Origin of the sequence: Oceanicella actignis (assembly GCF_008124525.1) — a bacterium.
GTDB classification, from domain to species: Bacteria; Pseudomonadota; Alphaproteobacteria; order Rhodobacterales; family Rhodobacteraceae; genus Oceanicella; species Oceanicella actignis.
In genome coordinates this window covers 392899-448955 of the sequence record NZ_VNHJ01000002.1, presented here as the reverse complement: position 1 = coordinate 448955, position 56057 = coordinate 392899, and the positions used below count along the sequence as shown (strand labels likewise).

Annotated in this window: 52 protein-coding genes and 1 tRNA gene (2 of these 53 only partly in view); 25 read left to right on the top strand and 28 right to left on the bottom strand. The window is 72.0% G+C overall.

Annotated features, from left to right (window positions below; translation table 11 throughout):
- The 5 genes from LY05_RS04745 to LY05_RS04725 all read left to right on the top strand — a co-directional run.
- A protein-coding gene (locus LY05_RS04745; RefSeq protein WP_148922274.1) for a PHA/PHB synthase family protein crosses the window boundary here: on the top strand, positions 1 to 714 show its end. It extends 1125 nt beyond the left edge of the window; the window shows 714 of its 1839 coding nt (coding positions 1126–1839); the start codon falls outside the window, past its left edge; its stop codon occupies positions 712 to 714.
- 112 nt (positions 715 to 826) lie between these two features.
- Entirely contained in the window at positions 827 to 2782 is a 1956-nt protein-coding gene (locus tag LY05_RS04740; protein ID WP_148922273.1) for a CHASE2 domain-containing protein, read from the top strand.
- 98 nt (positions 2783 to 2880) lie between these two features.
- Entirely contained in the window at positions 2881 to 6201 is a 3321-nt protein-coding gene (locus tag LY05_RS04735) for a tetratricopeptide repeat protein (protein ID WP_170258822.1), read from the top strand.
- 88 nt (positions 6202 to 6289) lie between these two features.
- Positions 6290 to 7291: a hypothetical protein gene (locus tag LY05_RS04730; protein WP_148922271.1), complete on the top strand. Its 1002-nt coding sequence runs from the start codon at positions 6290 to 6292 to the stop codon at positions 7289 to 7291.
- Between the two features lie 419 nt (positions 7292 to 7710).
- Entirely contained in the window at positions 7711 to 8526 is an 816-nt protein-coding gene (locus tag LY05_RS04725; RefSeq protein ID WP_148922270.1) for a ferredoxin--NADP reductase, read from the top strand.
- 22 nt (positions 8527 to 8548) lie between these two features.
- Here the strand turns inward: LY05_RS04725 and LY05_RS04720 are convergent, their stop codons facing one another.
- Positions 8549 to 8929 (bottom strand): YraN family protein, encoded by a 381-nt coding sequence (locus LY05_RS04720; protein ID WP_072746695.1) that lies wholly within the window; start codon positions 8927 to 8929, stop codon positions 8549 to 8551.
- 301 nt (positions 8930 to 9230) lie between these two features.
- Between LY05_RS04720 and LY05_RS04715 the strand changes: the two genes are divergently transcribed.
- Positions 9231 to 10190, top strand: coding sequence for a hypothetical protein (locus LY05_RS04715; protein WP_148922268.1), 960 nt, complete (start codon positions 9231 to 9233; stop codon positions 10188 to 10190).
- Between the two features lie 95 nt (positions 10191 to 10285).
- Here LY05_RS04715 and metF read toward each other — a convergent pair whose 3' ends face one another.
- A complete protein-coding gene (gene metF / locus LY05_RS04710; protein WP_072746697.1) occupies positions 10286 to 11170 on the bottom strand; it encodes a methylenetetrahydrofolate reductase [NAD(P)H] in 885 nt (294 codons plus the stop codon).
- Between the two features lie 246 nt (positions 11171 to 11416).
- On the opposite strand from metF, the gene LY05_RS04705 reads away from it, so the two are divergent.
- The 3 genes from LY05_RS04705 to LY05_RS04695 all read left to right on the top strand — a co-directional run bounded on the left by LY05_RS04705 (position 11417) and on the right by LY05_RS04695 (position 13729).
- Positions 11417 to 11737, top strand: a complete 321-nt coding sequence (locus tag LY05_RS04705) for a virulence factor (protein ID WP_091764109.1) — start codon at positions 11417 to 11419, stop codon at positions 11735 to 11737.
- A gap of 64 nt (positions 11738 to 11801) precedes the next feature.
- Positions 11802 to 12728, top strand: coding sequence for a methylenetetrahydrofolate reductase (locus LY05_RS04700; protein WP_148922373.1), 927 nt, complete (start codon positions 11802 to 11804; stop codon positions 12726 to 12728).
- A 65-nt stretch (positions 12729 to 12793) separates the two neighbouring features.
- Entirely contained in the window at positions 12794 to 13729 is a 936-nt protein-coding gene (locus tag LY05_RS04695) for a methyltetrahydrofolate cobalamin methyltransferase (RefSeq protein ID WP_148922267.1), read from the top strand.
- Positions 13730 to 13818: 89 nt separating this feature from the next.
- On the opposite strand, the gene LY05_RS04690 is transcribed toward LY05_RS04695, so the two are convergent.
- A tRNA-Leu gene (locus tag LY05_RS04690) sits at positions 13819 to 13905 on the bottom strand.
- Between the two features lie 93 nt (positions 13906 to 13998).
- Here LY05_RS04690 and LY05_RS04685 point away from each other — a divergent pair.
- Both LY05_RS04685 and LY05_RS04680 read left to right on the top strand, forming a co-directional pair.
- The gene (locus LY05_RS04685; protein WP_072746940.1) at positions 13999 to 14580 is read left to right on the top strand and encodes a YqaA family protein; all 582 of its coding nucleotides are present in this window, start codon (positions 13999 to 14001) and stop codon (positions 14578 to 14580) included.
- Positions 14577 to 15080, top strand: coding sequence for a disulfide bond formation protein B (locus LY05_RS04680; RefSeq protein ID WP_148922266.1), 504 nt, complete (start codon positions 14577 to 14579; stop codon positions 15078 to 15080). The genes LY05_RS04685 and LY05_RS04680 overlap by 4 nt, the downstream gene beginning before the upstream one ends.
- Here the strand turns inward: LY05_RS04680 and LY05_RS04675 are convergent.
- The 3 genes from LY05_RS04675 to LY05_RS04665 all read right to left on the bottom strand — a co-directional run bounded on the left by LY05_RS04675 (position 15047) and on the right by LY05_RS04665 (position 17139).
- A complete protein-coding gene (locus LY05_RS04675) occupies positions 15047 to 15634 on the bottom strand; it encodes an HNH endonuclease (RefSeq protein ID WP_072746702.1) in 588 nt (195 codons plus the stop codon). The genes LY05_RS04680 and LY05_RS04675 overlap by 34 nt on opposite strands.
- Positions 15635 to 15851: 217 nt before the next feature.
- Entirely contained in the window at positions 15852 to 16508 is a 657-nt protein-coding gene (locus LY05_RS04670) for an alpha/beta hydrolase (protein ID WP_148922265.1), read from the bottom strand.
- Position 16509: 1 nt separating this feature from the next.
- Positions 16510 to 17139 (bottom strand): DNA-3-methyladenine glycosylase family protein, encoded by a 630-nt coding sequence (locus LY05_RS04665; protein ID WP_072746704.1) that lies wholly within the window; start codon positions 17137 to 17139, stop codon positions 16510 to 16512.
- A 137-nt stretch (positions 17140 to 17276) separates the two neighbouring features.
- Here LY05_RS04665 and gluQRS point away from each other — a divergent pair, with 137 nt between their 5' ends.
- Positions 17277 to 18206: a tRNA glutamyl-Q(34) synthetase GluQRS gene (gene gluQRS, locus LY05_RS04660; RefSeq protein ID WP_148922264.1), complete on the top strand. Its 930-nt coding sequence runs from the start codon at positions 17277 to 17279 to the stop codon at positions 18204 to 18206.
- Here gluQRS and LY05_RS04655 read toward each other — a convergent pair.
- Both LY05_RS04655 and hisI read right to left on the bottom strand, forming a co-directional pair.
- A complete protein-coding gene (locus LY05_RS04655; protein WP_148922263.1) occupies positions 18142 to 19311 on the bottom strand; it encodes an AbrB family transcriptional regulator in 1170 nt (389 codons plus the stop codon). The genes gluQRS and LY05_RS04655 overlap by 65 nt on opposite strands.
- On the bottom strand, positions 19308 to 19676 hold the full coding sequence (gene hisI, locus LY05_RS04650) for a phosphoribosyl-AMP cyclohydrolase (RefSeq protein WP_148922262.1): 369 nt from the start codon (positions 19674 to 19676) through the stop codon (positions 19308 to 19310). The genes LY05_RS04655 and hisI overlap by 4 nt, the downstream gene beginning before the upstream one ends.
- Positions 19677 to 19759: 83 nt before the next feature.
- Between hisI and LY05_RS04645 the strand changes: the two genes are divergently transcribed.
- The gene (locus LY05_RS04645; RefSeq protein ID WP_072746708.1) at positions 19760 to 20233 is read left to right on the top strand and encodes an iron-sulfur cluster assembly scaffold protein; all 474 of its coding nucleotides are present in this window, start codon (positions 19760 to 19762) and stop codon (positions 20231 to 20233) included.
- Positions 20234 to 20243: 10 nt separating this feature from the next.
- On the opposite strand, the gene LY05_RS04640 is transcribed toward LY05_RS04645, so the two are convergent.
- The 6 genes from LY05_RS04640 to ftsH form a co-directional block, all read right to left on the bottom strand.
- Complete coding sequence (locus LY05_RS04640; protein ID WP_072746709.1) at positions 20244 to 20675, bottom strand: DUF1810 domain-containing protein; 432 nt, start codon at positions 20673 to 20675, stop codon at positions 20244 to 20246.
- Positions 20676 to 20750: 75 nt separating this feature from the next.
- Positions 20751 to 20879 carry a hypothetical protein gene (locus tag LY05_RS15530; protein WP_256598367.1) on the bottom strand — a complete coding sequence of 43 codons (129 nt, stop codon included), beginning with the start codon at positions 20877 to 20879 and terminating at the stop codon, positions 20751 to 20753.
- A 108-nt stretch (positions 20880 to 20987) separates the two neighbouring features.
- Positions 20988 to 23183, bottom strand: coding sequence for an ATP-dependent DNA helicase RecG (gene recG, locus LY05_RS04635; RefSeq protein WP_148922261.1), 2196 nt, complete (start codon positions 23181 to 23183; stop codon positions 20988 to 20990).
- Between the two features lie 379 nt (positions 23184 to 23562).
- Positions 23563 to 23859, bottom strand: coding sequence for an NADH dehydrogenase ubiquinone Fe-S protein 4 (locus LY05_RS15525; RefSeq protein WP_282957554.1), 297 nt, complete (start codon positions 23857 to 23859; stop codon positions 23563 to 23565).
- A gap of 502 nt (positions 23860 to 24361) precedes the next feature.
- Complete coding sequence (locus tag LY05_RS04625) at positions 24362 to 27193, bottom strand: ATP-dependent Clp protease ATP-binding subunit (RefSeq protein ID WP_148922259.1); 2832 nt, start codon at positions 27191 to 27193, stop codon at positions 24362 to 24364.
- Between the two features lie 173 nt (positions 27194 to 27366).
- Positions 27367 to 29226, bottom strand: a complete 1860-nt coding sequence (ftsH, locus tag LY05_RS04620) for an ATP-dependent zinc metalloprotease FtsH (protein WP_148922258.1) — start codon at positions 29224 to 29226, stop codon at positions 27367 to 27369.
- 420 nt (positions 29227 to 29646) lie between these two features.
- On the opposite strand from ftsH, the gene LY05_RS04615 reads away from it, so the two are divergent.
- From LY05_RS04615 to LY05_RS04600, 4 genes are all read left to right on the top strand, one after another.
- A complete protein-coding gene (locus tag LY05_RS04615; protein WP_245728415.1) occupies positions 29647 to 30081 on the top strand; it encodes an Hsp20/alpha crystallin family protein in 435 nt (144 codons plus the stop codon).
- 16 nt (positions 30082 to 30097) lie between these two features.
- Entirely contained in the window at positions 30098 to 30490 is a 393-nt protein-coding gene (locus tag LY05_RS04610; protein WP_072746713.1) for an Hsp20/alpha crystallin family protein, read from the top strand.
- Positions 30491 to 30576: 86 nt separating this feature from the next.
- Positions 30577 to 31080 (top strand): Hsp20/alpha crystallin family protein, encoded by a 504-nt coding sequence (locus LY05_RS04605; RefSeq protein ID WP_148922257.1) that lies wholly within the window; start codon positions 30577 to 30579, stop codon positions 31078 to 31080.
- A 29-nt stretch (positions 31081 to 31109) separates the two neighbouring features.
- Positions 31110 to 32114 (top strand): YfdX family protein, encoded by a 1005-nt coding sequence (locus tag LY05_RS04600; RefSeq protein WP_148922256.1) that lies wholly within the window; start codon positions 31110 to 31112, stop codon positions 32112 to 32114.
- Between the two features lie 218 nt (positions 32115 to 32332).
- On the opposite strand, the gene recJ is transcribed toward LY05_RS04600, so the two are convergent.
- Positions 32333 to 34090 (bottom strand): single-stranded-DNA-specific exonuclease RecJ, encoded by a 1758-nt coding sequence (gene recJ / locus LY05_RS04595; protein WP_148922255.1) that lies wholly within the window; start codon positions 34088 to 34090, stop codon positions 32333 to 32335.
- 201 nt (positions 34091 to 34291) lie between these two features.
- Between recJ and infC the strand changes: the two genes are divergently transcribed.
- From infC to LY05_RS04565, 6 genes are all read left to right on the top strand, one after another.
- Entirely contained in the window at positions 34292 to 34786 is a 495-nt protein-coding gene (gene infC / locus LY05_RS04590; RefSeq protein ID WP_245728416.1) for a translation initiation factor IF-3, read from the top strand.
- A 97-nt stretch (positions 34787 to 34883) separates the two neighbouring features.
- Positions 34884 to 35255, top strand: a complete 372-nt coding sequence (locus LY05_RS15600; protein WP_346265226.1) for a ScnB-like protein — start codon at positions 34884 to 34886, stop codon at positions 35253 to 35255.
- Positions 35248 to 35526: an SH3-like domain-containing protein gene (locus LY05_RS15595; RefSeq protein ID WP_148922254.1), complete on the top strand. Its 279-nt coding sequence runs from the start codon at positions 35248 to 35250 to the stop codon at positions 35524 to 35526. The genes LY05_RS15600 and LY05_RS15595 overlap by 8 nt, the downstream gene beginning before the upstream one ends.
- Positions 35516 to 36157, top strand: coding sequence for a nitrile hydratase subunit alpha (gene nthA, locus LY05_RS04575; RefSeq protein ID WP_148922253.1), 642 nt, complete (start codon positions 35516 to 35518; stop codon positions 36155 to 36157). Before LY05_RS15595 ends, nthA begins: the two co-directional genes overlap by 11 nt.
- Positions 36154 to 37032, top strand: coding sequence for a DMT family transporter (locus LY05_RS04570; RefSeq protein ID WP_249041854.1), 879 nt, complete (start codon positions 36154 to 36156; stop codon positions 37030 to 37032). The genes nthA and LY05_RS04570 overlap by 4 nt, the downstream gene beginning before the upstream one ends.
- A 29-nt stretch (positions 37033 to 37061) precedes the next feature.
- Positions 37062 to 38000, top strand: coding sequence for a lysophospholipid acyltransferase family protein (locus LY05_RS04565; RefSeq protein WP_170258817.1), 939 nt, complete (start codon positions 37062 to 37064; stop codon positions 37998 to 38000).
- A gap of 4 nt (positions 38001 to 38004) precedes the next feature.
- Here LY05_RS04565 and LY05_RS04560 read toward each other — a convergent pair whose 3' ends face one another.
- The 3 genes from LY05_RS04560 to acnA all read right to left on the bottom strand — a co-directional run bounded on the left by LY05_RS04560 (position 38005) and on the right by acnA (position 42315).
- On the bottom strand, positions 38005 to 38727 hold the full coding sequence (locus LY05_RS04560) for a DUF1223 domain-containing protein (RefSeq protein WP_170258815.1): 723 nt from the start codon (positions 38725 to 38727) through the stop codon (positions 38005 to 38007).
- A 323-nt stretch (positions 38728 to 39050) separates the two neighbouring features.
- On the bottom strand, positions 39051 to 39326 hold the full coding sequence (locus tag LY05_RS04555) for an usg protein (RefSeq protein WP_072746722.1): 276 nt from the start codon (positions 39324 to 39326) through the stop codon (positions 39051 to 39053).
- A gap of 229 nt (positions 39327 to 39555) precedes the next feature.
- Positions 39556 to 42315: an aconitate hydratase AcnA gene (gene acnA, locus LY05_RS04550; RefSeq protein WP_148922251.1), complete on the bottom strand. Its 2760-nt coding sequence runs from the start codon at positions 42313 to 42315 to the stop codon at positions 39556 to 39558.
- 687 nt (positions 42316 to 43002) lie between these two features.
- On the opposite strand from acnA, the gene ccmA reads away from it, so the two are divergent.
- Together ccmA and ccmB are read left to right on the top strand one after the other, a co-directional pair.
- Positions 43003 to 43731, top strand: a complete 729-nt coding sequence (ccmA, locus tag LY05_RS04545) for a heme ABC exporter ATP-binding protein CcmA (protein WP_148922250.1) — start codon at positions 43003 to 43005, stop codon at positions 43729 to 43731.
- Positions 43728 to 44393, top strand: a complete 666-nt coding sequence (gene ccmB / locus LY05_RS04540) for a heme exporter protein CcmB (protein ID WP_072746725.1) — start codon at positions 43728 to 43730, stop codon at positions 44391 to 44393. Before ccmA ends, ccmB begins: the two co-directional genes overlap by 4 nt.
- A 532-nt stretch (positions 44394 to 44925) precedes the next feature.
- Here ccmB and phoB read toward each other — a convergent pair.
- From phoB to LY05_RS04490, 10 genes are all read right to left on the bottom strand, one after another.
- Positions 44926 to 45621 (bottom strand): phosphate regulon transcriptional regulator PhoB, encoded by a 696-nt coding sequence (gene phoB / locus LY05_RS04535; RefSeq protein WP_148922249.1) that lies wholly within the window; start codon positions 45619 to 45621, stop codon positions 44926 to 44928.
- A gap of 31 nt (positions 45622 to 45652) precedes the next feature.
- Complete coding sequence (gene phoU / locus LY05_RS04530; protein ID WP_148922248.1) at positions 45653 to 46369, bottom strand: phosphate signaling complex protein PhoU; 717 nt, start codon at positions 46367 to 46369, stop codon at positions 45653 to 45655.
- A gap of 24 nt (positions 46370 to 46393) precedes the next feature.
- Positions 46394 to 47188, bottom strand: a complete 795-nt coding sequence (pstB, locus tag LY05_RS04525) for a phosphate ABC transporter ATP-binding protein PstB (RefSeq protein WP_072746728.1) — start codon at positions 47186 to 47188, stop codon at positions 46394 to 46396.
- A 52-nt stretch (positions 47189 to 47240) separates the two neighbouring features.
- Complete coding sequence (pstA, locus tag LY05_RS04520) at positions 47241 to 48527, bottom strand: phosphate ABC transporter permease PstA (protein WP_148922247.1); 1287 nt, start codon at positions 48525 to 48527, stop codon at positions 47241 to 47243.
- A complete protein-coding gene (gene pstC / locus LY05_RS04515) occupies positions 48520 to 49896 on the bottom strand; it encodes a phosphate ABC transporter permease subunit PstC (protein ID WP_148922246.1) in 1377 nt (458 codons plus the stop codon). The genes pstA and pstC overlap by 8 nt, the downstream gene beginning before the upstream one ends.
- Positions 49897 to 49992: 96 nt before the next feature.
- Positions 49993 to 51054, bottom strand: a complete 1062-nt coding sequence (locus LY05_RS04510) for a PstS family phosphate ABC transporter substrate-binding protein (RefSeq protein WP_249041853.1) — start codon at positions 51052 to 51054, stop codon at positions 49993 to 49995.
- Between the two features lie 173 nt (positions 51055 to 51227).
- Positions 51228 to 52649 (bottom strand): mannose-1-phosphate guanylyltransferase/mannose-6-phosphate isomerase, encoded by a 1422-nt coding sequence (locus LY05_RS04505; RefSeq protein WP_072746731.1) that lies wholly within the window; start codon positions 52647 to 52649, stop codon positions 51228 to 51230.
- A gap of 76 nt (positions 52650 to 52725) precedes the next feature.
- Positions 52726 to 54804 carry an excinuclease ABC subunit UvrC gene (gene uvrC, locus LY05_RS04500; RefSeq protein WP_249041852.1) on the bottom strand — a complete coding sequence of 693 codons (2079 nt, stop codon included), beginning with the start codon at positions 54802 to 54804 and terminating at the stop codon, positions 52726 to 52728.
- A 329-nt stretch (positions 54805 to 55133) separates the two neighbouring features.
- Positions 55134 to 55928 carry an SDR family oxidoreductase gene (locus LY05_RS04495; protein ID WP_148922245.1) on the bottom strand — a complete coding sequence of 265 codons (795 nt, stop codon included), beginning with the start codon at positions 55926 to 55928 and terminating at the stop codon, positions 55134 to 55136.
- Between the two features lie 11 nt (positions 55929 to 55939).
- Positions 55940 to 56057, bottom strand: partial view of a calcium/sodium antiporter gene (locus LY05_RS04490; protein WP_148922244.1) — the end only. The gene runs 845 nt beyond the window's last position; 118 of the gene's 963 nt are visible here — the last part of the coding sequence; its start codon lies beyond the right edge, outside the window — the gene reads right to left on this strand; it ends in the stop codon at positions 55940 to 55942.

Here is a 56057-nt window from a genome sequence, read left to right as displayed (position 1 = left end):
GCCCAGCTCGACTTCCAGGACGCGGGCGAGCTGCAGGTCTTCGTCGACGAAAAGACCGTCCAGGTCGTGAACGAGCAGATGGACAAGGGCTACCTGCCCGCGCAGGACATGGCCATGGCCTTCAACATGCTGCGCTCGTCGGACCTGATCTGGAGCTACGTCATCAACAACTACTACCTGGGCAAGGAGCCCTTCCCCTTCGACCTGCTCTACTGGAACGCGGACTCGACGGCCATGCCGGCCCGGGTGCATCACTTCTACCTGGACCAGTTCTACAACCGGAACGCCTTCGCCGAGGGCGAGCTGACGGTGCTGGGCGAAACCGTCTCGCCCGCCGACATCCGCGGCCCGGTCTATCACGTGGCGACCAAGGAGGACCACATCGCCCCCGCCGCATCCGTCTATCGCGGCGCGCGGGCCATGACCAACGCCCAGCCGCGCTTCGTCCTGGCCGGGTCGGGGCACATCGCCGGGGTGGTCAACCCGCCCGAGCTGAAGAAATACCAGCACTGGGTGAACGAGGATCTGAGCCCCGAGACGCTCGAGGAATGGCTGGCGGCGGCCGAAGAGCGCCCCGGCTCGTGGTGGCCCGACTGGGCCGAGTGGCTGCGCAAGCGCTCGGGCCGCCTGGTCGCCGCGCGCCAGCCCGGCGCCGTGAACGGCGTCATCGAGGACGCGCCCGGATCCTACGTCAAGAAGCGTTTCGACCAATGACGCCCCCCGGCCCGAGGGGATCGGGCCGACCTGCGCGCCCCGCAGCGGGCGCGCGCCAACCCGCGCCGCCGCCCCGCCGGGGGCGGCGCGCCGACCGAGGAGCGCCCCCCTGATGCGCCACAAGCGCAAGAGCGCCGCAAGCGGATGGGCGGCGCGGGCGGGGCTCGCGCTGCTGATGCTGGCGGCGTGCGTGGCGCTCGAGCTGTCGGCGCTGGGCGATCGGGCGGCGCGCAGCATCGACCTGCCGATCCTCTACACGCTGCGCGGCGCCCAGCCCGCGCCGCCCGACGCGGCGATCGTCACCATCGACCGCGCCTCGGCCGACTGGCTGGCCAACAACGCCGAGGATCTGGCCGCCGTCTCGAGCGTCCTCGCCCAATGCCCCGGCGCGGCCGAAGCGGCGCTGAACGCGCGCGTGGGCGACGTGCGGCTGCGCGCGATCTACGCCTGCCTCGTCGACTGGCTGAGCGCGCGCGGCGCGCGGCTGATCGCGCTGGACGTGCTGTTCCACCGCGCCAACCGCCTCGATGGCGGGGTCAGCGACCGGCGCCTGGCCGACGCCATCGCGCGCTCGGGGCGCACGGTGCTGCTGCGGCGGCTGGACGTGCTGAGCGACGAGACCGGCGCCGTCATCGGCCATCGCGAAGAGCGCCCCACCGCCCTTCTGGCCGAGGCCGCGCGCGCCATCGGGCATTTCGAGACGCCCGATCATGGCGGCGTCATTTCGGGCTATGTGGCGCGGGCGGCCGCCTTTCCGAACGCGGCGTCGCTGCCGGATGCGGCCTATCGCATCGCCGCCGGCATCGCCGCGCCGGATTGCCCCGCCGCGCCGTGCATCCGGCGCTTCTGGCTCTACGGCCCGCCGGGAACGATCCCGACCTATACGCTGATCGACCTGCTGGGCGACCGCGAAACGGGGCTGCGCCGCGCCCCGCCGCCCACGCTCGAGGGGGTGAGCGTGTTCATCGGCTACGCCGACCAGCAGGCCCCCGGGGCGACCGATCACTTCGAAAGCCCCTTCCTGTTCGCGGGCGACTCGCGCATGCCGGGGGTCGAGCTGACGGCGACGGCGTTTCTCAACCTGCTCGAGGGCAAGCCGCTGCACCGGCCCGGGCCGCTTTCGCGCGGGCTGATCGTGGGCGCGGCGGCGCTGACGCTGCTGACGGCGGCGCTGACGCTGCCGGGGCGCGCGGGGCTGATCGCGCTCTTCGGTCTGTCGGCGGCCTATCTGATGTTCGCCCACACGCTCTTCGCCCATGCCCGCATCTGGATTCCCGTCGCCCTGCCGCTGATGGCGGCGCTGCCGCTCAGCCTCTATCTGTGGCTGTCGCTGCGCTTCGGCCTTGCGCGCCGGCTGATCGACCGCATGGCGCCGCCCGAATGGACCGACATCATGCTGGCGGGCGAAAGCCGCGGCCGCCCCTTCAGCGAGATCGCCGAGGCCGCGATCCTGGTCACGGATCTGGAAGGCTCGACCCTTGTGGCCGAGCGCATCGGCTCGGCCGCCTATGAAGGCTTCCTGCGCGCCTATCACGAGATCGAGAACGCCTGCGTCGAGCTGCAGGGCGGCTTCGTGGACAAGTTCACCGGCGACGGCGCGCTGGCGGTGTTCATGGGCCGACGCGCCGACGCGCCCGGGCGCCGGCGCGCGCCCGACGAGCGCCCGCCCGCGCTGCGCGCCTGCGCCGCCGCCGCCGCGATCGCCGAGCGTGTCGAGCGGCACAACGGCGCCCAGCGCGCGCTGGGCGCCGAGGCCAGCCGCATGCGCATCGCGCTTGACGCCGGCCCCGTGGCCATGGGGCAAATCGGCGGCGGCGATCGGCTGAGCTTCGACGTGGTCGGCGATCCGGTGAACACCGCCGCAAAGCTGCAGGCGCTGGGCAAGAGCATCGCGCCGGGGGCCGAGACGGTCGTCCTTTGCACCCGCGCCATCCGCGATCAGGCGCTGGAGCTGGGCGCCGACCGGGTTCTGGGCCTGCGCTTCACGCCTTGCGGGCGCCACCGGCTGGACGGACGCGCGGCGCCGATCGAGGTCTTTCGCCTCGAGCGCATGCCGACGCCCGGATGAACGCCGAAGGCGAAAGACATTTGCACGAGGCGGACGTGCCTTTATCGTCGGAGGGGCGTTCGCCCGCGCCGCCGCGCGCCGCACAGAAGGAGCCGCCAATGCATCGCCGCCGCGCCGCCATTCCCGCCCTCGGAGCGCTCGCCCTGGCCGCCGCCGCCGCGCCGGCTTCGGCGCAGCCCATGGCCGTCGCCGCCACGCCGCGGGCCGCCGGCCCCGAGGCGGCGGCGCCCGCGCCGCGCTGCGCGACCATCGCCACGCTCGAAACGTTCCGCGGGGCGGTGCGCGTCATTCTGGCGAACGGCGCGGCCCCCGCGCCCCGGGCGGGCATGCGGCTGTGCCCCGGCGACCGGATCGAGACGGGCCCCGACGGGCGCGCCACCGTGCGCTTCGACGCGCTCGACACGGCGCTGCAGCTGAACGTGGACACGACGCTGATCGTCGAGGGCGGCGGCGCGCAGGGCGACGTGTCGCTGGTCGAGGGGATGATGCGCTTCCTCAGCTCGGTCAAGCGCGTGTTCACCGTGCGCACGGCGCTCTATTCGCTCAATATCGACGGCACCGAGGTGTTCATGATGGTGCGCCCCGGCGAGGGCGCGCTGTCGGTCGTCGAGGAAGGCGACGTGACCATCGCCGCCGCCGGCGCGCGGCTGCGCGCCGAGGCCGGCCAGGCGGTGTTCGCCGCGCCCGGCCGCGCGCCGGCCATGGCCCGCGCCGCCGACGTGCCGCCCGCCTTTCGCCGCTACCTGACGCCCGAGGGCTCGATCGACTGGGCCGTGCGCGTGCCGCCCGCCGCGCTCGCCGCCGCCGATCCGACGCTGGACGAAGCCGCCCGCGCGCTGGCCGACGGACGCCTGGATGCGGCGCTGGCCCTGCTCGCGCCGCCCGCCGAAGGGGCGCAGAGGCCGGCCGACGCGCCGCGCCTGGCGCTGGGGGCCATGGCGCTGATCGCCCGCGGCCGCCTGGACGAGGCCGAGGCGCGCATCCGCCGCGCCCTGGACCTGGCCCCGGACGATCCCGCCGCGCTGACGGCGCGCGGCTATCTGCGCCAGGCGCGCGGGGCGCTCGACGGCGCGCTGGCCGATGCGCGCAGGGCCGCCGACACGCGCCCCGCCGACCCCGACCTGCGCGCGCGCGTGGCCGAGCTGGCGCTGCTGCGCGGCGATCTGGCGCTGGCCCGCGCCGAGGCGGCGCGAGCCCAGGCGCTCGGCCCCAGCCCCTATGCGCTGGCCATGGAGGGCTTCGCCGAGCTGGCCGCCTATCGCGACGACGCGGCGCGGGCGGCCTTCGAGAAGGCGCTGGCGCTGGACCCCGGCGCGGCCGATGCGCGGCTGGGGATGGCGTTCATCGACATCGTGCGCGGCGATCTGGCCAAGGGGCGCGCGCAGCTCGAGACGCTGGCCGTGCTCGACCCGCGCTCGGCGCGGCTGCGCAGCCTTCTGGGCCGCGCCTATTTCGAAGAGGGGCGCGCGGACAAGGCCCGCGCCCAGTTCGCCCGCGCGGCCGAGTTCGACCCCGACGACCCCGCGCCCCATCTGCTGAGCGCGCGCGAGCGCTACGCCGCCAACCGGCCCGCCGACGCGCTGCGCGCGCTCGAGCGCGCCGCCGCGCTGGCCGCCCGGCGCGCGCCCGTGCGCGGCGCCCGGGGCCTGGCCGAGGACGACGCGCGCGCCGGCGCGGCCCAGGGGCGCGTCTATGACGCGCTGGGCTTCGAAGAGCTGTCCGCGATCGCCGGCGCGCGCGCGGCGCGCCGCGCGCCCGAAAGCGCCGCCGCGCACCGCTTCCTGGCCGAGGCCTACCGCAACCGGCCCGACTACGGACCCGCGCGCACCTCCGAGCTGTTGCAGTCGCAGCTGTTCGCCCGCCCCTCGAAGGCGCCGATCCAGCCGGCGCTGGGCGAATCGAACCTGTCGCTGACCGACGCGGTGGGCGCGGCGCGCGTCAGCTTCGAAGAGCTCGCGCCCCTGTTCGACCGCGACGGGCTGCGCCTGGACGTGTCGGGCACGGTCGGCGATCACAACCTGGCCTCGACCCAGTTCGCCGCCACCGCCCTGTCCGGGCCGATCTCGGTCAGCTTCGGCGCCTTCGCCTTCGACACCGAAGGGGACGAGGCCAATGACGACGCGCGCCACCGCATCCTTGCGGCGCAGACCCATGTGCAGGCCGCGCCCGGCCTGACCCTGTTCGCCGAGTTCCGCAACCGCGAGACGGACGAGGGCGAGCGCTATTTCTCGCTGATCTCGCCGCGCACGGGCAACCGCTTCTCGACCACCGACAACCGCGCGCGGATCGGCCTGCGCTTCGAGCCCTCGGCCGAGTCCGACTACGTCGCCCTTGCCGCATGGCGCAAGATCGACGGCCTGCAGCAGCTCCAGATCGGGCCGGCGGACACCTCCATCAAGGGCCTGGACGCGCAGCTGCGCCATGATCGGCGCATCGGCCCGCTGCAGCTGAGCATGGGCGCCGGCTGGGCGCGGCAGACGGGCGACGCGGCGCTGACCTTCACGCTGCCGCTGCCCTTCCCGCTGCCGCCGATCACCGTGACCGACGTCAGCCGCACGGAATCCAATCACGGCGAGGTCTGGGCCTATGGCATCTGGAAGCCCATGCCCTGGCTCGAGACGACCGCCGGCATGGCGCTCTACCTGTCCTCGGATTCGCGCGACAACGGCGCCGAGCGCGACTGGCTGCGCCTGGCGCCCAAGCTGGGCGCCGAAGCGGATCTGGGCGGCGGCGTGACGCTGCGCGCCGCGGCGGGGCGCATGGTCAAGCGCCCGCTCCTGTTCGACGAAACGCTCGAGCCGACGCAGATCGCCGGCTTCAACCAGGTGTTCGCCGACCTCAACGGAACGGTCTCGGACCTGGCCGGCCTGGCGCTGGACTGGCGCGCGCGCAACGACCTGTGGCTGGGCGTCGAGGGAACCGGACGCTGGGCCGCGCGCCCGGACCCGCGCGAAACCGGGGGCGTGGGGCGTTACGAGACCGTGCGCTACGACGTGCGCGGCCTGCGCGCCTACGCCGCCTGGCTGATCGACGACGACTGGTCCGCCAGCCTTGGCGCCGAGGTCGAGCGCACCGGGTTCCGCGGCCTTGCGACCGGGCCGTCCTCGCTGACGACCTACGCCGCGCCGATGCGGCTGCGCTGGAACGGCGCCTCGGGGCTGTTCGCGGCGCTTGACGTCACGCCCTTCCACCAGCGCGCGCGCCAAGGCGTGGGACGCGGCGATTCGACCGATGTGATCGTGGATGCGGCCGTGGGCTGGCGCCTGCCCGATCAGCGCGGGACGCTCAGCCTCGAGCTGCGCAACCTGCTCGACGCCGACTTCGTCTATCAGGACGCCTTCGTGCGCACCGAGGACGAGAAACCGCGCCGCTTCGATCGGGACTTCTCGGTGGTGGCGCGCGCCGCGTTCCGCTTCTAAGCTGGTCCGAGCGTTAACCATTGTGAACGCGTTCTGATTTTCAGCGCAGAATGCGGCGCAGCCGCCGCGCCATTGGGGAGAAGACCAGATGCGACAACTCATTCACGCGGGCGCCCTCGCCGCTCTGATGGGCGCCGCGGCCGGCGCCGCGCTTGCCGAACCCGCCGCGCCGCCGACGCCCGACGAGAGCAAGGCCGACGTCGAGATGGCCGCGGCCGCGGTCAACGCGCTGTTCGGCTCCGATCGCTACAAGCCCTTCGACGTGCGCTTCTATGCCGAAACGCTGGCCAAGAACGGTACGCAATGCGTCGAGATCCGCCTGCAGGCCGAGAATTTCGCCGGCGCCTACACCGACCCGCAGGAGACGCGCTTCAGGCTCGAGCCGATTCGCAAGCTGGGCGCGGCCGCGCCCGAATGCGCGCCGCCGCCGAACTGCCCTGCCGCGGGGACCAGGCTGCGCGAAAAGGGGCGCACGCCGGCGCGCTGCAACCAGCCCGACAGCCCGAACCTGCGCGCCTTCACGCCGCCGCCGCGGCTGACCCGCACGAAGCGGCTGCGCAAGATGCACCGCAGCGTCGCGCAGGCGCTGTTCCAGGACCCGTCGGCCTCAAGCGCGATCCGGCGGACGCGAATCGTCTTCGTCTACGCCAAGGCCGACGAGCTGGAGCTGGCGCGCGAGACCATCGTCACGCTCAGCTACTACGCCCCGCCGAACGGAGCGCCCGAGCTCGAACACCTTCTGGGCTTCGAGAACACCGCGTCCCTGGACCGCCCCGCGGCCTCGGCCATGAGCGTGCGCAAGGCCGATCTGGGGCTGGCCAGCGACGCGCCGCAGCTCTGGCCCGCCTCGGTCGGACCGAACGAGACCGGCTGGGAAAGCTACATGATCCTGACGCCGCAGATCACGGGCGGCAATCGCGAGATGTCGGTGACCTACCAGTATTTCGTCGGCGGAGAGGCGCAGCACTGGACCTATGAGGGCAAATGCAGCGACGCCACGGTTCAGGACGCCAAAGCGCATTTCATTCAGCATGACGGCGTGAACATCTGCCGCTGCACCGTGGCGCCGGGCTCGAATCAATGCTCGTGACAATGCAGGTGATTCGGGGCGCTTGGGCGGTTTTGCCTCGCCGAATCGGGTGATACCGCGCGCGCTCGGGTTGTGTCACTGTAGGGCACTCCCTGTTTCGGACTGGCGCTCCGGGGAGCATCGGCCCGCACCGTGATCGCGGCTCGCCGATGGCGCGGCGTAGGTCGAGTGCTTCCCGGAGCGTATTTTCCAGCCTGGAGCTTCCCCACCCCCACCCATGCCAGGCCGGAGCGGGAAGCGCTCGGCCGCGCAATATTTCCACATTGTTTTTTAGTTATTAAATCGCCTGATACATTTTTTGATGTGATTTCTCTTTCCTTTCGCGCCGCAACGCGCCATGTGTATGCGGCGCGCGCCCCGGCCGCATGGCCCGCGGCGCGCAGCTCTGCTATGAAGCGCCAGCCGCGGGAGACAAACGGATGAACATCATGGCTCACGACGCCGCCAATGCCGCCGAGGTCGCGCCCCCCGCCGGGGTTTACGCCCAGACCGTGGTGGAGGTGCAGCACTACACCGACCGGCTGTTCCGTTTCCGCATGACGCGCCCCGCCAGCTTCCGCTTCCGCTCGGGCGAGTTCGTCATGATCGGCCTGCCCGGACCCAAGCCGGTCTGGCGCGCCTACTCCATCGCCTCGCCCAGCTGGGACGACCAGCTCGAGTTCTTCTCGATCAAGGTTCCCGACGGCCCCCTGACCTCGCAGCTTCAGAAGATACAGCCTGGCGACACCGTCTGGATGCGCAAGAAGGCGACCGGAACGCTGGTGCTCGACGCGCTTTTGCCGGGCAAGCGCTTGTGGATGTTCTCGACCGGCACGGGAATCGCGCCCTTCGCCTCGCTCGTGCGCGATCCCGAAACCTACGAGAAATTCGACCAGGTCATCCTGACCCACACCTGCCGCCAGGTTGCCGAACTGCGCTATGGCGAAGAGCTGGTGGCCGCGACGAAGGATGACCCCCTGGTCGGAGAATTCGCGCGCAACCAGCTGACGCATTTCACATCGGTCACGCGCGAGCCCTACCCGAGACAGGGCCGGATCACCGACCTTATGCGCAGCGGCGAGCTTTTCAGGATGCTCGACGTGCCGCCCCTTTCGCCGGAAACCGACCGGGGCATGATCTGCGGCTCGATGGAGATGCTGCGCGATACGAAGGCGATTCTCGAAGAGGCGGGCCTGACCGAAGGCGCCAACAACAAGCCCGCCGAATTCGTCGTCGAAAGGGCCTTCGTCGGCTGAAGCCTCCAAAGGAACGTCGCTCTCAGTCGAGAGCGACGTTCTTCATCACCTCAAGCCTTCCGGCCCCGTCGTAAAGGGCAAGGTCGAAGCGCACCTCGCGGCCCGCGGCCCCTTCGGTCCAAAGATAGGCTTCGGCGGCCGCAAGGATGCGTCGCCTTTGCGCCGCGGTCAGACAGGACAGCGCATCGTCATGCGTGCGCCGCGCCTTGACCTCGACGAAGACGACCACTCCACCCTCATCGATCACCAGGTCCAGCTCGCCGCCGCCGAAGGCGCGCGGCGCGCGCCAGTTGCGCGCCCTTGGCCGCGCGCCGGCGCGACAATAGCGCCGCAAGGCGGCATCTTCGGCCGCGCGGCCCAGTCGCCCGGCCGTTTTCCCGGCGGCGCGCCGTCGCTGGCGCATCGACGAGAAATCCGAGGCATTCCGTGCGGCGGCTGGGCAGGACATTGCGCGTCTCCTTCCGATTGCGCCGACATCGTGCCATGGGTGCGGATAACGTTTGGTAACCCGCGTCGCTTGACCGAATCGTCGCGCATGCCAATAATGAACGTAATTTGAGTGAAAGTGGGCGTTTTGCCCGATAATTGCCACCGAAGTCGCTTTTCAATTCCGTAGTCGCGTTCGCGTCGCCGACGACATCCATCAAAATCAAGGCCGCATGCCCGCCGCACGGGATGCGCCGCAAGGATCGGAAGGCTTCGTCATGACGGACGCGCACGCGCAGGATTTCGCCGACTCTTTCGACGACGAGATCGGCGCTTCGGGGATCGCAGCGCGCGCGCTGGCGTTTCGGGTGGCCCATGAAGCCGCCGCCGGGAGCCGCCGCCTTGCGCTCACGCACGAGGTTCACGAGCTCATTCGCTCGGAGTTCGACGCGGCGCTTGCGCGTCACCTGCGCGCGGCCTCGGGGCGGCTGACGCCGGCGGTCGCCGTGGTCTCGCGCATCGAGAACGCGGCCAAGGCCCCCCCGGCGCACAGCGCGCCGCCGACCCTTCTTGACGCGCTCATCGCCATCGCCGCGGGCGCCGGGGCCGAGCGCGGCAGGGCGGCGCTTGTCGTAGAGGACGGCGGCGGCGTGCGGCGCGATGTCGAGACCGGCCCCGATGCGCTCGAGGCCATGCGCCAGGCGCGCAGCGCGCTGGATGCCTTCGGCGACCCCGGTCTGTGCCGTCTGAGCGGAGACTTCCGCGCGATCGTCGCGCACGCCCCCGACCCGGCAGAGCCCGCGCTATTCGAAGCGGATTTCACGCAGGGCATGATCGTCTTTCCCGCGGCGCGGGGCCTGGCGCCGGCGCGCGCGCCATTGGCGGCGCTGGACCTCGCGATCCGCGAGGACCCGGCCGTCGCGGCCCATCTTCGCCGCGCGCGAGACGCGGTGGCCTGCGCGCGCCGCCATGCGGTGGACGAGTTCCGCCGCCGCGCGGAAACCGAGATCGCCGAGTTCGACCGCTCGCTTGCCGGTCGCCCGCTGGTCGGGTTCCGGCGCGAGATCGCGCTCGACCTCGTCGCAAGGCTCAAGCTGGCTTTCGGCGAGAGCCTGTCAGGATTGTCGCCTCATGCGCGGCTGCTTGCCTTTGACTGGACGTTTGGGGATCCGGGCGACGCGCGAGGGCGCGACGCGGATCGTCTGCTCGAGGGCGAACGGCCGCTGGCCGCCGAATAGGCGGGGGGCGACGATGCCGAAGCGCCCGAGGCTTCGGCGACAAGGCCGGCGCGGATCCCGAACGGTCCGCGCCGGTTGCGTTTTCGCGAAAAGGCTCAGCCGCAGCCCTGCGCGGCGATCTGCATGGGCGTCGGCTGCACTCCGAGGGCGCGGCAGACCGAAAAGGTCAGATCGGGATTGTTGAGCGTGTAGAAATGCAGCCGCGGCGCGCCCTGGGCCAGCAGCTCTTCGCACTGCTCGGCGCAGATGGCGGCGGACAGAAGCTCGGTCACGCCAAGCTCGTCGGCGTTCTCATACGCCTTGGCCATCCAGTCGGGCACCCGCGCCTTGCAGCGCGCGGCGAAGTTGCTCATGCGCTTGAAGTTCTCGATGGGCAGCACCCCCGGCACGATCGGCGCCTCGATGCCGGCCTTGCGCGCGGCGTCGACGAAGCGGAAATAGTCCTCGTTGTCGAAGAAGAACTGGGTGATCGCCTCGTCCGCGCCGGCGTCGATCTTGCGCTTGAGGTTGTCCAGATCGGCCGCCAGGCTGGGGCTTTCGGGATGCACCTCGGGATAGGCGGCGACCGAGATCTTCCAGTCGCCCGCCGCGCGCAAGGCCGCCACCAGCTCGGCCGCGCTGCGGAAGCCGTCGGGGTGCGGCTCGAAGCGCGCCGCGCCCTTGGGCGGGTCGCCGCGCAGCGCGACGATGCGGCGCACGCCCAGCTTGGCGTAGGCGCGCGCCACGGCCAGCGTCTGCTCGCGCGAGGCGCCGACGCAGGTCAGGTGCCCGGCCACGTTCAGCCGCGCGCGGTCGCGGATGGTCAGGATCGCCGCCATGGTGCGGTCGCGCGTCGCGCCGCCGGCGCCGTAGGTGACCGAGACGAACTCGGGCCCCAGCGGCGCCAGGCGCTCGACCGAGCGCCACAGCCGCAGCGTCGCCTCGGGCGTCGCCGGCGGGAAGAATTCGAACGAGATGGCGGGCGCCGAATCGGCGGGCATGTGCAGTCCTCCGCTGGTGCGGGCGCGCGGCCCCCGCCGCTGCGCAAATCTTCGCGACTGCAAAATTAGGGGGTGGTTTGCGACTGTTCAACTGCTAAATACGACGCAGGCGCGCGGCGCCCCCGCGCGGCGGCGCGCGAAAGACGACGGCATGTCGCATCCGCAGCGCATGAAGTCGCTCGAAAGCGCCCGCGCGCGCGCTTTTGCGCCGTAATGGGCGGCGAGACGCCAGGGAAGGAGCACGGCTTGGCCCAGATCACGATCGTCTATTGGCGGGACATTCCCGCGCAGGTGATCGCCGGCAAGGGTCGGCGGGGCGCCAAGGCGCAGCTGAGCGAGCGCTTCGAGCAGGCCATCGACCGCTGCGCGATGAAGATCGGGGCGCGCGACTCGGACGCCTATCTGGCCGAGTGGCGCCGCGCCGCGCCCTACGAGGTTCCCGGCGACGACGCCGAGGCCGCGGCCGCAGAGGCCGCCCGGATCGAGGCGGAATACGATCAGGACCGCCTCAAGGCCCTGATCGCAAACGACGGTTGGGCCGCCCAGGCGGCCGATGCGTCACGGTAAGGCCGGCGGGGCGCCCGCCGGACGGCATGCGGCGGGTCTGGCCGCCTGGTTCGGAGACGAGCTGATGAGCAAGGTGCTGAACTTCCTGGGCCGCAAGCGCGACGCCGCGGCCGCCCCCGGCCCCGATCTGGCGGCCTTCCTCGAAGGCTGCTCGATCGAGGTCATGCCCCGCACCGCGGCCAAGGTCGAAAGCTTCGCCGCCATCCTGCCGGCCGGCACGCGGGTGTATGTGGCCCATATCGACGGCACGCCGATCGAGGACATGGTCGCCACCGCCGCGCGGCTTGCGCGCGAAGGCTTTCCCGTCATGCCGCACTTTCCGGCCCGCATCATCGCCGACAAGGCGACGCTGGCCGACTGGATCGCCCGCTACAAGGGCGAGGCCGGCGTGACGCAGGCGCTGCTGCTGGGCGGCGGGCTGGACAAGCCGCGCGGCGAATTCCACTCGTCCATGCAGCTGCTCGAGACCGGCCTGTTCGAGGGCTTCGAGCGCCTGCATGTCGCCGGCCACCCCGAGGGCAACCGCGACATCGACCCCGACGGCTCGGAGAAGAACGTGATGGAGGCCCTGCGCTGGAAGCAGGCCTTCGCCGAGCGCACCGACGCGGCCATGGCCATCGTCACCCAGTTCTGCTTCGAGGCCGCCCCGGTCATCGCCTGGGCCGAGCGGCTCAAGGCCGAGGGCGTCGGCCTGCCCATCCATATCGGCGTCGCCGGACCGGCCAAGCTGCAGACGCTGATCAAGTTCTCGCTCGCCTGCGGCGTCGGCCCCTCGCTGCGCGTGCTGCAGCGCCGGGCGGCGGACGTGACCAAGCTGATGCTGCCCTTCGCGCCCGACGAGATCCTGCGCGATCTGGCCGCGCACAAGGCCGCGCATCCCGACTTCGCGGTCGAGGCGGTGCACTTCTTCCCGCTCGGCGGCATCGACAAGACCGCCGAATACATCAACGCCCACCGGCGCGGCGCGCGCGCGGCCGCGGTGGCCGGCTGAGGCGCTCGCATCCAGACCTGCGCGGGGCGCGGCCCCGCGCCCAAGCTTCGAGGAAAAAGGCCCACATGACCCGCACCATCGTCGAATCCCGGACGAAAACCGCCATCATCGGCTTCGACCAGCCCTTTTGCGTGATCGGCGAGCGGATCAACCCGACCGGCCGCAAGAAGCTGGCCGCCGAGCTCGAGGCGGGCGACTTTTCGACCGTCGAGAAGGACGCGCTCGAGCAGGTCGCCTGCGGTGCGACCATGCTCGATGTGAATGCGGGGGTGGTCTACAACTCGAACCCCAACCCCAACGAGACCGAGCCGCCGCTCATGCGCAAGCTGATCGAGCTGGTCCAGTCGCTGGTGGACGTGCCGCTGTGCATCGACAGCTCGGTGCCCGCCGCGCTCGAGGCCGGGCTCGAGGCGGCGCATGGACGCCCGCTGCTCAACTCGGTCACCGGCGAGGAGGAGCGGCTCGAGGCGATCCTGCCGCTGGTCAAGAAATACAACGTGCCGGTGGTGGCGATCTCGAACGACGACACCGGCATCTCGGAAGATCCCGACGTGCGCTTCAACGTGGCCAAGAAGATCGTCCAGCGCGCCGCCGATTACGGCATCCCGGCGCATGACATCGTGGTCGATCCGCTGGTCATGCCCATCGGCGCCATGGCCACGGCGGGGCTCCAGGTGTTCGCGCTGGTGCGCCGCCTGCGCGAGGAGCTGGGGGTGAACACCACCTGCGGCGCGTCGAACATCTCGTTCGGACTGCCGAACCGGCACGGCATCAACGCCGCCTTCCTGCCCATGGCCATCGCCTCGGGCATGACCTCGGCCATCATGAACCCGGTCCGCCCGCAGGAGATGGAGGCCGTGCGCGCGGCCAACCTGCTGATGAACAACGACCCCCACGGCGCCGAGTGGATCCGCCACAACAAGCCCGCCACGCCCGAGGGCGAGGCCCCGGTCGGCGCCCGCGGCGGGCGCGAGAACCGCCGCCGCCGCCGCGCGTCCTGATCGCGCGTCCTGATCGCCGCCGCCTCGCGAACGGCGCCGGGCCGACAGCCCGGCGCCGTTTCGCATGCGCGTCGATTTCGGGTGTCCGCTGGTGCCCGGAGTGGGACTCGAACCCACACGAGTGTCAGCTCGGCGGATTTTGAATCCGCTGCGTCTACCAGTTCCGCCATCCGGGCGACCGAGGCGACTATAGGCGCGCGCCGGCGGCGGTCAACCGCATCCTGCGCCCGGCGATGGACAAGGGCGAGGGGCGTTGCTATGCGGAGCGCATGTTGAGATCGCTCTACGACTGGGTTCTGCGCCAGGCCGGAAAACCCTACGCCCTCTGGTCGCTGGCGCTGGTCAGCTTCGTGGAGAGCTCGGTCTTTCCGATCCCGCCCGACGTCTTGCTGATTCCGATGATCCTGGCCGCGCCGCACCGCGCCTGGCTGATCGCGGGGGTGTGCACGGCGGCCTCGGTGGCGGGCGGGGCGATGGGATGGCTGATCGGCGCGGCGATGTTCGAGACGATCGGGCGCCCGGTCCTGGAATTCTACGGCAAGGCCGACGACTTCATGCGCATCAGCCAGGCCTATAACGAGCAGGGCTTCTGGGCGGTGCTGATCGCCGGCGTCACCCCCTTTCCCTACAAGGTCATCACCATCTTCTCGGGGGCGACGGGGCTGAATTTCGGGCTGTTCATGATCGCTTCGGCCGTCGCGCGCGGCCTGCGATTCTTCGTGCTGGCGGCGTTGCTGCGTCGCTTCGGCCCGCCCATCCGCGGCTTCATCGAGCGCCGGCTCGGGCTGGTCTTCACGGTCTCGGTCGTGCTGCTGATCGGAGGCTTCATCGTGGCGAGGCGCGTTCTATGACCCTGCATCCATCCCCCCGGCGCCTGGCGCTTATCGCGTCGCTCGGCTCGGCGGCGCTGCTGGCCGGCGCGTTCGGATTTCAGCATCTTGGCGGGCTGGCCCCGTGCGAGCTGTGCATCTGGCAACGCTGGCCCCATGCGGCGGCGATCGCGCTGGGCGCGGCGGCGCTGGCGCTGGGCGCGCGCGCATGGCTGTGCGCGGCGGGGGCGCTGAGCATGGCGGCCGGCGCGGCGATCGCCTTCTATCACACCGGCGTCGAGCGCGGCTGGTGGCAGGGGCCGCAGACCTGCTCGGGCGGGCCGGACGGCGCGCTGAACACCGACGAGCTGCTGCGCCAGATCATGGCCGCGCCGGTGGTGCGCTGCAACGAGGTGGCGTGGGAGTTCCTCGGCCTGTCCATGGCCAGCTGGAACGGGCTCGCCTCGGCGGGGCTGGCGCTGCTGTGGGGCTGGGCGGCGCTGCGGGCCTACGGCTCGAGCGGCGCGTCCCAATACAGGTAATCCATCCAGCTTTCGTGCAGGTAGTTCGGCGGAAACTTGCGCCCCGCCGCGTTCAGCTGCGCCTGGCTGGGGCGGAAGGGCTTGCGGCGCAGGCGCATCCCCGCCTCGCGCACCGAGCGCGCGCCCTTGCGCAGATTGCACGGCGCGCACGAGGCGACCACGTTCTCCCAGGTCGTGCGCCCGCCGCGCGCGCGCGGGATCACGTGATCGAAGGTCAGATCGCCCGTCGCGCCGCAATACTGGCAGCGGAACTCGTCGCGCAGAAAGACGTTGAAGCGCGTGAAGGCCGCCATGCGGCCGGGCTTGACGTATTCGCGCAGCACCACCACCGAGGGCAGGCGGAACTCGGTCGAGGGGCTGCGCGCGACCTCGTCATACTCGGCCACCACGGTCACGCGATCGAGAAAGGCCGCCTTCACGGCTTCCTGCCATGGCCAGAGCGACAGCGGGAAGTATGAAAGCGGCCTGTAATCGGCGTTGAGCACGAGCGCCGGATGATCCCGGAGCCGCGCGGGACTTCGGACGAAGCCCTCAAGATATGGATCGTGCCGCACGCGAATTCCCTCCCATCCCGAAGCGCCCCTGGCCACGTTCGAGACGGGACCCGCCCGTCCCGATGCAGGAAAACTATATATGCGCATCGGCGACGGACAAGCGTCGAAATGATGACGGTCCGGCGACAGGGGCCCGGCGCGCGGCCGGAGTCCGGTTCCGCGCGCGGCGCCTGCGCGTGCCGGAGGGGATCGGCGGTGCGTGCGTTGGGGGGGCGGCTCAGCCCAGCCGCTCTTGCAGGAAGCGCAGCGCAAGCCCCAGCCCGTCGGGCGCGATGCCATGCCCCATCCCGCGCGAGACATGCGTGGCCACCGGAACGCCGGCGTCGGCCAGCGCCTCGCGGGCCTCGTCAAGGCTCGAGGGCGGCACCACCTCGTCCATGTCGCCATGGACCAGCAGCACCGGCGGGCGCGAGGCCAGCTCGGCGGGCAGGCGCTCGGGCGCCAGAAGCCGCCCCGAGAAGCCGACGATCCCGGCCAGCTGCTCGGGCCGGCGCAGGCCCACATGCAGCGCCATCATCGTGCCCTGGCTGAAGCCGATCAGCGCCGTCTGCGCCGCAGGCACGCCCGTCTCCTCGGCCACCGAGTCGAGATAGGCGTGCAACAGCCGCACCGAACGGTCGAACGATTCGGCCATCTGCGCCTCGGTCGAGCCGTCCATCCACGGGATCGGGAACCACTGCCGCCCCATGGGATTGATCGAGCAGGGCTCGGGCGCGTCGGGCGCCATGAACAGCGTGTTGGGCATGTGGTCGGCCAGCGCGTCGCCGATGCCGATCAGATCCTCGCCATCGGCGCCGTAGCCGTGAAGCAAGATGACGACCGACTCGGTCACGCCCGAGCGCGGCTGGCGCGAAGGCCCTGCTAGGTAAGACATTTCAGGTGATCCCTTCCCTGTTCCTGACGGCCCGGTAATACGCCCAAAGCAGCCGCGCCGCCACCGCCCGCCAGGGCGACCAGGCTTCGGCCATCGCGGCCAGCTGGGGCGGCGCCGGACGGGCGGGCAGATCGAACAGCGCGCGCGACGCCTCCTGCAGCGCCAGATCGGCCGGGGCGAAGACGTCGGCGCGGCCAAGGCTGAACATCAGGTAGATCTCGGCCGTCCAGCGCCCCACGCCCTTGAGCGCGACGAGCGCGGCGGCGGCCTCTTCGTCGGGCATGGCGCGCAAGGCGGCGAAGTCCAGCCCCGCCTCGGCCGCGCCGCGCAGATAGCGGATCTTGGGGCGCGAAAGCCCGCAGGCGCGCAACGCCTCGTCGTCCAGCGCCATCAGCCCCTCGGGCGTGTCGGCGCCGATGGCCCGCAGCCGCCCCAGAATGCCGTTCGCCGCCGCCACCGAAAGCTGTTGCGAGACGATGGCCGAGACCAGCGCGGGAAAGCCGTCGGGTCGCAGGCGGGTCGGCGGCAGGCCGGCGACCTCGAGCGCATGCGCAAAGCGCGGCTCGCGCGCGGCCAGCCACTCGGCCCCCTCGCGGATGCAATCCTCGCCCTTGATGACGCGCACGCTCATGCCTGCATCCGATACGCGCGCGCAGCCGGGGTCAAGAGCGCGATGCCCCGCCCGCGCGCGCCGGCGTCTCGGCCCTCGGCGCATGAGGACGCGCCGGCGCGCTTGCGCCGCCGGCCGGTCGGGCCTAGATCCCGGCCATGAGCCGCCCCGCCGAGCATGTCGAACGCTTCGCCCCCTCGCCCAACGGGTTCCTGCACCTTGGGCACGCATTTTCGGCGATCCTGGCCCATGACGCGGCGCGGGCGGCGGGGGGGCGGTTCCTGCTGCGGATCGAGGACATCGACCAGGGCCGCGCGCGTCCCGAATACGAGCAGGCGATCATCGAGGATCTGCGCTGGCTCGGCCTGCGCTGGGACGCGCCGCCCATGCGCCAGTCGCAGCGCATGGCGGTCTACGCCCGCGCGCTGGACGATCTGCGCGCGCGCGGGCTGCTTTACCCCTGCGCCTGCACGCGCAAGGACATCGCCCAGGCCCTGGCCGCCCCGCAGGAGGTCGGCGGCGCCATGCCCGCCCTGCCCGACGGGCGCGGCCCCGACGGCCCGCCCTATCCGGGAACCTGCCGCCGCACGCCCCCGGCGCCGGGCGCGCCGGTCGCCTGGCGGCTTGACATGCGCGCGGCCATCGCGGCGCTGGGGGGCGCGTCGGCCGTCGGCCGGCTGAGCATGCGCGAGCTGGGCGCCGGCCCCGGCGGCGAAACGGGGCTCTTGCGCCTTGACCCCGACTGGCTGATCGCCCGCTGCGGCGACGTGGTGCTGGCGCGCAAGGACGTCGCCGCCAGCTATCACCTGGCGGTGGTGCTGGACGACGCCGCGCAAGGGGTGACTCACGTGACGCGCGGGCAGGACCTGTTCGCCGCCGCGCCGCTGCACCGGCTGCTGCAGGCGCTGTTCGGCCTGCCGGTTCCCGTCTGGCGGCATCACCGGCTGATCCGCGACGCGGCCGGGCGCAGGCTGGCCAAGCGCGACCGCGACGCGGGCTTGCGCGAGCTGCGCGCCGCGGGCGTCACCCCCGGGCAGATCCGCCGGATGCTGGATCTGCCCCCGGCCCGCCAGGCCTCGCCCCGCTAGGCGCCGCCTCGGCCGCCAGGAACCGCCGCAGCGGACCGCCCAGCGCCGGCAGCGCGATCAGGATGGTCAGGATGCGGGCCATGTGGTGCGTGGCGACGAAGGCCGGATCGGCGCCGATGGCCAGCGCGATCAGGCTCATCTCGGCCACGCCCCCCGGCGCATAGGCCAACAGCGCGGCGAACAGCCCGATGCCCGTCAGGGCCGCCACCGCCGCCGCGAACCCCCAGCTGACCGCCATAAGCACGATCGTGCCGGCCAGGGTCCACGCCGCGCCGACCGCAAGCTGCCGCAGCCCGAACCCCGCGAAGCGCGTGCCGATCGAGGCGCCGCACACCGTCAGCGCCGCCTCGACCAGCCAGCCGGGCAAGGCGCCCGAGACGACCCCCGCGGGCCGCAGCGCGGCGCTGACCGCCAGCGGTCCGACCAGATAGGGCAAGGGCACGCGCAAACGCCCCGCAAGCAACGTCGCCGCCAGCGCCGCGCCCGTCAGCAGCGCCGCGTCGGGGGCCGACATCAGCGCCGCCGGATGCGCGCCCGCGGCGGCCGGGCGCGGCAGCCCCAGCCAGCCGAAGGCGACCACCGGCGCGGCCAGCACCACCAGCGCCACCCGCAGCGACTGCGCCAGCGCCACGCGCCGCTCGTCGCCGCCGACCTCGGCCGCGAAAAGCGACACCGCCGTCAACCCGCCCGGAACCGCGCAAAGCAGCGCCGTCGCCCGCGGCATCCGCGCCGCGGCGCGGAACAGCGCATAGCACGCCGCGCCCCCCGCCGCCGGATAAAGCGCCGCCGCCGCCAGGCTGACGGGCCAGCGCGCCAGATCCTCGACGCGCAGATCGGCGAAGCTTTCGCCAAGGAACAGCCCCACCACGCCCAGAAACAGGGTGCGGAACCAGATCGGCACCATGACCGGCGCGCCCGCCAGGCTGGCGAACATGCAGGCGAACAGCGCCCCCAGCATCCAGGCCAGCGGCGCGCCCGCCGCATGCGCCGCCGCGCCGCCCGCCGCGCCCACGGCCAGCCCCAGCGCAAGGCGCCCGAGGGCGGGCGGGGCAAGGCGCTCGGCCCATTGCGCGCCGCGCCCTGCGGATGGCGGCGGCGCGCTCACGCGTCGAGCGGCGCCGAGTCGATCACCTCGACGCCGTCGCGCAGCACGGTGAAGAAGCAGCTGCGCCGGTTGGTGTGACAGGCCGGGCCGGTCTGCGCGACCCGCAGCAGCAGGCAGTCGCGGTCGCAGTCGATGCGCATCTCGACCAGGCGCTGGACATGGCCCGATTCGTCGCCCTTGCGCCAGAAGGCCTGGCGCGAGCGCGACCAGTAGGTCACGCGCCCCTCGCGCAGGGTGCGCGCCACGGCCTCGGCGTTCATCCAGGCCATCATCAGCACCTCGCCGGTCTCGTGGTCCTGCGCGATGGCGGGTATCAGCCCGCGCGAGTCGAATTTCAGGCTGGCGGGGTCGAAGGTTTGCGACATGCGGCTTGCTCCGTTGCGGCGACCTGCGCCTTTTACACCTGCGCGCGCCGGTCTATCTAGGGAAGAGACGAGCGGAGGACGCCATGACCGACCAGACCACCGACGCGGGCGAGGACCTGATCAGCCTGTATTCGCGGCGCATCCTGGCGCTTGCGGCCGACATTCCGCATCTGGGCCGGCTCGACTCGCCGCAGGCCAGCGTGATGAAGCGCTCGCCGCTGTGCGGATCGACGGTGACGGTGGACCTCGACGCCGAGGATGGGCGCATCGCGCGCTTCGGGCAGGATGTGAAGGCGTGCGCGCTGGGTCAGGCCTCGGCCGCCATCCTGGGGGCGCATGCGCTGGGCCGCAGCCGGGACGAGATCGCGCGCCTGCGCGACGAGCTGCGCGCCATGCTCAAGGAAGGCGGCCCCGTCCCCTCGGCCCCGTTCGAGGATTACGAGGCCCTGCTGCCCGCGCGCGACTTCAAGAACCGCCACGCCTCGATCATGCTGTGCGTCGAGGCCACGCTGGCCGCGCTCGACCAGATCGCCGCGGGCGCCGGCGCGCAGGGCTGAGCGCCCCACGTCACAAAAGGGTGAGCGTGCGCGGATCGGGCCGCCCGGCGAACAGCCGGTCGAGCGCGCGCCGAAAGATGTCGTCCTCGGGGGCGGCGACCTCGGCGAACAGGGTCAGGCACGAGCGCAGCTTGATGTCGTCGGGCGAGCCGAAGATGTCATGCGCCGTCAGGCGCGGGTGCGACATGGCCAGCGCGACGCAGCGGCGCAGGCGCGGCCCCAGCACCGGATGTTCGAGATAGGCGCGCGCCTCGTCGCGCGAGCGGATGGCATAGAGGCGCGCCGTCTCGGAACGGCCCAGCCCCGAAAGCTGGGGAAAGACGAACCACATCCAGCACCCGGTCTTGGCCCCGCGCGCGAGCTCGTCCATCGCCTGCTCGATCACGCCCTCCTGCGCCTCGAGAAAGCGTTCGAGCCCATGGGGATCGTGCGTTGCGTCCATCTGAGCCGCCCTGCCGGTTTCCTTTCCTCCATCCCTGCGCGGCCGCAAGGCGAAGTCAAGGGCGCCGGGCGCGTTTCACGCAAGGCCGCTCAGCGTGAATCCCGCCAGCGCGAACAGGCACAGGAGCGCCAGCGCGGCGGCGTCCTGCACGGCGCCCTGCGGCGCGCGCTCGGCGGCCGAGACGATGCGGATGATGGCGGCCATGGCGGTTTCTCCGATTCCCTGTTTGTTCCCGCCTCGATGTTCGCGCAACGTTCGTGCGCGGTCAAGAACATTAAGGGAACGTAAATCCGCCCGCCCGATCGCGCCCGGTCAGCCCACCGACAGAAGGCGGATCGCCTCGTCCCGCTCCATCAGATAGAGCAGCGTGCGCAGCGCCTCGCCGCGGGGGCTTTCGAGCGCGGGATCGACATGCACCGCCAGCCGCGCCTCGTCCTGCGCGGCCTTGAGCAGGTCGGCATGCGTTTCAAGGTCGGCGATGCGGAACCTGGGCAGACCCGACTGCTGCACGCCCAGCACGTCGCCCGCGCCGCGCAGGCGCAGATCCTCTTCGGCGATGCGAAAGCCGTCCTCGGTCTGGCGCATGATCTCGAGCCGCGCGCGCGCCGCCCCGCTCAGCGGCGGATCGTAAAGCAGCACGCAGGTCGATTCCTCGGCCCCGCGCCCCACCCGCCCGCGCAGCTGGTGCAGCTGCGCAAGGCCGAAGCGCTCGGCCTGCTCGATGATCATGATCGAGGCCTCGGGCACGTCCACCCCCACCTCGATCACCGTGGTCGCGACCAGCACCTGGGCGCGGCCGGCGGCGAAATCGGCCATGGCGGCGTCGCGCTCTTCGGGCGGCATCTGGCCGTGGACCAGCGCCACGCCCGGGCCGATCTCCTCGCGCAGGGCGCGCCAGCGGCTTTCGGCGGCGGTCAGCGCGACCGCGTCGCTTTCCTCGACCAGCGGACAGACCCAGTAGGCGCGCCGCCCGCCCGCGACGGCCTGGCGCAGATGCGCGACCACCTCGTCCAGCCGGGCGGCGCTGACCAGCGCGGTGCGCACGGGCTTGCGCCCGGGCGGCTTCTCGTCCAGCATCGAGACGTCCATGTCGCCATAGCCGACCAGCGCCAGCGAGCGCGGAATGGGCGTTGCGGTCATGACCAGCACGTCGGCGCGGCGGCCCTTCTCGCCCAGCTCCATGCGCTGGCGCACGCCGAAGCGGTGCTGCTCGTCCACGATCGCAAGGCGCAGATCGGCGAAGGCCACGTCCTTCTGGAACAGCGCATGCGTGCCCAGAACGATCGGCGCGCCCTGTGCGATGGCGGCCAGCTTGCGCCGGCGCTCGGCGGCGCCGTCGCGGCCGGTCAGCAGAACCGGCTCGATCCCAGCCGCGCGCGCCAGGGGCGCGATGCTGGCCAGGTGCTGGCGGGCCAGGATCTCGGTCGGCGCCATGAGCGCGGCCTGCCCCCCCGCCTCGGCCGCGATCAGCATGGCCATGAGCGCGACCAGCGTCTTGCCCGCCCCCACGTCGCCCTGCAAGAGGCGGTTCATGCGCCGGTCCGAGGCCATGTCGGCGGCGATCTCGTCGATCGCGCGCCGCTGCGCGCCGGTCAGGGCGAAGGGCAGCGCCGCAAGCGCCTTGGCGCGCAGCCGCCCATCGCCGCGGGTCGGCCTGCCCTTGCGCTTGCGGCGCGCGGCGCGGGCCAGCGCCAGGGTCAGCTGGTGCGAGAGCAGCTCGTCATAGGCCAGGCGCTCGCGCGCGCGGGCGGCGGCGCGGGCGCGGTCGGTTCCGGGCGGCCCGGGGGCATGAGCGTCGGCCAGGGCCTGGCGCCATGCGGGCCAGCCGCGCGCGCGCATCGCCGCCGGGTCGAGCCATTCGGGCAGCTCGGGCGCCAGCGCCAGCGCCGCCTGCGCCGCGCGGCGCATCAGCTTTTGCCCCACGCCCTCGGTCAGCGGATAGACCGGCTCGAAGGTCGGCAGCGCGTCCGCCTCGTCCGGGGGCAGGACGTGGTCGGGATGGGGCATCTGGATGCGCTCGCCGAAGCGCTCGACGCGGCCCGAGACCAGCCGTCGCGCCCCTTCGGGCAGCAGCTTTTCCAGCCAGTCGCGGCGCGCGTGGAAATAGACCAGCTCGAAGCCGCGCCCCGCCGCGTCGCGCATGCGCACGCGGTGCGGGCGCCCGCGCGAGGCCGGCGGCAGGTGCGCCTCGACCGTCGCCTCGAGCGTGACGACCTCGCCTTCGTCCGGGGCGCCCAGCTCGGGGCGCCGGCGGCGGTCGACGACGCCGTGCGGCAGGGTGAAGAGCATGTCGCGCGGACGCGTGATTCCCGCCCGCGCCAGGGCCTTGGCGGTCTTGGGTCCGACGCCGTCGAGCCGCGTGACCTCGGAGAAGAGCGGGAACAGGATCTCGGGCCGACCGCGGGCGCGGACGGGCTTCGCGGCCCCGGGCGGGGGCGCGGCCGGCCCCGAGGCGTCGGGCGGCGGGGACTCGGGGGGTGGGGATTCGGGGGGTGGCGCGTCGCTCATGGCCGCACTGTGCGCCAGCGCGGCCGGATTTTGAAGCGCCGCGGCGCGCCCTGCGCCTGCCGCCGCGCATCGGCGCTGCGCGTCGGTCCAGGGGATCGACGCCGCGCGCCTGGTCCGGGCCGCGCCGCCCCGGGCGATGCGACGGAGCGCGGCCGTCCGGCGCGGCGGCGCGCCTTGCCCCATTGGTCCGCCGCGGCGCGCCGGCGCTGCGCATCGGCCCCGGGGATCGACGCCGCGCGCCTGGTCCGGGGCGCGCCGCCCCGGGCGACGCGAGGGACCGCGGCCAACCGGCGCGGCGGCGGCGCGCGTCGGCGCGGCCGAGCGCCCGGCGCGCATCGCTCGCGGCGCGGCGCGCCCGGCGATGCGCCCCCGGCATGCGTCAGCGCCGCGGCGCGCGCGGCGGCGGCTCGAGCACGGTCCATTCCCAGCCCCGGCGCTCGGCGAAGTCGATGGCCGCGTCGAGGTCGTCGAAGCGCAGCTCGAGCCCCGCCAGCGGGTCGTCCGAGCTCAGCCAGCCCATCAAGGGCTCGCGCCGCGGCGCGCGGGTCGGTTCGAAGACCATGCGCCAACCCGCCCGCCGGGCCGCGGCGCGCCCGACGGAATCGGCGCGCAAGGGCGCGCGGCCGATCAGAACCCGCGGCGGCGGGCCGGCCAGCGGCAGGTTCGCGCCCGGCATCAGCGCCCGGGGCGCGCGGCCGCTGTTGGCGCCGCGATCGCCGACCGGGTTGGCGCGAGGATTGGCGGCCGGGCGCGCCGGCGAGCTGGCGGAGAGGCTGTCGGGCGGGGCGGACCTTGTCGCCTGCGTCCGGCCGCCGCCGGGAGAGGGCGAGGGCGCGAAGACGGGCGCGGCGGGCGAGCTTGCGGGCGATTCGAAGGCCGGGTCGCGAACCCATTGCGCGCCGCCTTTCGCGCCCGCTTCGGCGCTCCCGATCGCCCCCTTGCGCGCAGGGCCCTGCGCGGCCCGGCCGGCGCCCGGACCGGGGCCGCGGCCGCCGCCCCGCGGCGGCGTTTCGTTGCGTGATGCGGTCATGGCGTTCTCCCTTGGCCGAGTTTCCCTTGGCCGACTTTCCTTGAACGCAAGCGCCCGCCGGCGCGGGGCCGGCGGGCGCGGGATCGGCGCCCCATCGGGGCGCAAGGCATGCGGAACGCCGGCCGCGCCAGGGCGGCCGGCGCGTGGCTCACTCGGCCGCCGGCTCGGCCGCGTCGCCCTTGCCGGCGTCGTCGGCCTTGGGCTCGGCCGCCTCGGCGGGGCGCTTCTCGAAGACGATCTTCTGCGCCTCGCCGTCCCAGCGCACGTTCACCGCGTCGCCCTCTCCGATCGCGCCGCCGAGCATCTCGCGTGCCAGCGCCGTTTCCAGCTCGGTGCGGATCAGGCGCCGCAGCTCGCGCGCGCCGAACTCGGGCCGGTAGCCCACGGCGGCGAAGTGCTCGAGCACCGAGGGATCGAAGTGCAGATCCACCCCCTGCCCATGCGCGGTGCGCCGCACCCGCTCGAGCTGCAGCTCGACGATGGCGCGGATCTCGGCCTTGCTCAGCGACTGGAAGACGATGATCTCGTCGATCCGGTTGATGAACTCGGGCCGGAAGTGGCCGCGCAGCACCTGCATCAGGTCGGCCTTGAGCTTGGCCGGGTCCTCGTCCTTGGTGCCGCGGGCCTTCAGGTTCCGCTGGATGATGTCCGAGCCCAGGTTCGAGGTCGCGATGATGATGGTGTTGGTGAAGTCCACCACGCGCCCCTTGCCGTCGGTCAGCCGGCCGTCGTCGAACACCTGCAGAAGGATGTTGTAGACGTCCGGGTGGGCCTTCTCGATCTCGTCCAAGAGGACCACCGAATAGGGCCGGCGGCGGACCTTCTCGGTCAGCTGGCCGCCCTCCTCGTAGCCGACATAGCCCGGAGGCGCGCCCACCAGCCGCGCGACGGCGTGGCGCTCGCCATACTCGGACATGTCGATGCGCAGCAGCGCGTCCTCGTCGCCATAGACCACCTCGGCCAGGGCCTTGGCCAGCTCGGTCTTGCCGACGCCGGTCGGACCCAGGAACAGGAAGGTGGCCACGGGGCGGTTGCCCTCGCGCAGGCCGGCGCGCGACAGGCGCACGGCGTCGGAGACGGCGCGGATGGCCTCCTCCTGGCCGATGACGCGCTGGTGCAGGCGCTCTTCCATCTTGAGCAGCTTCTCGCGCTCTTCGGCGGTCAGCTCGGCCACGGGAATGCCCGTCAGCTTCGAGACCACCTGCGCCACATGCTCGGCGCGCACCTCGACGGCGCCCGACGCGCGGTCGCGCTTCCAGCTTTCGGTCAGCTCTTCAAGCTCGGCCTGACGCTCTTCGAGCTGCTTCTTGAGCTCGGCGGCCTTGTCGAACTGCTTGCGCGAGGCGGCGTAGTCCTGCTCGCGCTTGAGCTGCTCGACCTCGGCCTCCAGCTCCTGCACCTCGACCGGGCGCGCGGTGGCGCTGATCTTCACCCGCGCCGCCGCCTGGTCGATCAGGTCGATCGCCTTGTCGGGCAGGAAGCGCGCGGTGATGTAGCGGTCCGACAGCTCGGCCGCGGCGATGATCGCCTCGTCGGTGATCGTCACCTTGTGGTGCGCCTCGAGCGAGTCGCGCAGGCCGCGCAGGATCATGATGGTCTGCGCCACCGTCGGCTCGGGCACGAAGACCGGCTGGAAGCGGCGTTCGAGCGCGGCGTCCTTCTCGATGTATTTCTGATACTCGTTGAGCGTCGTCGCGCCGATCAGGTTCAGCTCGCCGCGCGCCAGCGCCGGCTTGAAGGTGTTGGCGATGTCGAGGCCGCCCTCGCCGCCGCCCTGGCCGGCGCCGACGATGGTGTGGATCTCGTCGATGAACAGGATCATGTCGTCCTGGTTCTCGGTGATCTCCTTGAGGATGCTCTGCACGCGCTCCTCGAACTCGCCGCGGTATTTCGAGCCGGCCACCATCGAGTTGATGTTCAGCTCGACCAGCCGCTTGTTCAGCAGCGACTCGGGCACCTCGCCGGCGACGATGCGCTGCGCCAGGCCCTCGACGATGGCCGTCTTGCCCACGCCGGGCTCGCCGATCAGAACGGGGTTGTTCTTCTTGCGGCGGGCCAGGACCTCGATCGTGGTCTCGATCTCGCGGGCGCGGCCGATGACGGGGTCAAGCTTGCCCTCGCGCGCCATCTTGGTCAGATCGCGCGAGAACTTGTCCAGCTCGGGCGTGTTCGAGGGCGGCTCGACGCGGCCTTCCTCGGCGCCGCGGCCCACGACCTTGGTGATCTTCTGGCGCAGAGCCTGCGGCGTCAGGCCGTAGCGCTTGAGCATGGTCGCCGCCAGGCCCTCGCCCTCTTCGGCCAGGCCGATGAGCAGGTGCTCGGGGCCGACATAGCTGTGGCCAAGCTCGGTCGAGGCGTTGAGCGCGCGCGAAAGCGCGTCCTTCAGGCGCGGCGACACGCCGATCTCGCCCTCGGCGCCCTTGGCGCCCTCGCCCTTGGGCGCTTCGCTTTCGATCTGGCGGCGCAGGTCGTCGGCCGAGATCTTGAACTGGTCGAAGATCGTGCGGACCACGTCCGAATTCGTCAGCGCGTGCAGAAGGTGCTCGGTGTCGACCTCGGAGCGGCCGAATTCCTGCGCCGTGCGCGCGGCTTCCTGCAGCAGCTTCTCGCCCTGCGAGCTGAGCCGGTCGGCGATGCCGCCGCCGCGGCGCGGGGCGCGGCCGGCGCGCGGCGCGGCGCGGGGCGCCTCGGCCTCACCCTCATCGGCGCCCGGCAGGCCGCCGCCAAGACCGGCGCCGCGGCCCAGCGCGCCGCCCAGCAGGTCATCCGAGAACAGGCTGTCGCCGAAGAATTCGTCGAACAGGCTGCCATGGCGCCCGAACAGCGACTCGAGCGGCGAGCTGCTGCGGCCCTGCCGGCGCGCAAGCCGGCGGTAATCCTCGTCGCACAGCTCCATGACCTGGGTCTGTCCGTTGGTGGTGATGCGGGCGCGGACCGTCGCCGGTCTGACGCCGCAAACGTCGCAAATGCCTTTCGCCATCTTCTACTCCTCTTCCTTCTCTTTCGTTTTCCTTCCCGGTTCGCGGCATCGGCCCGAACCGGCGTTTCATTCCCCGCCCGCGCGGGGATCGCGTCGCCCCCGCCGCGCGGGAGCGTTCCTGTGCGGCGCGCCCCATGCATGACAGCATGCGCCGGGCGCGCCCATGACCTGCGTCAACCCCCGTCGGCCTGCGCCGGCTGCGTCGACTGGGCCGACTGGGCCGGCTGGCGCACCTGGCGTGCGATCCGCTCAAGGGCTTCGCCCGCCAGCGTCTCGCGCTCGAGCAGCTCGGCGGCCGAGCGCAGGAGCAGATCGCGGTTGGCCTCGAGCACGGCGCGCGCGCGCGCATAGGCCGCGTCGATCACCTCGCGCACGGCCTGGTCGATGCGCCGCGCGGTCTCCTCGGAATAGCGGCGGGTCATCCAGCCCTCGCCGGAGGGGCCGAGAAAGCCCTGCCGCTCGCTGTCGTAGCTGACATGGCCCAGCTCGGGGATCATGCCGTAGCGCGCGGCCATGGCGCGAGCCACGTCGGTGGCCTTGGCCAGATCGTCGGCCGCGCCGGTGGACAGGTGCCCGAACACGATCGCCTCGGCCGCGCGCCCGCCCAGAAGAACGGCGATCTTGCCCTCGAGCTCTTCGCGGGTCATCAGGAAGCGGTCCTCGGTCGGGCGCTGGATGGTGTAGCCCAGCGCGCCCACGCCGCGCGGAATGATCGAGACCTTGTGCACCGGATCGGCGCCGGGCGTGGCCATGGCGACCAGGGCGTGGCCCATCTCGTGATGGGCGACGACGCGGCGCTCGGTCTCGTTGAGCAGGCGGTTGCGCTTTTCAAGCCCGGCGACGATGCGCTCGACCGCGTTGGTGAAATCCTCCATCGTCACGGCCTCGGCCTTGCGGCGCGTGGCCAGCAGCGCGGCCTCGTTCACCAGGTTCGCCAGATCGGCGCCCGAGAAGCCGGGCGTCAGCGCGGCGATCTTCTCGGGGTCGGCGTCGGGCGCCAGGCGCACCTTCTTCATGTGCACCTTCAGGATCGCCACGCGGCCGGTCTTGTCGGGCTTGTCGACCAGAACCTGGCGGTCGAACCGGCCCGCGCGCAGCAGCGCGGGGTCGAGGATCTCGGGGCGGTTGGTCGCGGCCAGCAGCACGATGCCCGCAGAGGGGTCGAAGCCGTCCATCTCGGTCAGCAGCTGGTTGAGCGTCTGCTCGCGCTCGTCATTGCCGCCGGGCAGACCGGGCGCGTTGCGCGCGCGGCCCAGCGCGTCCAGCTCGTCGATGAAGATGATGGCCGGGGCGTTCTTGCGCGCCTGCTCGAACAGGTCGCGCACGCGCGCCGCGCCCACGCCGACGAACATCTCGACGAACTCCGAGCCCGAGATCGAGAAGAACGTCACCCCCGCCTCGCCGGCGACGGCGCGCGCCAGCAGCGTCTTGCCGGTGCCGGGCGGGCCGACCAGCAGCACCCCCTTGGGGATGCGCGCGCCAAGGCGGCCGTATTCGGCGGGATTGCGCAGGAATTCGACGACCTCCTGCAGCTCCTGCTTGGCCTCGTCCACGCCGGCGACGTCGTCGAAGGTGACGCCGGTCTGTTTCTCGACATAGACCTTCGCGCGCGAACGCCCGACCGACATGAAGCCGCCCAGGCCCTGCTTCTCGGCGATCTTGCGGAAGAAGACCATCCACAGGCCGAAGAAGACCAGCGCCGGCACGACCCATGACAGCAGCGTGGTCAGGAAGGTGTTCTCGGGCCGGCCGGTGAACTCGACGCCCTTGCCCTCGAGACGCGCGACGATGGCCGGATCGACCAGCGTCGTCACGAAGCGCGAGCGCCCCTCGACGGGGTGCGCGAACTCGCCCGTGATGGTCTGCGAGCCGATGACCGCGCGCTTGATCAGCCCCTGGTCGACGTATTCCTCGAACTTGCTGTAGGGAATGGGCGCGACCTCGCGCGCGCCGGCGATGAAGTCCTGGATGAACGCCACCGCCAGGAAGGCGAAGGCGAAATACCAGATGTTGAGCGCCGTCTTCCTGTCCATCAGCGAACCCCTCCTGTACGCGCCCCTCGCGCGGCCCCACCTATCTGTTGCCGCACCGCAACATTCGCAAGCCCCTCCGAGCGATTTTTTCGCCACGCAGACGCCCGTCCCGAAATCGCGCGGCGCCGAGGGCCGGCGCAGCGTTCGCCTCTGGCACGCGGCGCCCCTTGAACGGGGCGCGAAGCGTTCCTTTATCTGCCTCAGAACGCCCGAACGGGGTTCGACAGCAGACGGCTGATCCGGCGCAGGGCGCGGATCGGCGGCGGCCGGCCAGGCAATGGAGGCCGCCCGAACGGTCGTTTCCACGCGCCGCGCGTTGCGCCGGCGCAACGGCGCGCCGCGCCGTCGGACGCAGCCGACGTCTCCCCTCGGGCCGCCAGGCTCTCCGCCCTCGGACGAGCGTATGGGAACAAGGAGGAGATGACCATGCTGCATCCCGCATCCGGCTTGATGACGATCGATCCCTTCGCCCTGATGCGCCGCGTCGCACGCGACATGGACGACGTCATGCGCCGCGTCGCCCCCGCCGCCTTCCCGCCGGTGAACGTCTGGCAGAACGCCGACGCCGCGGTGGTGACGGCCGAGCTTCCGGGCGTCGAACCCGGCGACATCGAGATCACCGTCAAGGACAACGTTCTGACCCTGCGCGGCGAGCGCAAGGCGCCCGAAGCCGCCGAAGGCGCCGTCTGGCGCCTGCGCGAGCGCGGCTTCGGCCAGTTCGCGCGCGCGATCCGCCTGCCCTTCCGCGCCGATCCCGACAAGGTCGAGGCGCGCTTCAAGGACGGCGTGCTGCGCATCGCGATCCAGCGCCCCGAGGCCGACAAGCCCCGCCGCATCGAGATCAAGGCTTCCTGAGCGAGGAGGACGCGCCATGACCAACGAGATCAACGCCAACGTCGCGCCCGTCGAAAGCGGCCAGACCGCCCGCGGCGCCATCGTCTACCGCCCGCTGACCGACATCGTCGAGGCCGAGGGCGGGCTGACCCTGATGATGGAGATGCCCGGCGTCGCGCCCGAGGATGTCGAGATCTCGGTCGATCGCGGCGTGCTGGTGGTGCGCGGACGCAACCGCCCGGCCCAGCCCGAGAACTTTGCGCTGGCCTGGTCCGAATACGCCGAAGGCGACTACGAGCGCGCCTTCTCGCTCTCCGAAGACCTCGATCCCGACGGCATCGAGGCCCGCATGCGCGCCGGCGTGCTGACGCTGACCATCCCGCGCGCCAAGGCGGCCCTGCCGCGCCGCATCGAGGTCAAGCCCGAGTGACGCGCGCCTGAACCGCCCGCGCCCCGCCCCGGGGCGCGGCCCCGACCGACCAACCGACCAACCGACCAACCCAAAGGAGGAGCGCCATGCAGATCAAGGACATCATCCCCTGGGCGCGCAAGGACGGCGCCCCCGAAGACGCCGGCGACGCGCGCGCCGAACACCCCGTCGCCAAGCTTCAGCACGAGGTCGAGAAGGCCTTCCAGAACTTCTGGTCGCGGCTCGAATCCATGACCGACGGAATCCACCTGCCCTGGGGCGGCCCGCGCTCGGACATGGTCGAGGTCGAGAACGCCATCGAGGTCTCGATCGAGCTGCCGGGCATGGAGATGAAGGACGTCGAGGTCTCCATCTCGGACGACGTGCTGACCGTCAAGGGCGAGAAGCGCATCGAGCGCCAGGAAGAGAAGAAGGGCTACTTCCTGTCCGAGCGCAGCTACGGCGCCATCTACCGCACCATCCCGCTGCCTCCGGGCGTGCAGGGCGACAAGGCCGAGGCGACCTTCCGCAACGGCGTTCTGACCATCCGCATTCCCGTCGACGCCGAGGCGCGCAGCAAGGCCCGCCGCATCGAGGTCAAGGAAGGCTGAGCCCACAGGGCGCGAAAGGAGAGCAGACCATGACCGACAACGCGAATCGCCCCGCGGCGCGCCTGCGCCGCGCCCTTGCCGGCGGCGTGGCGGCGCTGGCGCTGGGCTTCGGCCTGGCCGCCATGGCCGATGAGGCGCCCGCCGCCGACCCGCGCGCCGGCGCGGTCCGGCAGGGCGTGAACGACGCCGCGCAGGGGCGCGTCGACGCCGCCTCCGAAACCCTGATCCAGGAAGCGGTCGATGCGCTCGAGCGCACGCAGGCCGCGCTCGACGCGCTCGAGAAGGGCGAGCGCCAGGCCGCGCTCGACGCGCTGGCCGCGGCGACCGGCAAGCTCGAGACCGTCATCGCCCGCGATCCCAAGCTGGCGCTGGCGCCGGTGGACGTGCAGCTTCTGCGCATCGAGTTCCCCGGCGACGCCGAAACCGTCGAAGCCTATGGCGAGCAGATCGACGACCTGACCGACGAGGGCCGCTATCAGGAGGCCCGCGCCCTGATCCGCGATTTCGGCTCCGAGCTGGTGGTGCGCACGGTCAACCTGCCGCTGGCGACCTATCCCGACGCGCTGCTCGAAGCCGCGCGCCTGATCCATGAGGGCAAGGACAAGGAGGCCCTGGCCGCGCTGGAAAGCGCGCTGAGCGCGCAGGTGATCGTCGACCAGGCCATCCCGCTGCCGCCCCTGCGCGCCGAGCTGATGATCCGCCAGGCCCAGAAGCTGCTCGAGGAGGGCGAGGGCAAGGCGGCGCAGGGCGATCGGGACGCGGCCGCCAAGGCGCCCACGGCGGCCGAATATCTGGCCGCGGCGCGGCGCGAGCTGAAGCTGGCGCAGGCTTTCGGCTACGGGCGCAAGAGCGACTACAAGGAGCTGCACGAAGCGCTCGACGAGCTCGAGGAAAAGGTCGCCGCGCATAAGGATGCCGGCGGGCTGTTCAAGGCCATGGCCGACAAGTTCGCCGCCCTGCGCGACCGCCTTCTGGGCGCGGCGCGGGACGAGGGGCGCCCGGACGCAGACAAGGGCGACGACAAGGCCGAGTGAGGGCGCGCCGTCATGGCGCGCAATGACGGGGCCTCAACGGGGGCCGGGCGCTGCGCCCGGCCCCTTTTCGCGCGCCGACCCCTCATGCGGCCCCGGCCGGTTCCCGCGGCCCGCGCCCGGGCGAAATCCGCGCCCGATGGCGATCTTGCCGGCATCGTCAGCCACCCGACGCGCCCGGATGCCCGGAACGCGCCGCGCCACCCCCCGCCCGCGCCGCGTCAACCCACCGGCGCGGCGTCCTCGATGCGCAGCTTGGGCTTGCGGCGGCCGCCCCAGTCGTCGATCTCGAGCCGGCCCGCCACATGCGCCGGCGCCCCCGACAGCCCCGAAAGGAACGGCCCCAAGGGCCCGTCGAAGGCGCGGAAGGCGATGGCGTCCAGCCGGGCGCCGCCCGGCCCGCGCAGCGTCACGCGCAAATGCCCCTCGCCCACCGTCTTGACGAACGCCGCCTCGACCGCCGGAAAGGCGAAGCGCGGCGCCGGCGCGCCCTGACCAAAGGGCCCGGCGCGCTCGAGCGTCTCGATCAGCTCGACCGTCGCGCCGCCGGGCGTCAGGGCGCCGTCCAGCCGCAGATCGCGCGGCCCCTGCGCGCCCGCGCCCTGGCGGGCCAGCTTTTCGGACAGGCGCGCCATCGCCTCGTCCAGCCGCTCTTCGCGCACCGTCAGGCCCGCGGCCATGCGGTGCCCGCCGCCCTTGACCAGCAGCCCCTCGCGCGCCAGCGCCGCCACCGCCGAGCCCAGATCCACGCCGGCGACCGAGCGCCCCGACCCGGCGCCGACGCCCTCGGCCAGGCCGATCACCACGGCGGGGCGGTTGTAGCGCTCCTTGAGCCGGGCGGCGACGATGCCCAGAACGCCCGGATGCCAGCCCTGCCCGGCCGCCCAGGCAAGCGGCCCGTCGACCCCGCGCGCCTCGGCCTGCTCGGCCGCGGCTTCGAGCACCTGCGCCTCGATCGCGCGCCGCTCGGCGTTCAGCGCCTCGAGCCGGGCGGCCAGCGCCTCGGCCTCGTGCGGATCGTCGGTGCTCAGCAGCCGCGCGCCCAGATCCGAGGCCCCGATGCGCCCGCCCGCATTGATGCGCGGCCCCAGCACATAGCCCAGATGATAGGCGCCGGGCGGCGCGTTCAGCCGCGCCGCATCGGCCAGCGCCGCCAGGCCCGGCTTGCCGCGCCGGGCCATCACCGCCAGCCCCTGGCGCACCAGCGCGCGGTTCCAGCCGATCAGCGGCGCCACGTCGGCCACCGTGGCCAGCGCCGCCAGGTCCACAAGCTGCATCAGATCGGGCAGCTTCTTCGCCCCGCGCCCGCGCAGCGCCCGGTTGGCCGCGATCAGCAGCAAAAAGGCCACCCCCGCCGCGCACAGATGTCCCAGCGCCCCGTCCTCGTCCTGGCGGTTGGGATTGACCACGGCCAGCGCGGGGGGCAGCGTCTCGGCGGCCAGGTGGTGATCGACCACCATCACCTGCGCGCCCTTCGCGACGGCGGCGGCGATGGGCTCGTGCGAAAGGGTGCCGCAATCGAGGCAGACGATCAGCGAATGGCGCTCGGCCAACTGCGTCATGGCCGGAACGTTGGGGCCGTATCCCTCGTCGATGCGGTCGGGAATGTAGACGGTCGGCTCGACCCCCAGCGCCCGCAGCCAGCGCGCCACCATGGCCGAAGAGGCCGCCCCGTCCACGTCGTAATCGCCGAACAGGGCCACGCGCTCGCGCCGTTCGACCGCATCGGCCAGGCGCTCGGCCGCCAGGTCCATGTCGCGCAGCGTCGAGGGATCGGGCGTCAGGTCGCGCAGCCGCGGCTCGAGCCATGCGGCGGCCTCTTCGGGCGGCACGCCGCGCGCGGCCAGCACGCGCGCCACCGCGTCGGGCAGCCCCGCGCGCTGCGAGATGGCTTCGCTCATGCGCTCGACCTCGGGACCGGGCCCGACCCAGCGCCGCCCCGTGATCGAGGATTCGACGGAAAGAAACGCCTTGTTCATGCGCCCCTGTTAACGCGCCCGCGCGCGGGATGCGACCGGCGCCTTGCATCTTGATCTTCGCGCGCGGGAATGTATTCTGCGCGCCAAGGTCGCGGCCCCGCGCTGGGGCGGCGGCGCTTTTTTGCATGAACAGCAGAGGACGCGAAAGCCATAGCGCGCAGACCGCACAACGCCCCTCCGACCCGCGAGACGGGACCCCGCGTGAATCACAAGATCCGGGTCCCCGAGATTCGCCTCATCGACCACGAAGGCGAGAACCGCGGCGTCGTGACGCCCGAAGAGGCGATCCGCATGGCGCAGGAGGTGGGGCTCGACCTGGTCGAGATCTCCCCGAACGCCTCGCCGCCCGTGTGCAAGATCATGGACTTCGGCAAGTTCAAGTATGAACAGCAGAAAAAGGCCGCCGAAGCCCGCAAGAAGCAGAAGATCATCGAGATCAAGGAGGTCAAGTTCCGCCCGAACATCGACACGCATGACTATGACGTGAAGATGCGGAACGTGCGCCGTTTTCTCGAGGAAGGCGACAAGGTGAAGGTCACCCTGCGCTTCCGCGGACGCGAGATGGCGCATCAGGAGCTTGGCCGCGCCCTGCTCGAACGCATCGCCAAGGATGTGGAGGAGCTGGGCAAGGTCGAATCGATGCCCAAGATGGAAGGGCGTCAGATGATCATGGTCATCGGACCGCTCAAGCACTGACCCGCGCGCCCCGTCCCGCCGGACGGGGCGTCGCCTTTTGCGCCGCGCGGCCGCCGCGGCTTGGCAAGCGCCGCGCGCGCGGCCTATGCTCGGCGCCATGACCGACGCGCCCGAATCTTCCCTCGATCCCGTCCTGCGCCAATGGCACGACATGGGCGGCCTGCCCGCCGGCCCCGTGGACCCGGCCGAGCATGACTACGCCCTTTGGGAAAAGCGCGTGGACGCGCTCATGGTCCTGACCACCGGCAAGGGGCTGTTCACCGTCGACGGCCTGCGCCGCGTGCTCGAGGACATGGGCGAGGAATCCTTCGCGGCCATGACCTATTACGAGCGCTGGATCCACGCGGTGAACCGCAACCTGATCGAAGCCGGCGCCTACACGACCGAAGAGCTTGCGCGCAAGCTTGCCGAGGTGCGCGCGCGCGGCGAGGACTACGGCGCCTGCTCGCTGGATCGCGGCGATGGCTGAGCGGGTGCGGGTGCGCGCCTGGGCGCCGCCGGGCCTGCATGTGCGCACGCCCTGGTATCTGCGCGGCCGCGTGGGCGAGATCGAGCGCGAGCTGGGCCTGTTCGCCAATCCCGAGCAGCTGGCCTACGGCCTGCCGGCGCGCAGGCTGCGCCTTTATCGCGTGCGCTTCACCATGGCCGAGCTGTGGGGGCCGCGCGCCGAACGCCCCGACGACGTGCTCGAGGCCGAGATCTTCGAACACTGGCTGGAGCCGCTTGACGATGCCTCATGACCACCCGCACGAGCATCTGAGCCCCTCGGGGCACCCCTATCGCCCCGACCAGGACGGCCCGCTGACGGCGGCGCAGGCGCTCGAGATCGCGGTGCGCGAGCTGCTGATCGAAAAGGGCGTGCTGACCGCGCGCGAGATCGCCGACGCCATCGCCCGCATGGACGCGCGCTCGCCCGCGGCGGGAGCGCGCGTGGTGGCGCGCGCCTGGACCGATCCGGCCTTCAAGGCGCGGCTTCTGGCCGACGCCTCGGCCGCTGCGCGCGAGATGGGCTGCGACATCGACGCGCTGCGCCTGATCGCGGTCGAGAACGACGAGACCACCCACAACGTCGTCGTCTGCACGCTGTGCTCGTGCTATCCGCGCAACCTGCTCGGCCTGCCGCCCGACTGGTACAAGCAGCGCGCCTACCGCTCGCGCGTGGTGGCCGAACCGCGCAAGGTGCTGGCCGAGTTCGGCCTCGAGCTGCCGGCGCATGTCCGCATCCGCGTCCACGATTCGACCGCCGACATGCGCTATTTCGTGCTGCCCGCCCGCCCCGCCGGAACCGAGGGCTGGGACGAAGAGCGCCTGGCCGCCCTGGTCACGCGCGACTGCATGATCGGCGTCGCCGTCCCCCAGGCGCCGAAATGACCCACCCGCGCCCCGCCATGCGCCCCGAGGCGCTGGGCATGCTGCTGATGGTCGCTGCGGTGTTCGCGTTCAGCTGCATGGACGCGGTGGCCAAGGGGCTGGCGCAGCGCTACGACCCGCTTCAGGTGGTCTGGGCGCGCTACGCCAGCCAGACCGTATGGGCCTTCGTCCTGCTGGCCCCGCGGCTGCCGCAGCTTCTGCCCACGCGCCGGCCCATGCTGCATGCGCTGCGCTCGGTGCTGCTGTTCGGCGCCACGGCCTGCTTCTTCGCCGCCTTTGCGCACATGCAGCTGGCCGAGGCGACGGCGATCTTCGAGATCGCGCCGCTGCTCATCACCGCGTTGGCCTTCTTCATCCTGCGCGAGCATGTCGGCCCGCGGCGCTGGGCGGGCGTGGCGGCGGGGTTCTGCGGCGCGCTCATCATCATCCGCCCGGGGCTCGAGGTGTTCTCGCCCGCGGCGCTTCTGCCCATGGCGGCGGCGCTGTGCTTTGCGGGCTACTCGATCGCCACGCGCTGGCTGAGCGACGACGAAAGCCCGTGGACCGCGTTCCTTTACACCGGCCTGTTCGGCGCGCTGGTCTCGTCGCTGGCCATGCCGTTCGCGTGGACGACGCCAAGCCTGGCGGATGCGCTCATCATGTCCACCTTCGGACTGCTGGGCGGCGCGGGGCACCTGGCCATCATCCACGCGCTGCGGCGGGCCGAAGCCTCGGTCATCGCGCCGCTCAGCTATTGCGGGCTGGTGTTCAACACGCTGTGGGGCTTCGCCTTCTACGCCGAGATCCCCGACCTGTGGACCGTGGTCGGCGCGCTTGTGATCGTCGGCGCCGGCCTCTATGTGTGGTGGCGCGAGCGGCGGCGCGCCGGCGCCTGACCCGCTCGGCCCGACCCGGAGAGCAGGCCGTGCCCGCCCAGACCCGCGACATTCCGCCTGCGCGACGCGCGGCATTCGCGCTCGAGACCGCCGGCGTGCGGCTCTTGCAGGCGTTGACGCGGCCGGGGCCGCTCGACGCCACGCGCAACGCGGCCGGGCGCGCGGGCGCGGCGCTGATCCCGCTGCTGGCGCCGGCGCGCAAGCGCGCCTATGCCAACATGGCCCTTGTCCGGCCCGATTGGGACGAGGCCCGCCGGCGCGAGGTGCTGCGCGCCATGGGCGACAACCTGGCGCGGCTGAGCGTCGAGCACCTGCGCATGGCCGAGCTGGCCGCCCGCCCCGAGCTGTTCGAGGTCTCGGGCGCCGAGCATCTGACGCGCGCCGCCCGGGCGGGGCGCGGCGTCGTCCTGGTCAGCGCGCATTTCGGCAATTGGGAGGCGATCCGCCTCGCGGCCCGCCGCCTTGGCGCGCCCTCGGCGCTGATCTACCGGGCGTTCAACAATCCCTCGGTGGACAGGATCGTGCAAGGCATGGTCCGCGAGGCCGGCGAGCCGGTCCTGCACAAGGGGCGGGCGGGCTCGCGCGCGCTTCTGCGCCATGTGGCGCAAGGCGGGGCGGCGCTGATCCTGGTGGACCAGCGCCAGACGGGCGCGCCGCTTCTGCCCTTTCTGGGGCGCGAGGCGGAAACCGCGCTGGCCGCCGCCGAGCTGGCGCGCCGCTTCGGCGCCGCGCTGATCCCCGCGCGCGGGCGCCGGCGCGCCGACGGGCTCGGCTTCGACGTCGCCTTCGAAGAGCCCGTCCCCCATGGCGCCCCCGAGGCGATGATGGCCGAGGTCAACGCCCGCATCTCGGACTGGATCCTGCGCGATCCGGGGCAATGGTTCTGGCTTCACCGGCGCTGGAAGCTGCGCCCGCGCGGCGAGGCGCTGCGCGCCGCGGCGCGCCGGGGCGGCGGCGCGGGCGGCTGAGCGTTCAGAAGTCGATCTTGGCCGCGCCCAGAATAGGCCCCGCCTCACCCTCCTGCACCAGGACGGCGACGCCCTGGGCGCCCATGGGCATCGGAGCGCGGAAAACGCGCGGCCCCGCGCCGTCCCACGCGCCCACGCGCATCCAGCTGCGCACCACGTTGCGGTAGAGCGCGACGCGCCCGGCGTTCTCGCCCGCGGCGATGGCCACGGGCGGCGGGGTGTCATAGGCCGCAGCCCAGATCACGCAGGCGCGCTCGACGCCCCCGACCCCCGGCGCCACGACGATCTCGAGCGCGCCATCGGTCGCGCGCAGCGTCACCTGCGCGGCGGGCGGGCGGGCGCTTTCGGCCTCGATGGCGGCCAGAACCTTGTCGCGCCGGCTGCCGACCAGCTGCGCGCGGCCCTGCACCACCATCTGCGGCGTGAACAGCGAGCGCGCGCCGGCGACGTCGCGATAGGCCTTCTGACGGAGCGTATGCTCGGGGCGGGCGAACTGGTCGCGCCAGCCCAGATAGTCCCAGTAATCGACATGCAGCGAGAGCGCGATCACGTCCGGCCGCTCGGCCAGCTCGGCCAGAAGCGCGTCGGCCGGCGGACACGAGGCGCAGCCCTGGCTGGTGAACAGCTCGACCACCACCGGCGTCTGGGCGCGCAGCGGCGCCGCGCCCGGCGCCGCGGCGAAGGAAAGGGCCAGCAGAAGAAGGCGGCGAAGAAAAGGTCCGGTCATGGGGCGTCCTGCGAGGCCCGCGCGCCGGGCCGGTTGCATGCTTTGGCCCAAAGCCTAGCGCGGCGGCGCGGCGCGGGCGAGTCACCCTTGCGCGAGGACGGCCTTGCGCGGGCGAAAGCGCGGCCGGTGATCGGACGGGCGTGGGCGGACCCCTGCGCGCAAGCGTCAGGACGGAGCCGAAACGAAGGGCGGGCAAGGGCGCGCGGGGCGAGGAGCCGCGGCGCGGCCCTGCGAAACGGCGCGGCTCGGGGGTGCGAAAGCCCGCCCTGTCCTGCGCCCCGCGGATGCGCCGGGCGGCGGCGCGCCGCCCGGCCCGGCGGCGTTCAGTGGAGCGTCAGCTCGGTCCCCACCAGCCGCACCTCGCGCGCGCCAAGCAGGCGGCAATGGCACACGCGCACCGAATGAAGCGGACCTTCGAGCTCGCGCTGCCAGAATTCCAGGAACTTGCGCAGGCGCGGGAAGCGCGGCGCCTCGTCATAGTCCTGCCAGAGATAGGTCTGCAGAATTCCGTGCGCGTCGGGAAGGTGATAGGTGATCTCCGCCGTGGCCAGGGAGTATCCCTCAAGCTGCTTGCGGAAGTCCGCGTCGATTCGGGTCATGGCTGTGTTCCGTGGTCGATTCTCCTGCTCGTTTGCGCGGCGGCGCGGCGTGCGTTCCGGCACGGGCCCGCGCCGCGGCGGTAGGTTCATTGAGCCACGACTTGGTTAACCAATCCATACCCTTTTTGGGCCGTTCCTGAGGATGTGATCGCCCGGCCACGCCCAGGAACGCAAACGGCCGCCCCCGAAGGGGCGGCCGCCACGGCGCAGCGCCATGCGTCTGCGCAGGTCAGGAGGCCTTCGCCAGCCCGCGCAGCACATAGTGCAGCACGCCGCCGTTGCGCACGTAGTCGATCTCGACTTCGGTGTCGATGCGGCAGCGCAGGTCGAACTCCTCGGTCGAGCCGTCGGGCCGGCCGATCACGCCCTTGACCGTCTGCTGCGGGCGCAGATCGCCCGCCAGGCCGCGGATCGAGATGGTCTCGTCGCCCGTCAGGCCCAGCGACTTGCGGTTTTGGCCGTTCATGAACTCGAAGGGAATGACGCCCATCCCCACCAGGTTCGAACGGTGGATGCGCTCGAAGCTTTCGGCGATGACCGCCTTGACGCCCAGAAGCGCCGTGCCCTTGGCAGCCCAGTCGCGCGACGACCCCGCGCCATACTGCTCGCCGGCGATCACGACCAGCGGCACGCCGCGCTCCTTCCACGCCATGGCGGCGTCGAAGATCGGCACGACCTGCCCGTCCGGCCCCTTGGTGAAGCCGCCCTCGACGCCCGTCAGCATCTCGTTGCGGATGCGGATGTTGGCGAAGGTGCCGCGCATCATCACCTCGTGATTGCCGCGGCGCGAGCCGTAGGAGTTGAAGTCGCGCGGCTGCACGCCCCGCTCGAGCAGATACTTGCCGGCGGGGGTGTCGGGCTTGAACGAGCCGGCGGGCGAGATGTGGTCGGTGGTGACCATGTCGCCCAGGATCGCCAGGATGCGCGCGCCCTCGACGTCCGAGATCACGCCCGGCTCGGGGCTCATGCCCTGGAAGTAGGGGGGATTGCGGATGTAGGTCGACTCGGGCGGCCAGTCATAGGTCAGGCTGTCGGTGGTCTGAACGCTCTGCCACTTCTCGTCGCCCTTGAAGACGTCGGCGTATTTCTTCTGGAACGCCTCGCGGGTGACGGTCTTCTCGACCAGCTCGGCGATCTCCTGCGTGCTGGGCCAGATGTCCTTGAGGTAGACGGGCTTGCCCTCGGGATCATGGCCGATGGGATCGCGGGTCAGGTCCACGTTCATGTCGCCGGCGATGGCGTAGGCCACCACCAGCGGCGGCGAGGCCAGGTAGTTGGCGCGCACGTCGGGGCTGATGCGGCCCTCGAAGTTGCGGTTGCCCGACAGCACCGACACCGCCATTAGCTCGCCCTCGGCGATGGCCTCGCTCAGCTCGGGCGCGATGGGGCCCGAGTTGCCGATGCAGGTGGTGCAGCCATAGCCGACCAGGTTGAAGCCCAGCGCGTCCAGATCCTCCTGCAGGCCGGCGGCCTCGAGATACTCGGACACCACCTGGCTGCCCGGCGCGAGCGAGGTCTTGACCCACGGCTTGCGCGTCAGCCCCAGCGCGCGCGCCTTGCGCGCGACCAGGCCGGCGCCGATCATCACATAGGGGTTCGAGGTGTTGGTGCACGAGGTGATCGAGGCGATCACGATCGAGCCGTCGCGCAGCGCGTAATCCTGCCCCTTGACCGGCTGGGACTTGCGCGGATCGATCACGGCGGGGGCGTCGCCGGCCGGCCCCTCGGCGGCCATGTCCTTGGCCGGCAGCGACATGTCCACGCCGCGGTAGTCGGCGACCACCTGCAGGAACTCTTCGGCCGCGCGGTCGAGCGTGACGTAATCCTGCGGGCGCTTGGGCCCCGAGATGGCGGGCACGATCTCGGACATGTCGAGGTGCAGCGTGTCGGTGTAGACCGGGCGGTAGTCCGGGCCGCGCCACAGGCCGTTCTCCTTGGCGTAGGCCTCGACCAGGGCGATGCGCTCCTCCGAACGGCCGGTCACGCGCAGATAGCGCAGCGTCTCGTCGTCGATGGGGAAGAAGCCGCAGGTGGCGCCGTATTCGGGGGCCATGTTGGCGATGGTGGCGCGGTCGGCCAGCGGCAGGCGATCGAGCCCGTCGCCGAAGAACTCGACGAACTTGCCCACCACGCCCTTGTCGCGCAGCATCTTGACGACCTTGAGCACCAGGTCGGTGGCGGTGGCGCCCTCGACCATCTCGCCGGTCAGCTCGAAGCCGACGACCTCGGGGATGAGCATCGAGATGGGCTGGCCCAGCATGGCCGCCTCGGCCTCGATGCCGCCCACGCCCCAGCCCAGAACGGCAAGGCCGTTGATCATGGTGGTGTGGCTGTCGGTGCCGACCAGCGTGTCGGGATAGGCCACCTCGACGCCGTTCTGGTCGGTGTCGGTCCACACGGTCTGGGCCAGGTATTCGAGGTTCACCTGGTGGCAGATGCCGGTGCCCGGCGGCACGACGCGGAAGTTGTCGAACGCCTTCTGGCCCCATTTGAGGAAGGTGTAGCGCTCGATGTTGCGCTCGTATTCGCGCTCGACGTTCACGCGGAAGGCGCGGGGGTTGCCGAACTCGTCGATCATGACCGAGTGGTCGATGACCAGATCGACCGGGTTGAGCGGGTTGATCTTCTTGGGATCGCCCCCGAGCGCCACGATGCCGTCGCGCATGGCCGCAAGGTCGACCACGGCCGGAACGCCGGTGAAGTCCTGCATCAGCACGCGCGCGGGGCGGTAGGCGATTTCGCGCGGGTTGCGGCCGCCATTGGCCGCCCACTCGGCGAAGGCCTTGATGTCGTCCACCGAGACGGTGCGCCCGCCATCCTCGAAGCGCAGCATGTTCTCGAGCACGACCTTGAGCGAGGCCGGCAGCCTGGAGAAGTCGCCCAGCCCCGCCTCCTGCGCGGCCGGGATCGAGTAGTAGGCCAGGGTCTTGCCGCCGGAGGCGATCTCGCGGCGGGTCCGGGCGGTGTCTTGTCCGACTTGAATCGTCACGTCAGTCTCCCCTTGACGTCATGGCGCGGCGCGCCGGCTGCGGGGGCTCGGGGCGGGGCGCAAGGCCCTTGCCGCGGGCGGAAGGTCGGGGCCTGTTCTACAGGCAATCCCCTGGCGCCTCAATACGCGCGCGCGGCGATGTGTGCAAGTGTATGCAAACGTATGCGCACCCGCCGCGCGCCCTCGCTCCCCCAACGCGCCCGGCGGCGCGGCGCCCGCTCGGTCCCGGCGCCGCCCCCCGCATCGCTCACGGCCGCGTCCCCGCCAGGCGCAGCCCGCCCAACGCGCCCGGAAGCTCCCTTGGTCGCGCACCCGCCGCCCGGCGGCGCGATCGCCCGCACCCCCCGCCCAAAGCGCCCGGGGCTCCCTTGTCGCGCACCCGCCCCCGGCGGCGCGATCGCCCGCACCGTCCGGCGCCACCCCCGCCTCGCCCCCGCACCGCCCCGGCCGCATCCCCGGGCCAGCGCCGGGCCGCCACGCGCACGGGGCGCCGTTGTCCCGCACCCGTCGCCCGCGGCGGCGCAATCGCTCGCGCGGCCCAGCGCCGCCCCCCGCGGGCCGCCGCCCCCAGCGCGCACCCGGCGCGCCTGCGACGCTCCGACGGCGACGGCCCCCAGCGCCCGCGACGCGCCGCGCCCTTTGCTCGGCGGCGGCGGGCGGCTATGACCGGGGAACAAGGAGTTCGCCATGCCCGTCCCGCCTCCCTTTCCCCCCGTCGACGCTCCGCTCGAGCTGCACGGCCTGGCCTGCCGCCGCGCCGGGCGGCTGGTGTTCAAAGACGTCAGCCTGCGCGTCGCGCCGGGTCAGGCGGCGGTGCTGCGCGGGCCGAACGGGGCGGGCAAGTCCTCGCTCATCCGCATCCTGGCGGGGCTGCTGCCGCCGGCGGCGGGCGATGCGCGCATGGGCGCGCTGTCGCTGCGCGCCGACCCCGAGGGCTGGCGCGCGCGCGTGGCGCTGGCGGGGCATCTGGACGCGGTCAAGCCGGCGCTGAGCGTGCGCCAGAACCTGCTGACCTGGGCGCGCCTGTTCGGCCTGCGCGGAGCGGCGGCGCGCGCGGCGGCCGACGGCGCGCTCGAGCGTTTCGACCTGGCGCGGCTGGCCGACGAGCCGGCGCATTACTGCTCGGCCGGGCAGAAGCGGCGGCTGGGGCTGGCGCGGCTTCTGGTGGCGCGCCGCCCGCTCTGGCTGCTGGACGAGCCGACGGTCTCGCTCGATGCGCGAAACGCCGCAGAATTCGCCCGCGCCGTGGCCGAGCATTGCGCCGCCGGCGGGCTGGCCGTGGCCGCCACGCATGTCGAGATGGGGCTGCCCGACGGCCCCGTGGCGGTGATCGCCCCGCATGCCCCCGGCGGCGGCGAGGGGCCCGACGCGAGCGCGGCGGGCGACGATCCGTTTCTGACCGGAGCATGGGAATGAGCGTTTTTCTGGCGCTGATCCGGCGCGACGTGACCCTGGCGCTGCGCATCGGCGGCGGCGGGCTGCTGGGGGCGACCTTCTTCCTGATCGTGGTGCTTCTGATGCCGCTGGGCGTCGGCCCCGACCCGGCGGGGCTGGCGCGAATCGCGCCGGGGGTGCTGTGGGCGGCGGCGCTGCTGGCCTGCCTGCTGTCGCTCGACCGACTGCTGCAAGCCGATCACGAGGACGGATCGCTCGATCAGTTGGCGCTGGCGCCGCTGCCGTTGGAGGCGGCCGTTCTGGCCAAGGCGACGGCGCATTGGCTGACTACCGCGACGCCGCTGATCGCGGTCGCGCCGGCGCTTGCGCTGACGCTGAACCTGCCCGCGCCGGCCTATGGCGCGCTGATCGCGGGGCTGGTCATCGGCACGCCCGCGCTCAGCCTGATCGGGGCGGTGGGCGCGGCGCTGACGGTGGGGGTGCGGCGCGGCGGCCTGCTGCTGTCGGTGCTGGTGCTGCCGCTTTACGTTCCCACGCTGATCTTTGGCGCGCGGGCGGCCGATCAGGCGGCGCACGGCCTGCCGGCGGGTCCGTCCCTGCTGTTCCTGGGCGCGGTGACGCTGCTGGCGCTGGCGATCTCGCCCTTCGCCGCCGCCGCCGCCATCCGGGTCAACCTGCGCTAGCGGACCCGATCGACCGGCGCGCGCGCCCGATGCGCCTGCGCCGCGCCATGGGCCGTCGGGGCGCCGTTCCGCGGGCGGCGAGATGGGCGGGCGCCGCGGCCCTGCCAGCCCTCCACCGCGCGTGCAGCGCGAAGCGGACAAGGGGCCAAACGGACGCGGGGTGAAGCGGACACGGGCGAAACCGAGACGGGCGAAACCGAGTCGGGCCGAAGCGGCCGCCAAGGCAAAGGGCCACGGGGTCAAGCGGGCATGGGGAGAAGCGGACACGGGGGCCAAGACGCCGGGTCAAGGGGGCGCCCGGCCAAACGGACGCCGCGCCAAGCGGACACGGACCGAACGGACGCCGGGCCAAGCGGACGCGGGGCCAAGGCGGCGATGGGTGCGAGCGGAGAACGGCGGCGCGCTTCGGAGCATTCGCGCCGATGACGGGGGCCGCCATGGCCGGCGGATCGACTGGGGCCATGCCCTCGACGGCCTGCGGGCGTCGCCGGGCGGCGCCGCGGAACCCCGCCCGCTTCGCCCCCTCGCCGCGTCAGGGGGCGTAGGTTTCGTCCAGCGCGTAGCCGGCCGAGCGCACCGTGCGGATCGGGTCGCGCTCGCCCCGCCGGTTCAGCGCCTTGCGCAGGCGGCCCACATGCACGTCCACGGTGCGCGGCTCGACATACACGTCGCGCCCCCACACCAGGTCCAGAAGCTGCTCGCGCGAGAAGACACGCCCCGGGCGCTGCAACAGCACGTCCAGCAGACGGAACTCGGTCGGCCCAAGCCGCACCTCGCGCCCGGCGCGGCGCACGCGGCGCGTGTCGCGGTCCAGCTCGATGTCGCCGAAGCGCGCCGCCGATCCGGCCACCGCCGGGCGCGCGCGCCGCAGCACGGCGCGGATGCGCGCGATCAGCTCGGTCGTCGAGAAGGGCTTGGTCATGTAGTCGTCCGCCCCCAGCTCGAGCCCGCGCACGCGGTCCTCTTCCTCGCCGCGGGCGGTCAGCATGATCACGGGCATGTCGCGCAGCTGCGCCCGGGCGCGGATGGCGCGGCAGATCTCGACGCCCGAGACGTTGGGCAGCATCCAGTCGAGCAGGACCAGATCGGGGCGCTCGTCCTCGATGGCGGGCAGGGCCTCGTCGCCGTCCGAGACGACCGAGACCGCGAACCCCTCCTTGCGCAGGTTGTATTCGAGCAGGGCGCAAAGCGCCTCTTCATCCTCGACCAGCATGATCCGGGCGGACATGGCGGCTCCTGTATTGCAAGGCGCGGGGCGGTCAGCCGGTCGGCGCGTCCGAGGCCGTGCCGCGCGGACGCTCGCCGTCCAGCGGCTCGCCCTCGACGACGTAATAGGCCAGCTCGGCGACATGGGTGGCGTGATCGCCCACGCGCTCGAGGTTCTTGGCGATGAACATGCAGTGCGAGCCAAGCGTGATGGTGCGCGGGTCCTCCATCATGTAGGTGACCACCTCGCGAAAGAGCGACTCGTAAAGCTCGTCGATCTCGACGTCGCGGCGCCACACGCTCAGCGCCAGCTCGGAATCGCGCGAGACGAACGCGTCGAGCGCCTCGGACAGCTGGCGGCGCGCCGCCTCGCCCATGCGCGCGATCGAGCCCATCATCGGCAGCGGCCCCGCCGCCGCCAGGTCGATACCGCGCTTGGCCACGTTCTTGGCCAGATCGCCCACCCGCTCGAGCGTCGAGGACATGCGCATGCACGCCACCACCAGCCGCAGGTCGAAGGCCACGGGGGCGCGCAGGGCGATGATGCGGATGGCGCGCGCCTCGATCTCGGCCTCGAGCTCGTCAAGCCGCTTGTCGCGCGCCACCACCTCGCGGCACCGCTCGACGTCGCGCTTGCGCAGGGCCTCGATCGCGTCGGCCAGCATGGCCTCGGCCAGGCCGCCCATCTCGGCGACGCGGGCCTGAAGGGCGGCCAGGTCCTCGTCGTAGGAGGAGACGATGTGCGCGCTCTTGGGATCGGAACCGGTCATGTCTTGCGCTCCTTGCGCGGGGGCTCAGCCGAACCGCCCGGTGATGTAGTCCTGCGTGCGCTGGTCGGACGGGTTGGTGAAGATGCGCGTGGTGTCGTCGTATTCCACCATGGTTCCCATGTGGAAGAAGGCGGTCTTCTGGCTGACGCGCGCGGCCTGCTGCATCGAGTGGGTGACGATCACCACCGAGAAGCCCTCGCGCAGCTCTTCGATCAGCTCCTCGATCTGGGCGGTGGCGATGGGGTCGAGCGCCGAGCACGGCTCGTCCATCAGCAGCACCTCGGGCTGCGTGGCGATGGCGCGGGCGATGCACAGGCGCTGCTGCTGGCCGCCCGACAGGCCCGTGCCGGGGGCGTCGAGGCGGTCCTTGACCTCGTTCCACAGCGCCGCCTTGCGCAGCGCCTCCTCGACGATGGCGTCCAGCTCGGCCTTGCCCGCCGCCAGCCCGTGGATGCGGGGGCCGTAGGCGACGTTGTCGTAGATCGACTTGGGAAACGGGTTGGGCTTCTGGAACACCATCCCCACCCGCGCGCGCAGCTGCACCGGATCGACCGCGGGGGCGTAGATGTCCTCGCCGTCGAGCAGCAGCGTGCCGGTCACGCGGCAGCCCTCGATCGTGTCGTTCATGCGGTTGATGCAGCGCAGGAAGGTCGACTTGCCGCAGCCCGACGGCCCGATGAAGGCGGTCACGGACTTGTCGGCGATGTCGAGCGACACGTCCTTGATGGCGTGGGTCTGGCCGTAGAACACGTTGACGTTCCGGGCGCTGACCTTGACCTCGGCGTTGTCTGCGGCGTCCTGAAGGCGCGGAAGGATCATGCGCTGACGCTCCTTTTCCATGCGGCGCGCGCCGGGCGGGCGCGGGCGGGGGTCACCATTTTCTCTCGAACCGCTTGCGAAGATAGATCGCGGCGGCGTTCATCGTCAGCAGAAAGCCCAGCAGCACCAGGATCGCCGCCGAGGTGCGCGAGACGAAGCCGCGCTCGGGGCTGTCGGCCCAGATGAAGATCTGCGTGGGCAGCGCGGTGGCCGGGTCCGAAATTCCGTCCGGCGCGGCCGTGATGAAGGCGTTCATGCCGATCAGCAGCAGCGGCGCCGTCTCGCCCAGCGCCTGCGCCAGGCCGATGATCGTGCCCGTCAGGATGCCCGGCATGGCCAGCGGCAGCACATGATCGAACACCACCTGATGGCGCGAGGCGCCGATGCCCAGCGCCGCCTCGCGGATCGAGGGCGGCACCGCCTTGAGCGCGGCGCGCGTGGCGATGATGATGGTCGGCAGCGTCATCAGCGCCAGCGTCAGGCCGCCCACATAGGGCGCCGAGCGCGGCATGCCGAACCAGCCCAGGAACACCGCCAGCGCCAGCAGGCCGAACACCACCGAGGGCACCGCCGCCAGGTTGTTGATGTTCACCTCGATCAGGTCGGTCAGGCGGTTGCGCGGCGCGAACTCTTCCAGATACACGCCGGCGGCGATGCCGGCCGGAAAGCTGACCAGAAAGCAGACCAGCAGCGCGTAGAACGAGCCCCACAGCGCCCCGTTCAGACCCGCCAGCTCGGGAAAGCGGCTGTCGGCGTTCAGGAACAGCGCCTTGTTGAACGGGCGCGAGATCAGCCCCAGCTCGACCAGCTTGTCGAAGCGGGCGATCTCGGCGTCGCTGAGCCGGCGCCGGTCCTCGGGATCGTCGCGCCGCACAAGGCCCTTGGCCAGCTGGTCGTAGGGATCGGAAACGGGCACGGCCATGCGCACCCGGCTTCCGATCAGCGACGGATCCGCCACCACCGCGTCGCGCAGCATGTATTGCGCGCCGTTGCTGACGATCTTGACCAGCTCGCGCTTCTCGCGCCGGTCGGTCACCTCGGGGAACAGCGCGCCGATGGCGTCGGCCACGATGGCGCGATAGGCGCCGCGCGCCGGGTCCTCGGGCTTGACCCGCTTGGCCGAGACGTCGAACTCGAGCGTCACATGGGTCTGGGTGAAGGCCGGCGCGCCCGTCGAGATCAGCGAGCCGACGAGGATCGCCAGCATCCCCGCGGCGAAAAGCAGGCTGGCGATGCCCGCGGCGCGCAGGCGCGCGTCCAGCCGGCGGCGGCGGCGCAGCCGGGCGGCGGCGGCGGCCGCGTCGCGGGCGGGTCGGTCGGCGGCGGCGGCGTCAGTCATAGATTTCCCTGTATTTGCGCACCACCCGCAGGGCGATGACGTTGAGCCCGAGCGTCAGCAGGAACAGCATCAGCCCCAGCGCGAAGGCGGCCAGCGTCTTGGGGTTGTCGAACGAGGTGTCGCCGATCAGCAGCGTCACGATCTGGACCGTGACCGTGGTCACGCTGTCGAGCGGGTTGATCGTCAGCTTCGCCATCAGACCCGCGGCCATGACGACGATCATCGTCTCGCCGATGGCGCGGCTGACGGCCAGCAGAACGCCGCCGACGATGCCCGGAATGGCGGCGGGGAACAGCACCTTCATCACCGTCTCGCCCTGGGTCGCGCCCAGCGCCAGCGAGCCGTCGCGCAGGCTGCGCGGCACGGCCGACAGCGCGTCGTCGGCGAAGGACGAGATGAACGGGATCAGCATCACCCCCATCACGCCGCCCGCCGCCAGCGCCGTGTTGGGCGACACGTCAAGCCCCGCCCAGGCCCCGGCCGCGCGCAGCGCCGGCGCCACCGTCAGCACGGCGAAAAAGCCGTAGACCACCGTCGGCACGCCCGCCAGGATCTCGAGCGCGGGCTTGGCGACCGCGCGCACCCGGGGCGCGGCGAATTCGTGCAGATAGATCGCCGTGAAGATGCCCACCGGAATGGCCACCGCGCAGGCGATCACGGTGATGACCAGCGTGCCCACAAGCACCGGGATCCAGCCGAAGGCGCCCTCGGCGGCGACCTGATCGGCGCGCAAGGGGATCTGCGGCTCCCAGTTCAGGCCGAACAGGAACTCGTGGATCGGCACGCGCGCGAAGAACCGCGCCGCCTCGACCACCAGCGACGCGAAGATGCCCGCCGTCGTCAGCACCGCCAGCGCCGCGCAGCCCAGCATCAGCCCGGTCAGCACGCGCTCGACCGCCTGGCGCGCGCGAAAGCCCGGCGACAGGCTGCGCCGCGCCGCCAGAAAGCCCAGCGCGCCCGCCGTCGCGGCCAGAACCAGCATCAGCAGGTCGGCGCCCCGGCGCAGCTCGGCCATGCGGCGCGCGGCGGCCAGCTTTTCGGCCGAGGGCTGGCCGAACGCCCGCCCATCGGCCAGCGAGCGCAGCTCGGTCAGCAGCAGCGCGCGCTCGCCCGCGTCCAGCCCCTCGACGGCCTCGGCGGGCATGGCGCGCAGGGTCAGCTCGTCGATCACCGGCTCGCGCAGAACCACGACCGCCAGCATCGCCGCCAGCGCCGGCAGCGCGATCAGCGCCGCCGCCCAGCCGCCGTGAAAACCCTCGAGCGAGTGCAGCCGCCCGGCCTGCGCGCGCAGCCGCCGCGCGGCGCGGCGGTTGACGACGAAACCCGCCGTCGCGGCGATCACGATCAGAAGCAGCAGCAAGCCGGCCATGCGACATTCACCCGTTTCGCGCCCGGCCCGCGGGCGCCTCTTGAACATGCGGGGCGCGGCGGCGCAGGGCCGCCGCGCCCGATCCTGCGGCGCGCGTTACGAGCGCGGCTCGGGCATGGGAACGGCGTTGAGCACGTCCTCCTGCACCTTGGCGCGCAGATCGTCGGGCAGCGGGGTCAGGCCGCGCTCCTCCAGATAGCCGCCGGGGGCCAGGGCGTTGTCCGAGACATATTCGGCCAGGAACTCGTCAAGGCCGGGGATCACGCCGCGATGGGCGTTCTTGACGTAGATGAACAGCGGCCGCGCGATGTCGTAGGAGAAATCGGCGATGGTCTGCTCGTTCGGCTCGATGCCGTCCACCTTCACGGCCTTGAGGCGATCGTTGTTCTCGTAAAGGAACGAGTAGCCGAAGATGCCCAGCGCATCGGGATCGGCCTCGAGCCGCTGGACGATGAGGTTGTCGTTCTCGCCCGCCTCGATGAAGGGGCCGTCCTGACGCATGCGCGAGCAGTTCTCCTTCACCCACGACTTGAACGCCTTGCCGTCCATCTTGGCCTTGAGGTCCTGCACATAGGGCAGCGCCTTGCAGCCGTCATGCATGGCCAGCTCGACGAAGGCGTCGCGCGTGCCCGAGGTCGGCGGCGGGCCGTAGACCAGGATCTCGACGTCCGGCAGCGAGGGGTCGATCTCGGACCAGCGGCGATAGGGGTTGTCGGCCCAGGCGCCGTTCACCGGAACCTGCGCGGCCAGCGCCAGGAAGATCTGCGTCTCGGTCAGGTCCCAGTCGGCCTTGTTGGCGCGCGAGACGGCGATGGACAGTCCGTCATAGCCGATCATCGCCTCGGTGACGTCGGTGACGCCATGCTCCTGGCACAGCTTGTATTCCGACGCCTTCATGGCGCGCGAGGCGCCGGTCACGTCGGGATGGGCGTCGCCCACGCCCTGGCAGAAGATCTTGAAGCCGCCGCCGGTGCCGGTCGATTCCACCACGGGCGGCGTGGCGCCGGTGGCGTTGGCGAATTCCTCGGCCACGGCCTGGCTGTAGGGGAACACCGTCGAGGAGCCGACGACGCGGATCTGGTCGCGGGCCTGGGCGGCGCCGGCCGTCGCCGCGACGAGCGCGGCCATGGCGAGGATGCGGGTGCTGTTGGCTTTCACTGGATCGCTCCATCTTTCCAAGGTTGCCGGCGGCGCGAGCGGCCCCTGGGCCGATTCCGCCGCGCAGGCGCAACCTGACTGCCGGCGGCGACGCTTGGATCACATTTCCATGACCCTTTGATGACACCTCAACGCGCTGAAAGCGCTTGGTTTTCTTCGAACGCCGGAACGAATCAGCCGCGGGCGTAGATGTCCTCGTAACGGATGATGTCATCTTCGCCCAGATAGGGGCCCGATTGCACCTCGATCAGACGCAGCGGCACCTTGCCCGGATTCTCGAGCCGATGCGTGGCGCCGAGCGGGATGTAGACCGACTCGTTCTCGGTCAGCAGGCGCTCTTCGGCGCCGACGGTCACGCGCGCCGTGCCCTCGACCACCACCCAGTGCTCGGAGCGGTGCATGTGCGACTGCAGCGACAGCTTGCCGCCCGGGCGCACCTGGATCACCTTGACCTGGAAGCGCTCGCCCATGGCCAGGGTCTCGTACCAGCCCCAGGGGCGGTGAAAGCGGGGGAACTCCTCGGCCTGCGCGGCGCCCTGGGCCTTGAGCGCGGCCACCGCCTCGCGCACGCGCTGGGACTGGGCCATGTCGGCCACCAGAACGGCGTCGCGCGTGGCGACGGCGACGATGTTCTCAAGCCCGATGCCGACCAGCCGCACCCCCTCGTTCTCCGAGCGCAGCAGCGTGTCGCGGCAGTCGATGGCCGTCGCCTCGCCGCTCAGCGCGACGCCGTCGGCGTCGGGGCCGGTCTCGCGCCAGACGGTGGTCCAGCTGCCCAGATCGTTCCACCCGCCGCCCAGCGGCGCCACCGCCAGGTTGCCCGCCTTTTCCATGATGGCGTAGTCCACCGACACGTCGCGCGCGGCCAGCCAGGGCTCTTCGGCCAGGCGGAAGAAGTCCAGATCCTCGCGCCCCTCCTCCAGCGCGCGGCGCACCGGCGCGATCAGGTCGGGCGCATGGGCGCGATAGGCCTCGAGCGCCGCGCCGACCGAGAACAGGAAGATGCCCGCGTTCCACAGGAAGCGCCCCGAGGCCAGCATCTGCGCGGCGGTCTCGGCGTCGGGCTTCTCGACGAAGCGGCGCAGCGGGCGCACGGGGCCGTCGGCGTCCGCCTCGTCCAGCTCCAGATAGCCATAGCCGGTTTCCGGGCGGTCGGGCGCGACGCCGAAGGTCACCAGCCGCCCCTCGGCCGCCGCCGCCGCGCCCGCGCGCACCGCGGCGCGGAAGGCCTCTTCGTCGGCGATGAGGTGATCCGAGGGCGCGACCAGCATCAGCGCCTGCGGCGTGTCGCGCAGCGCCAGCGCCGCCGCCAGTATGGCCGGGCCGGTGTTGCGGCCCGCCGGCTCGATCAGGATGCGGCCGGGCTCCATGCCCATTTCGGTCAGCTGCTGGCCGACGATGAAGCGGAAATCCGAGGTGGTCAGCAGCATGGGCGGCGCGAAGTCCGGCCCCGACAGCCGCGCGGCGGTGCGCTGAAACAGGCTCAGCTCGCCGAAGACGCGGCCGAACTGCTTGGGATAGCTCTTGCGCGACAGCGGCCAGAGGCGCGTGCCCGAACCGCCGCACAGGATCACCGGGTGAATCTTCGTGGTCATGGCCCCTCCGCCGTCCGAGCGCCGGGCGCGGCGCCCGCCCACGATAGCGCGGCAGGGGGCCGGGGAACAGGCGCGCTCAGCCTTCGGGGTGGAAATGGGCGTAGATCGTCTCGGCCAGCGCCTCGGACACGCCCTTGACCGCCTTCAGATCCTTGAGCCCCGCGCGCGTCACCGCCTTGGCCGAGCCGAAATGCGCCAGCAGCGCGCGCTTGCGCGCGGGCCCCACGCCGGGAATCTGGTCGAGCGGGTTGGCCATGGCCGACTTCGCGCGCCGCGCGCGGTGCGTGCCGATGGCGAAGCGGTGCGCCTCGTCGCGCAGGCGCTGGACGAAGTAGAGCACCGGCGAGCGGTGCGGCAGCGCGAAGGGCCGCCGGCCCGGCGCGTGGAACACCTCCTTGCCGGCGTCGCGGTCCTCGCCCTTGGCGACGCCGAAGACGGGCAGATCGCCCGCGCCCAGCGCCGCCAGCGTCTCGGCCGCGGCCGAGACCTGCCCCGCCCCGCCGTCGATCAGCACCAGGTCGGGCCACATGTCCTTGCCGCGCGCGGGATCCTCGCGGACCAGGCGGGCGAAGCGCCGCTCGAGCACCTGGCGCATCATCGCGAAATCGTCGCCGGGGGTCAGCTCGCCGGGCTTGATGTTGAACTTGCGGTAGCGCGACTTCTCGAACCCCTCGGGACCGGCCACGATCATCGCCCCGATCGCGTCCGATCCCTGGATGTGCGAGTTGTCGTAGACCTCGATGCGGCGCGGCGGCCGGGGCAGGCCGAACGCCTCGGCCAGGGCTTCGAGCAGGCGCTCCTGCGCCGCCCCCTCGGCCAGCCGGCGGGCCAGGCTTTCGCGCGCGTTGCGCAGCGCCTGATCGACCAGCGCGCGCTTCTCGCCCCGGCGCGGAACCGACAGCTCGACCGCCCCGCCGCGGCGCGCGCGCAGGGCCTCGCGCAGAAGGTCGGCGTTGGCCGGCGCGTGCGAGGTCAGCACCAGCCGCGCGGGCGTCTTGTCGGCGTAGAACTGGGCCAGGAAGGCCTCCATGATCTCTTCGGCCGAGGCGCCCGCCCCCGTGCGCGGAAAATAGGCGCGGTTGCCCCAGTTCTGATGCGCGCGAAAGAAGAACACCTGCACGCAGGCCTGCCCGGCCTCTTCATGCAGGGCGACGACGTCGGCTTCCTCGACCGTCTCGGGGTTCACCCCCTGCGTCGCCTGGACCTGGGTCAGCGCCAGGATGCGGTCGCGCAGCGCGGCGGCGCGCTCGAACTCGAGCGCCGCCGAGGCCTGGGCCATCTGCGCGGCCAGCTCCTCCTGCACCTGGGTGCTGCGGCCCGACAGGAAGCGCACCGCATCCTCGACCGAGGCGGCGTAGTCGCGTTCCGAGATGCGCCCCACGCACGGCGCCGAGCAGCGCTTGATCTGGTGCAGCAGGCACGGGCGGGTGCGGTTCTCGAACACCGAATCCTCGCAGGTGCGCAGCTGGAACACGCGCTGCAGCTGCTTGAGCGTGCGGTCCACCGCCGAGGCCGCCGCGAAGGGGCCGAAATAGCGCCCGCCGGCGCGCCGCGCGCCGCGATGCTTGCGGATCTGCGCGAAGGGATGATCGGTGACGAGGATGTGCGGAAAGCTCTTGTCGTCGCGCAGCAGCACGTTGTAGCGCGGCTTGAGCTGCTTGATGAGGTTCTGCTCCAGCAGCAGCGCCTCGGCCTCGGTCTCGGTGGTCAGGAACATCATCGAGGCGGTGGCCGCCACCATGCGCCCGATGCGCGCCGTATGCCCCGAGGCGCGCGCATAGCTCGACACGCGCCGGCGCAGATCGCGCGCCTTGCCGACGTAAAGCACCTGCCCCTTGGCGTCGAGCATCCGGTAGACGCCGGGCCGGCGCGGCAGGCGGCTCAGATAGCCGCGGATGACCTCGGCGCCGCGCGCGGGGGCCGGGGCGGCGGCGCCCTCTTCCTCGAAGGCCTCGGGCAAGGCGTCCGCGGGCGCTTCGGGGGGCGCTTCGGGGGGCGCCCCGGGGGATGCGTCGGGGGGCGCGTCGGGGGGCGCGTCGCCGCAGGTTTCGCGCGCTTCGGGCGCCGTCTCGGGGATCATCCCGGGGATCGTCTCGGGGATCGTCTCGGGCGTCGTTTCGGGGGCGTCGCGGCCCTTGTCCTGCGGGGGGGTCATGGGGTCCTCGAAGAGCGTGCCGAAAGCTGCGGAGCGGGGTTTCTCAAGCTGTCCACGATTCCTGTGGATAAGTCTGTAGAGAAAATCTGAGGAACGCGATTTCCCCCTTGTCTGGAAGGGGTTTCATCACCTTGCACAAAAATTGTGCAACGGGTCAAGTCATTGTTTTCAAAGCTATTTCCTATTCACGTTGGTAAAGAAATGGTTTCCTTGGCAGAATCGTGACAGATCGGCGGCCACGCGCAGTCAAGTGGAAAACCTTGCCGCCAGGGCGCCGCGCCCCCCTTGACGAACGCGTCGGATCGGCGGTTGGCGGGGCGAATCCCGGGTCACTCGATTCCGAGCACGTCGGGCGTGCGCCAGGCCAGGTGCTGACCGCCGTCCAGGGCGATCATCTGCCCCGTCATCGCGTCGGCCGACAGGATGTAGCGCAGGGCGGCGCAGATCTCGTCCGGCGAGGCGCCGCGCCCCAGCGGCACGGCGTCGCGCTGGCGGTCGAAATGCTCTTGCGACTGGCGCGCGCCGCGCAGGGTGGGGCCCGGTCCTATGGCGTTGACGCGGATCCGCGGCGCCAGCGCCTGCGCCAGCATCCGCGTGGCCGCCCACAGCCCGTGCTTGGCGATCGAGTAGGTGATGAACTCGGGCGTCGGCTTCCACACCCGCTGGTCGATCATGTTGACCACGCAGGCGGCGGCGAGGGGGCGCCCTTCCTCGTCGCGCTCCGGTTCCGGGGCCTGGGCGGCGAAGTCCTGCGTCAGCCGGAAAGGCGCGCGCAGGTTCGATTCCATGTGCCGATCCCAGCTGCGGCGGTCGGCGGTCTCGAGGCGGTCATATTCGAAGATCGAGGCGTTGTTGACCAGCAGCGACAGCGGCGCGCCCAGCGCCTGCGCGGCGCGGGCGACAAGACCGGCGGTCTGGGCCTCGTCGCACAGATCGGCCTGCAGCGCGGCGGCGCGCGGGGCGCCCAGGCGCAGCGCCTCGTTCACGGCGTCGCGGGCCTCGTCCTCGGCCGTGGCGTAGTGGATCGCCACCGACCAGCCCTGACGCGCCAGGTCCATCGCCATCGCCCGGCCCAGCCTGCGCGCCGCGCCGGTGACCAGCGCCGCTCCCGCGCCAACGCCCATGCTTCGCCCCCTCACACCTTCAGGACCAGCCACGCATAGGCGACATAGGCCGCCAGCAGCGCCGCGCCAACGGGCCGCGTCATGCGGAACGGCCCCAGCACGAAGGGCGCCAGCGCCGCCGCGCAGCCC

Bases quoted from the DNA above. Each gene is read 5' to 3' on its own strand.
- LY05_RS04495 (WP_148922245.1), bottom strand. From the start codon at position 55,928: ATGGGCGTTGGCGCGGGAGCGGCGCTGGTCACCGGCGCGGCGCGCAGG.
- phoU (WP_148922248.1), bottom strand. From the start codon at position 46,369: ATGACCGGTTCCGATCCCAAGAGCGCGCACATCGTCTCCTCCTACGAC.
- ftsH (WP_148922258.1), bottom strand. From the start codon at position 29,226: ATGGACAGGAAGACGGCGCTCAACATCTGGTATTTCGCCTTCGCCTTC.
- nthA (WP_148922253.1), top strand. From the start codon at position 35,516: ATGCCTCATGACCACCCGCACGAGCATCTGAGCCCCTCGGGGCACCCC.
- ccmB (WP_072746725.1), top strand. From the start codon at position 43,728: ATGAGCGTTTTTCTGGCGCTGATCCGGCGCGACGTGACCCTGGCGCTG.
- LY05_RS04700 (WP_148922373.1), top strand. From the start codon at position 11,802: ATGAGCAAGGTGCTGAACTTCCTGGGCCGCAAGCGCGACGCCGCGGCC.
- LY05_RS04615 (WP_245728415.1), top strand. From the start codon at position 29,647: ATGACCATGCTGCATCCCGCATCCGGCTTGATGACGATCGATCCCTTC.
- recG (WP_148922261.1), bottom strand. From the start codon at position 23,183: ATGAGCGACGCGCCACCCCCCGAATCCCCACCCCCCGAGTCCCCGCCG.
- LY05_RS15525 (WP_282957554.1), bottom strand. From the start codon at position 23,859: ATGCCGGGCGCGAACCTGCCGCTGGCCGGCCCGCCGCCGCGGGTTCTG.
- LY05_RS04670 (WP_148922265.1), bottom strand. From the start codon at position 16,508: ATGTCTTACCTAGCAGGGCCTTCGCGCCAGCCGCGCTCGGGCGTGACC.
- pstB (WP_072746728.1), bottom strand. From the start codon at position 47,188: ATGATCCTTCCGCGCCTTCAGGACGCCGCAGACAACGCCGAGGTCAAG.
- LY05_RS04695 (WP_148922267.1), top strand. From the start codon at position 12,794: ATGACCCGCACCATCGTCGAATCCCGGACGAAAACCGCCATCATCGGC.
- LY05_RS04685 (WP_072746940.1), top strand. From the start codon at position 13,999: ATGTTGAGATCGCTCTACGACTGGGTTCTGCGCCAGGCCGGAAAACCC.
- LY05_RS04555 (WP_072746722.1), bottom strand. From the start codon at position 39,326: ATGACCCGAATCGACGCGGACTTCCGCAAGCAGCTTGAGGGATACTCC.
- ccmA (WP_148922250.1), top strand. From the start codon at position 43,003: ATGCCCGTCCCGCCTCCCTTTCCCCCCGTCGACGCTCCGCTCGAGCTG.
- LY05_RS04665 (WP_072746704.1), bottom strand. From the start codon at position 17,139: ATGAGCGTGCGCGTCATCAAGGGCGAGGATTGCATCCGCGAGGGGGCC.
- LY05_RS04715 (WP_148922268.1), top strand. From the start codon at position 9,231: ATGACGGACGCGCACGCGCAGGATTTCGCCGACTCTTTCGACGACGAG.
- metF (WP_072746697.1), bottom strand. From the start codon at position 11,170: ATGCCCGCCGATTCGGCGCCCGCCATCTCGTTCGAATTCTTCCCGCCG.
- LY05_RS04730 (WP_148922271.1), top strand. From the start codon at position 6,290: ATGCGACAACTCATTCACGCGGGCGCCCTCGCCGCTCTGATGGGCGCC.
- recJ (WP_148922255.1), bottom strand. From the start codon at position 34,090: ATGAACAAGGCGTTTCTTTCCGTCGAATCCTCGATCACGGGGCGGCGC.
- LY05_RS15595 (WP_148922254.1), top strand. From the start codon at position 35,248: ATGGCTGAGCGGGTGCGGGTGCGCGCCTGGGCGCCGCCGGGCCTGCAT.
- LY05_RS04645 (WP_072746708.1), top strand. From the start codon at position 19,760: ATGACCGACCAGACCACCGACGCGGGCGAGGACCTGATCAGCCTGTAT.
- LY05_RS04600 (WP_148922256.1), top strand. From the start codon at position 31,110: ATGACCGACAACGCGAATCGCCCCGCGGCGCGCCTGCGCCGCGCCCTT.
- LY05_RS15600 (WP_346265226.1), top strand. From the start codon at position 34,884: ATGACCGACGCGCCCGAATCTTCCCTCGATCCCGTCCTGCGCCAATGG.
- LY05_RS04680 (WP_148922266.1), top strand. From the start codon at position 14,577: ATGACCCTGCATCCATCCCCCCGGCGCCTGGCGCTTATCGCGTCGCTC.
- LY05_RS04570 (WP_249041854.1), top strand. From the start codon at position 36,154: ATGACCCACCCGCGCCCCGCCATGCGCCCCGAGGCGCTGGGCATGCTG.
- LY05_RS04505 (WP_072746731.1), bottom strand. From the start codon at position 52,649: ATGACCACGAAGATTCACCCGGTGATCCTGTGCGGCGGTTCGGGCACG.
- LY05_RS04725 (WP_148922270.1), top strand. From the start codon at position 7,711: ATGAACATCATGGCTCACGACGCCGCCAATGCCGCCGAGGTCGCGCCC.
- hisI (WP_148922262.1), bottom strand. From the start codon at position 19,676: ATGTCGCAAACCTTCGACCCCGCCAGCCTGAAATTCGACTCGCGCGGG.
- LY05_RS04610 (WP_072746713.1), top strand. From the start codon at position 30,098: ATGACCAACGAGATCAACGCCAACGTCGCGCCCGTCGAAAGCGGCCAG.
- pstC (WP_148922246.1), bottom strand. From the start codon at position 49,896: ATGGCCGGCTTGCTGCTGCTTCTGATCGTGATCGCCGCGACGGCGGGT.
- LY05_RS04625 (WP_148922259.1), bottom strand. From the start codon at position 27,193: ATGGCGAAAGGCATTTGCGACGTTTGCGGCGTCAGACCGGCGACGGTC.
- LY05_RS04740 (WP_148922273.1), top strand. From the start codon at position 827: ATGCGCCACAAGCGCAAGAGCGCCGCAAGCGGATGGGCGGCGCGGGCG.
- gluQRS (WP_148922264.1), top strand. From the start codon at position 17,277: ATGAGCCGCCCCGCCGAGCATGTCGAACGCTTCGCCCCCTCGCCCAAC.
- LY05_RS04605 (WP_148922257.1), top strand. From the start codon at position 30,577: ATGCAGATCAAGGACATCATCCCCTGGGCGCGCAAGGACGGCGCCCCC.
- LY05_RS04640 (WP_072746709.1), bottom strand. From the start codon at position 20,675: ATGGACGCAACGCACGATCCCCATGGGCTCGAACGCTTTCTCGAGGCG.
- LY05_RS15530 (WP_256598367.1), bottom strand. From the start codon at position 20,879: ATGGCCGCCATCATCCGCATCGTCTCGGCCGCCGAGCGCGCGCCGCAG.
- pstA (WP_148922247.1), bottom strand. From the start codon at position 48,527: ATGACTGACGCCGCCGCCGCCGACCGACCCGCCCGCGACGCGGCCGCC.
- LY05_RS04735 (WP_170258822.1), top strand. From the start codon at position 2,881: ATGCATCGCCGCCGCGCCGCCATTCCCGCCCTCGGAGCGCTCGCCCTG.
- LY05_RS04560 (WP_170258815.1), bottom strand. From the start codon at position 38,727: ATGACCGGACCTTTTCTTCGCCGCCTTCTTCTGCTGGCCCTTTCCTTC.
- LY05_RS04720 (WP_072746695.1), bottom strand. From the start codon at position 8,929: ATGCGCCAGCGACGGCGCGCCGCCGGGAAAACGGCCGGGCGACTGGGC.
- phoB (WP_148922249.1), bottom strand. From the start codon at position 45,621: ATGTCCGCCCGGATCATGCTGGTCGAGGATGAAGAGGCGCTTTGCGCC.
- uvrC (WP_249041852.1), bottom strand. From the start codon at position 54,804: ATGACCCCCCCGCAGGACAAGGGCCGCGACGCCCCCGAAACGACGCCC.